The sequence below is a fragment of the Streptomyces sp. NPDC055103 genome, assembly GCF_053607625.1.
This window is the reverse complement of sequence record NZ_JBSGTX010000013.1, coordinates 56505-114175: the sequence shown is the minus strand read 5'-3', so window position 1 is coordinate 114175 and position 57671 is coordinate 56505. Positions and strand designations below refer to the sequence as shown.

44 protein-coding genes and 5 pseudogenes (2 of these 49 cut by a window edge) are annotated in these 57671 nt (G+C 71.9%); 26 read left to right on the top strand and 23 right to left on the bottom strand.

Annotated features, from left to right (window positions below; all coding sequences use genetic code 11):
• Positions 1-244, bottom strand: partial view of a 2-hydroxymuconic semialdehyde dehydrogenase gene (locus ACWFR1_RS11485; protein ID WP_453549224.1) — the 5' end (the start) only. It extends 1172 nt beyond the left edge of the window; the window shows 244 of its 1416 coding nt (coding positions 1-244); the start codon lies at positions 242-244; the stop codon falls past the left edge of the window.
• Positions 245-529: 285 nt separating this feature from the next.
• On the opposite strand from ACWFR1_RS11485, the gene ACWFR1_RS11480 reads away from it, so the two are divergent.
• On the top strand, positions 530-1474 hold the full coding sequence (locus ACWFR1_RS11480) for a LysR substrate-binding domain-containing protein (RefSeq protein WP_453549221.1): 945 nt from the start codon (positions 530-532) through the stop codon (positions 1472-1474).
• Positions 1475-1552: 78 nt separating this feature from the next.
• Here the strand turns inward: ACWFR1_RS11480 and ACWFR1_RS11475 are convergent, their stop codons facing one another.
• The 4 genes from ACWFR1_RS11475 to ACWFR1_RS11460 all read right to left on the bottom strand — a co-directional run bounded on the left by ACWFR1_RS11475 (position 1553) and on the right by ACWFR1_RS11460 (position 6249).
• Positions 1553-2899 (bottom strand): ABC transporter substrate-binding protein, encoded by a 1347-nt coding sequence (locus ACWFR1_RS11475; protein WP_453549219.1) that lies wholly within the window; start codon positions 2897-2899, stop codon positions 1553-1555.
• A gap of 83 nt (positions 2900-2982) precedes the next feature.
• A complete protein-coding gene (locus ACWFR1_RS11470) occupies positions 2983-3969 on the bottom strand; it encodes a carbohydrate ABC transporter permease (protein ID WP_453549217.1) in 987 nt (328 codons plus the stop codon).
• A 4-nt stretch (positions 3970-3973) separates the two neighbouring features.
• Positions 3974-4900, bottom strand: a complete 927-nt coding sequence (locus tag ACWFR1_RS11465; RefSeq protein WP_453549215.1) for a carbohydrate ABC transporter permease — start codon at positions 4898-4900, stop codon at positions 3974-3976.
• Between the two features lie 365 nt (positions 4901-5265).
• A complete protein-coding gene (locus ACWFR1_RS11460) occupies positions 5266-6249 on the bottom strand; it encodes a LacI family DNA-binding transcriptional regulator (protein WP_453549212.1) in 984 nt (327 codons plus the stop codon).
• A 419-nt stretch (positions 6250-6668) separates the two neighbouring features.
• Here ACWFR1_RS11460 and ACWFR1_RS11455 point away from each other — a divergent pair, with 419 nt between their 5' ends.
• Positions 6669-8114, top strand: a complete 1446-nt coding sequence (locus ACWFR1_RS11455; protein ID WP_453549209.1) for an RICIN domain-containing protein — start codon at positions 6669-6671, stop codon at positions 8112-8114.
• A 200-nt stretch (positions 8115-8314) separates the two neighbouring features.
• Entirely contained in the window at positions 8315-10765 is a 2451-nt protein-coding gene (locus ACWFR1_RS11450) for an RICIN domain-containing protein (RefSeq protein WP_453549207.1), read from the top strand.
• A 96-nt stretch (positions 10766-10861) separates the two neighbouring features.
• On the opposite strand, the gene ACWFR1_RS11445 is transcribed toward ACWFR1_RS11450, so the two are convergent.
• Positions 10862-12628 (bottom strand): beta-galactosidase, encoded by a 1767-nt coding sequence (locus tag ACWFR1_RS11445; RefSeq protein WP_453549204.1) that lies wholly within the window; start codon positions 12626-12628, stop codon positions 10862-10864.
• 136 nt (positions 12629-12764) lie between these two features.
• Between ACWFR1_RS11445 and ACWFR1_RS11440 the strand changes: the two are divergent.
• From ACWFR1_RS11440 to ACWFR1_RS11420, 5 genes and pseudogenes are all read left to right on the top strand, one after another.
• Positions 12765-13244, top strand: a pseudogene (locus tag ACWFR1_RS11440) (carbohydrate ABC transporter permease); the annotation flags it as partial.
• Between the two features lie 24 nt (positions 13245-13268).
• A pseudogene (locus tag ACWFR1_RS11435) lies at positions 13269-13652 on the top strand (hydroxyacid dehydrogenase); the annotation flags it as partial.
• A complete protein-coding gene (locus tag ACWFR1_RS11430; RefSeq protein ID WP_453549274.1) occupies positions 13628-14230 on the top strand; it encodes an outer membrane protein assembly factor BamB family protein in 603 nt (200 codons plus the stop codon). The pseudogene ACWFR1_RS11435 and the gene ACWFR1_RS11430, both read left to right, overlap by 25 nt.
• A 111-nt stretch (positions 14231-14341) precedes the next feature.
• Positions 14342-15007, top strand: a pseudogene (locus ACWFR1_RS11425) (heparin lyase I family protein); the annotation flags it as partial.
• A gap of 14 nt (positions 15008-15021) precedes the next feature.
• A pseudogene (locus ACWFR1_RS11420) lies at positions 15022-15360 on the top strand (ROK family protein); the annotation flags it as partial.
• A 27-nt stretch (positions 15361-15387) separates the two neighbouring features.
• Here ACWFR1_RS11420 and rph read toward each other — a convergent pair.
• From rph to ACWFR1_RS11405, 3 genes are all read right to left on the bottom strand, one after another.
• Positions 15388-18033, bottom strand: a complete 2646-nt coding sequence (gene rph / locus ACWFR1_RS11415) for a rifamycin-inactivating phosphotransferase (RefSeq protein WP_453549201.1) — start codon at positions 18031-18033, stop codon at positions 15388-15390.
• The gene (locus tag ACWFR1_RS11410) at positions 18030-18644 is read right to left on the bottom strand and encodes a dihydrofolate reductase family protein (RefSeq protein ID WP_453549198.1); all 615 of its coding nucleotides are present in this window, start codon (positions 18642-18644) and stop codon (positions 18030-18032) included. Before ACWFR1_RS11410 ends, rph begins: the two co-directional genes overlap by 4 nt.
• Before the next feature lie 143 nt (positions 18645-18787).
• The gene (locus tag ACWFR1_RS11405; protein ID WP_453549196.1) at positions 18788-19906 is read right to left on the bottom strand and encodes an AI-2E family transporter; all 1119 of its coding nucleotides are present in this window, start codon (positions 19904-19906) and stop codon (positions 18788-18790) included.
• 214 nt (positions 19907-20120) lie between these two features.
• On the opposite strand from ACWFR1_RS11405, the gene ACWFR1_RS11400 reads away from it, so the two are divergent.
• Positions 20121-20957 carry a class I SAM-dependent methyltransferase gene (locus ACWFR1_RS11400; protein WP_453549194.1) on the top strand — a complete coding sequence of 279 codons (837 nt, stop codon included), beginning with the start codon at positions 20121-20123 and terminating at the stop codon, positions 20955-20957.
• 49 nt (positions 20958-21006) lie between these two features.
• Here the strand turns inward: ACWFR1_RS11400 and ACWFR1_RS11395 are convergent, their stop codons facing one another.
• Complete coding sequence (locus ACWFR1_RS11395; RefSeq protein WP_453549192.1) at positions 21007-21426, bottom strand: MerR family transcriptional regulator; 420 nt, start codon at positions 21424-21426, stop codon at positions 21007-21009.
• A 49-nt stretch (positions 21427-21475) separates the two neighbouring features.
• Between ACWFR1_RS11395 and ACWFR1_RS11390 the strand changes: the two genes are divergently transcribed.
• Positions 21476-22360, top strand: a complete 885-nt coding sequence (locus ACWFR1_RS11390) for an NAD(P)-dependent oxidoreductase (RefSeq protein ID WP_453549190.1) — start codon at positions 21476-21478, stop codon at positions 22358-22360.
• Positions 22361-22435: 75 nt separating this feature from the next.
• Here ACWFR1_RS11390 and ACWFR1_RS11385 read toward each other — a convergent pair whose 3' ends face one another.
• Positions 22436-25753, bottom strand: coding sequence for an AfsR/SARP family transcriptional regulator (locus ACWFR1_RS11385; protein ID WP_453549188.1), 3318 nt, complete (start codon positions 25751-25753; stop codon positions 22436-22438).
• 213 nt (positions 25754-25966) lie between these two features.
• Between ACWFR1_RS11385 and ACWFR1_RS11380 the strand changes: the two genes are divergently transcribed.
• The 3 genes from ACWFR1_RS11380 to ACWFR1_RS11370 all read left to right on the top strand — a co-directional run bounded on the left by ACWFR1_RS11380 (position 25967) and on the right by ACWFR1_RS11370 (position 29061).
• Positions 25967-26512, top strand: a complete 546-nt coding sequence (locus ACWFR1_RS11380; RefSeq protein ID WP_453549185.1) for a hypothetical protein — start codon at positions 25967-25969, stop codon at positions 26510-26512.
• Between the two features lie 42 nt (positions 26513-26554).
• The gene (locus ACWFR1_RS11375; RefSeq protein WP_453549183.1) at positions 26555-28102 is read left to right on the top strand and encodes an outer membrane protein assembly factor BamB family protein; all 1548 of its coding nucleotides are present in this window, start codon (positions 26555-26557) and stop codon (positions 28100-28102) included.
• 206 nt (positions 28103-28308) lie between these two features.
• Complete coding sequence (locus tag ACWFR1_RS11370; RefSeq protein WP_453549181.1) at positions 28309-29061, top strand: thioesterase II family protein; 753 nt, start codon at positions 28309-28311, stop codon at positions 29059-29061.
• A 224-nt stretch (positions 29062-29285) separates the two neighbouring features.
• On the opposite strand, the gene ACWFR1_RS11365 is transcribed toward ACWFR1_RS11370, so the two are convergent.
• The 5 genes and pseudogenes from ACWFR1_RS11365 to ACWFR1_RS11345 all read right to left on the bottom strand — a co-directional run bounded on the left by ACWFR1_RS11365 (position 29286) and on the right by ACWFR1_RS11345 (position 34196).
• Positions 29286-30113 (bottom strand): hypothetical protein, encoded by an 828-nt coding sequence (locus ACWFR1_RS11365; protein ID WP_453549179.1) that lies wholly within the window; start codon positions 30111-30113, stop codon positions 29286-29288.
• An 811-nt stretch (positions 30114-30924) separates the two neighbouring features.
• Positions 30925-31779, bottom strand: a pseudogene (locus ACWFR1_RS11360) (IS5 family transposase).
• Between the two features lie 57 nt (positions 31780-31836).
• Entirely contained in the window at positions 31837-32265 is a 429-nt protein-coding gene (locus tag ACWFR1_RS11355; protein ID WP_453549177.1) for a RacP protein, read from the bottom strand.
• Between the two features lie 4 nt (positions 32266-32269).
• The gene (locus ACWFR1_RS11350) at positions 32270-33388 is read right to left on the bottom strand and encodes a DUF6192 family protein (RefSeq protein WP_453549174.1); all 1119 of its coding nucleotides are present in this window, start codon (positions 33386-33388) and stop codon (positions 32270-32272) included.
• A gap of 529 nt (positions 33389-33917) precedes the next feature.
• Positions 33918-34196, bottom strand: coding sequence for a DUF6296 family protein (locus tag ACWFR1_RS11345; RefSeq protein ID WP_453549172.1), 279 nt, complete (start codon positions 34194-34196; stop codon positions 33918-33920).
• A gap of 213 nt (positions 34197-34409) precedes the next feature.
• On the opposite strand from ACWFR1_RS11345, the gene ACWFR1_RS11340 reads away from it, so the two are divergent.
• From ACWFR1_RS11340 to ACWFR1_RS11310, 7 genes are all read left to right on the top strand, one after another.
• Positions 34410-35015 (top strand): HPP family protein, encoded by a 606-nt coding sequence (locus ACWFR1_RS11340; protein WP_453549170.1) that lies wholly within the window; start codon positions 34410-34412, stop codon positions 35013-35015.
• Positions 35016-35174: 159 nt separating this feature from the next.
• Positions 35175-35681: a hypothetical protein gene (locus tag ACWFR1_RS11335; RefSeq protein WP_453549168.1), complete on the top strand. Its 507-nt coding sequence runs from the start codon at positions 35175-35177 to the stop codon at positions 35679-35681.
• Positions 35681-37075 (top strand): hypothetical protein, encoded by a 1395-nt coding sequence (locus ACWFR1_RS11330; protein WP_453549166.1) that lies wholly within the window; start codon positions 35681-35683, stop codon positions 37073-37075. The genes ACWFR1_RS11335 and ACWFR1_RS11330 overlap by 1 nt, the downstream gene beginning before the upstream one ends.
• The gene (locus ACWFR1_RS11325) at positions 37072-38445 is read left to right on the top strand and encodes a VWA domain-containing protein (protein WP_453549163.1); all 1374 of its coding nucleotides are present in this window, start codon (positions 37072-37074) and stop codon (positions 38443-38445) included. Before ACWFR1_RS11330 ends, ACWFR1_RS11325 begins: the two co-directional genes overlap by 4 nt.
• Before the next feature lie 12 nt (positions 38446-38457).
• Positions 38458-39582 (top strand): ATP-binding protein, encoded by a 1125-nt coding sequence (locus tag ACWFR1_RS11320; RefSeq protein ID WP_453549161.1) that lies wholly within the window; start codon positions 38458-38460, stop codon positions 39580-39582.
• A complete protein-coding gene (locus tag ACWFR1_RS11315; RefSeq protein ID WP_453549159.1) occupies positions 39579-42449 on the top strand; it encodes a hypothetical protein in 2871 nt (956 codons plus the stop codon). Before ACWFR1_RS11320 ends, ACWFR1_RS11315 begins: the two co-directional genes overlap by 4 nt.
• A 740-nt stretch (positions 42450-43189) precedes the next feature.
• Positions 43190-43399, top strand: a complete 210-nt coding sequence (locus tag ACWFR1_RS11310) for a hypothetical protein (protein ID WP_453549157.1) — start codon at positions 43190-43192, stop codon at positions 43397-43399.
• Positions 43400-43401: 2 nt separating this feature from the next.
• On the opposite strand, the gene ACWFR1_RS11305 is transcribed toward ACWFR1_RS11310, so the two are convergent.
• From ACWFR1_RS11305 to ACWFR1_RS11275, 7 genes are all read right to left on the bottom strand, one after another.
• A complete protein-coding gene (locus tag ACWFR1_RS11305) occupies positions 43402-43926 on the bottom strand; it encodes an NUDIX hydrolase (RefSeq protein WP_453549154.1) in 525 nt (174 codons plus the stop codon).
• On the bottom strand, positions 43923-44228 hold the full coding sequence (locus tag ACWFR1_RS11300) for a hypothetical protein (protein ID WP_453549152.1): 306 nt from the start codon (positions 44226-44228) through the stop codon (positions 43923-43925). Before ACWFR1_RS11300 ends, ACWFR1_RS11305 begins: the two co-directional genes overlap by 4 nt.
• A complete protein-coding gene (locus tag ACWFR1_RS11295; protein WP_453549150.1) occupies positions 44225-46249 on the bottom strand; it encodes an ABC transporter ATP-binding protein in 2025 nt (674 codons plus the stop codon). The genes ACWFR1_RS11300 and ACWFR1_RS11295 overlap by 4 nt, the downstream gene beginning before the upstream one ends.
• Before the next feature lie 242 nt (positions 46250-46491).
• Positions 46492-47766 carry an MFS transporter gene (locus tag ACWFR1_RS11290; protein ID WP_453549147.1) on the bottom strand — a complete coding sequence of 425 codons (1275 nt, stop codon included), beginning with the start codon at positions 47764-47766 and terminating at the stop codon, positions 46492-46494.
• 1 nt (position 47767) lies between these two features.
• Positions 47768-49564, bottom strand: a complete 1797-nt coding sequence (locus tag ACWFR1_RS11285) for a condensation domain-containing protein (RefSeq protein ID WP_453549145.1) — start codon at positions 49562-49564, stop codon at positions 47768-47770.
• Complete coding sequence (locus ACWFR1_RS11280; RefSeq protein WP_453549143.1) at positions 49558-50877, bottom strand: DUF6271 family protein; 1320 nt, start codon at positions 50875-50877, stop codon at positions 49558-49560. The genes ACWFR1_RS11285 and ACWFR1_RS11280 overlap by 7 nt, the downstream gene beginning before the upstream one ends.
• A complete protein-coding gene (locus tag ACWFR1_RS11275) occupies positions 50859-51947 on the bottom strand; it encodes a phytanoyl-CoA dioxygenase family protein (protein ID WP_453549141.1) in 1089 nt (362 codons plus the stop codon). The genes ACWFR1_RS11280 and ACWFR1_RS11275 overlap by 19 nt, the downstream gene beginning before the upstream one ends.
• Before the next feature lie 295 nt (positions 51948-52242).
• Between ACWFR1_RS11275 and ACWFR1_RS11270 the strand changes: the two genes are divergently transcribed.
• The 6 genes from ACWFR1_RS11270 to ACWFR1_RS11245 all read left to right on the top strand — a co-directional run.
• Complete coding sequence (locus ACWFR1_RS11270; RefSeq protein WP_453549138.1) at positions 52243-53103, top strand: hypothetical protein; 861 nt, start codon at positions 52243-52245, stop codon at positions 53101-53103.
• A gap of 50 nt (positions 53104-53153) precedes the next feature.
• Positions 53154-53387: an acyl carrier protein gene (locus ACWFR1_RS11265; RefSeq protein WP_453549136.1), complete on the top strand. Its 234-nt coding sequence runs from the start codon at positions 53154-53156 to the stop codon at positions 53385-53387.
• Between the two features lie 44 nt (positions 53388-53431).
• Positions 53432-54220 carry a 4'-phosphopantetheinyl transferase family protein gene (locus ACWFR1_RS11260; protein ID WP_453549272.1) on the top strand — a complete coding sequence of 263 codons (789 nt, stop codon included), beginning with the start codon at positions 53432-53434 and terminating at the stop codon, positions 54218-54220.
• Between the two features lie 752 nt (positions 54221-54972).
• Entirely contained in the window at positions 54973-55836 is an 864-nt protein-coding gene (locus ACWFR1_RS11255; protein ID WP_453549270.1) for an AI-2E family transporter, read from the top strand.
• A gap of 297 nt (positions 55837-56133) precedes the next feature.
• Positions 56134-56337 (top strand): cold-shock protein, encoded by a 204-nt coding sequence (locus tag ACWFR1_RS11250; RefSeq protein WP_024760785.1) that lies wholly within the window; start codon positions 56134-56136, stop codon positions 56335-56337.
• 294 nt (positions 56338-56631) lie between these two features.
• Positions 56632-57671, top strand: partial view of a DEAD/DEAH box helicase gene (locus tag ACWFR1_RS11245; protein ID WP_453549132.1) — the 5' portion only. The gene runs 397 nt beyond the window's last position; the window shows 1040 of its 1437 coding nt (coding positions 1-1040); its start codon is at positions 56632-56634; the stop codon falls past the right edge of the window.

The following is a 57671-nucleotide window of genomic DNA, read 5'->3' as shown; positions in this document are numbered from 1 at the left end:
CATCGACGAACTCCTCGAAGCGCAGCTCGACGCCGTCCGCGATCCGGTGCAGCAGCCGCGAACGGTCCGCCGGGCTCCAGGACGCCCACGGGCCGCGCAGTGCCCCGCGCGCCGCGCCCACCGCACGGTCGACCAACGTGCGGGAGGCCGACGGCGCTTCGCCGACGACGGTCCCACGGGCCGGATCGAGGAGGGGGAACGGGACGCCCGACGTGTCGAACTCGCCCCCCACGTAATGCCGCACAGGTGAGCGCACCTTGCAGACCTCCGTCGCCAGGCCGGGGCCTCGGAATCGGCCCCCGGCGTGTGCCGGTATCATGCGCCCAACCAGCCATACCGAACCAATGCCAAAAGGTGCTGGACTCATACCGATTCGGGTATGGAGAAGTCCGGCGGGCCCGACAGCCCGGCCGGCCTGACCGTACGGCTCGGCCTACCCGCCCGGCCCGGCCCGGCCTAGCCGCCCGGCCCGCCCGTACGATCGGCCCGAGCGTCCGACCGCTCACGGAAACGGAAGGAGTCCCCGGCAATGGATCTCCTGGACGGCCGGCTGAAGTTCCGGCACCTCACCCTTCTCGTCGCGATCGTCGACCACGGCAGCGTGGGGCGGGCGGCCGAGACCCTCCACCTCACCCAGCCCGCCGCCACCCGCACCCTCCGCGAACTGGAGGGCATCGCCGACCTGCCGCTCTTCGTCCGCATGCCGCGCGGCATGCGGACGACGCTCTACGGAGAGGCACTCGCCGAGCACGCCCGCGCCGTGATCGCCGAGATGCGACGGGCCGGGGAACACCTCACCGGACTGCGCCAGGGCCGGGAGGGAACGGTGACCGTCGGCGCGCTCCTCGCCGGCACCAACGTGCTGCTGCCCCGTGCCGTCGCCCAGCTCAAGCGGGAACGGCCCCGGGTCACCGTCGTCGTACGGGAGGGAACACCGGATGTCCTCCATCCGGCACTGCTGGCGGGCGAACTGGACGTCATCGTCGGCCGGGTGGGACCGGCCCCCAAGGAGGGGGACGGACTGCGCCAGCGGCGGCTCTACCGGGAACGCATCCGGCTCGCCGTCCGGGCCGGCCACCCGCTTTCGGAGGCCTCCGACGTCACGCTCACGGACACCCTCGCCTTCCCGTGGATCCTCCCGGTCGAACAGACCGCCCTGCGCCAGGAGCTCGGCGCCCTCTTCGCGGACCGGGGCCTCGCCCTGCCCGCGGACCGGGTCGAGTGCACGTCGATCCTGACCATGCGGGCCCTGCTGCTGCAGACGGACATGGTCGCGCTGCTCCCCGAGCTGGTCCTGCACGCCGACGAACATCTCGCCGCCCTGCCGGTCGAGCTCCCCTCGGTGGGTCGCACGGTGGGCACCACGGAGGCGGCACACCGCACCCGCACCCCGGCCCTGCAGGCCCTGCTGCACCACCTCGACCACGAAGCGGCCCTGCTGCGCGAGACCCTCTGCGGGCCGCCGGAAGGCTAGGGCGTGTCTGTCGGTCCGGAGGTGTGTCGACCTCCGCCGTCAGTGGGGGAGGCCGACGGCGCGTTCGCCGGCGCGGGGCTACTTGTTGACGGTGAAGCCCTGGTCCCTGCCGTAGGTGACGCTGGCGTCCTGCCAGGCCTTCAGCCCGTCGGTGAGCGTGGTCGGGGAGACGTACGCCTTGCCCACGGTGTCGTTGAAGTTCGCGTTGGCGTACACCTGGTAGGGCAGGTAGGACCAGTCGGCGCCGACGTTGCGGGCGGACTCGGCGAAGACCTGGTTGGCCTTCTGGCCGCCGAAGTACGGGAACGGGGCGTCGAGGAACGCCTTCGATTCCAGATCCGCGCGGGTGGCCGGGAAGGCGCCGGCGGCGACACGGGTGGCCGCTCCGGTGCCGGTGGTCGCGAACTCCGTGAAGGCGTAGGCGAGTTCCTTGTTCTTGGCCGCCTTCGGGACGGCGAGCGAGCTGCCGCCGTTCTCCGCGCTCGTCTTGTCGCCCTTCTTCCACTGCGGCAGCGGCGCGACCCGCCAGTCGCCGGAGGCGGCCGCGACGCCGGAGGTGAGGTTGGCCGGCATCCAGGCGCCGATGGAGAGGGTCGCGAGGGAGCCGTCGGCCAGGCCCTTGTACCAGGCGTCGCTCCACGAGCTGACCGGCGCGACCAGCTTCTCGTCGAGGAGCTTCTGCCAGGTGTCGGTGTACTTCTTGGTGCCCTCGTCGCCGAAGTCGATGGTGACGTCCGTACCGTCGGTCTTGTACGGGCGGCCGCCGGCCTGCCAGATGAGGCTGGTCGTGGCGCCGGCGTCACCGGTGTCGTTGGTGATGAAGATCTTCGGGTCGGCCTTGTGGAGGGCGCGGGCCGCTTCCACGTACTCGTCCCAGGTGGACGGCACCGCGATGCCGTGCTTGTCGAAGACCTTCTTGTTGTAGAAGAACGCCATGGGGCCGGAGTCCATGGGCAGGGCGTGGATCGCCTCGTCGGCGCCCTGGGTGACGGCGTTCCACGGGCCGGGCGTGAAGGTCGTGCCGTACCGCTTGGCGCCGTAGGAGGAGAGGTCCTCTATCGACGAGCCGATGGCGAACTGCCCGAGGGCGTAGTACTCGATCTGCGCGACGTCGGGGGCGCCGGAACCGGCCGCCATCGCGTTCTGCAGGGCGGTGTACTGCTTGTCGCCGGTACCGGCGTTGACCAGCTCGATGTCGACCTTGGGGTACTTCTTCTCGAAGTCCTCAGCCACCTTCTTGAGCGTGGGCTCCCAGGCCCACACGGTCACCTTGCCGCCCTTGTCGAGCGCTGCCTGGATGTCCTGCGGGGAGCCCTCGCCGGCAGCGGCGTCCGGGGCGTCGGAACCGCAGGCGGTGGCGGTCAGCGCGAGCGTGGAGGCGACGGCGAGGGCGCCGAGGAGCCTGCGTGCGGAGTGCGTTGTCATGGGCTGTGCTCCTGGTCGGTGATGCGGTGGGGAGGCGGGAGAAGGCGAAGGGGAAGGAGAGGGAAGAACGGGGTGCGGCGGGGTCATTCCTTGACGCTGCCCGCGGCCAGGCCCGACTGCCAGTACCGCTGGAGCAGCAGGAAGACGGCCACGATCGGCACGATCGTCAGCAGGGAGCCGGTGATGATGAGGTCGAACACGGCCTCGCCGCCCGCCGTCTGGGCCTGCGCGTTCCAGGCGTTCAGGCCGAGGGTCAGGGGGTACCAGTCGGGATCCTTGATCATGATCAGCGGCAGGAAGTAGTTGTTCCAGGTCGCGACCATCGAGAACAGCAGCACGGTGACGGTGCCCGGCATCAGCAGCGGCAGGGCGATCGTGAAGAAGGTGCGCAGCTCGCCGGAGCCGTCGATGCGCGCGGCCTCCAGGAGCTCGGCGGGGACCGCCTCGGCGGCGAAGACCCACATCAGGTAGAGCCCGAAGGGCGAGATCAGGGACGGGATGATCACCGCCCAAGGGGTGTTCGTCAGACCCATGTTGCTGAACATCAGAAAGGTGGGGACGGCGAGGGCGGTGCCCGGTACGGCCACGGCCCCCAGGACCACGGCGAAGACCGCGCGGCGGCCGGGGAAGTCGTACTTGGCGAGGGCGTACCCGCCGAGGACGGCGAGGACCGTGGCGCCGCCCGCGCCGGCGACGACGTACAGCAGGGTGTTGAGCAGCCAGCGGACGAAGACCCCGTCGTCGTACGTGAGCGTGCGGGTGACGTTGTCCCAGAAGTGCGACTCGTCGGCGAACCAGAGCCCGAAGGAGTCGAACAGGCCGTTCTGGTCCTTGGTGGCGTTGATGACCAGCCAGCCGAGCGGAAGCAGGGTGTAGAGGAGGACCAGGCCGGTCGCGAGGGTCAGCGGCACACTGGGCCGGGGGTGGAGCGGAGTGTGGGGGAGGCGCCCCTTGCGCTTCGCCGTCGCGGTCCCCGACCCGCGCGTGGCGGCCGGAGGAGCGGCGGTGGCGCGGCGGCCGGGGGGCGGGGTGGCGGAGTCGGAAGCCGTGGTGGTGAGGGAGGTGGTCATCGGCTCAGCCCTTCCGCATGCCGCGCAGCTGGACCGTGTAGGCGATGATCGCGGTGATCACGCCCATCACGATGGCCACGGTCGCCGCGTAGTTGTGCTGCTGTCCGGCGAAGGACAGCGAGTACGTGTACAGGTTGGGGGTGAAGTCGTTGGTGAGCGCGTTGGGTGCGAGCTTCTGCAGGATGCTGGGCTCGTTGAAGAGCTGGAAGCTGCCGATGATCGAGAAGATCGTGGCGATGACGAGGGCGCCGCGGATCGCGGGGAGCTTGATCGAGGCGATGACCCGCCATTCCCCGGCTCCGTCGATGGCCGCGGCCTCGTAGAGCGAGCGGGGTACGACCTTGAGGGCCGAGTAGAAGATCAGCATGTTGTAGCCGACGAACTCCCAGGTCACGATGTTGCCGATCGATGCCAGCACGAGCGAGGGGGAGAGCGGGTCGGGCAGGGACAGGCCGAACGCGTCGTTGAGGTTGCCGACGAGGCCGAACCGGGTGCCGTAGATGAAGCCCCACATGAGGCTCGCGACGACGGCCGGGACGGCGTACGGCAGGAAGACGCCGACGCGGAAGAACGACTTCCCGTAGAGCCTCCCGCTGTCGACCGCCAGGGCGACGAGCAGCGCGATGCCGAGCATGACCGGCACCTGCACGGCCAGGAACAGGCCGACCCGGGCCATCCCGTCCCAGAACCGCGGGTCGGTCAGGGCCCGCACGTAGTTGTCCGCGCCCACGAACGACCGGCCGCCGATCAGCCGGTCCCGGAAGAGGCTCAGATAGGCGGCGTACCCGATCGGTGCGAGGAAGACGAGGGCGAAGACCGCGACGAACGGGCCGGCGAATCCCCATCCGGTGAGGGCGTACCGACCGAGGGGGCGGCGGCGTCGTGGCCGGGGTGGTGGGACTGCCCGTGCGGACGTCGACAGGAGCGTCATGGTGGTTCCTTGCGTCGTTGACCGACCGGTCGGGAACGGGGTGCGGGGAGGCGGGGCCTCAGGGCCGACAGGCCGGAGGAAGACTGATCCGATGAGCCATGTTTACGTAATCATCGATGGCCTGATGGTGGCACCACCGCGAGACGGGCGTCAAGCACGGCGCGATAGCGAACAGGCGGGATTCAGGCGGCGGCAGGGGCGCGACGGTCGGTCGTGCCGTGCGGGGGAGGCCGGTCGTGGGCGCGCGGAAAGGCCCGCCCGCGGGGTAGGCGGGCGGGCCTGGGAGTGTTCTGCCGATCAGGCGGGCGGGGGTGCGGTGCTGCTCGTGTCCGTCAGGTGGTGGGGCTCGGGCTCGTCCGTGCCTGTCAGGCGGGCGGGGGTGCCGTGCTGCCCCGGACCACGAGGGTGGGTTCCACGGCGAGCCGGTGCGGGCCGTTGGCGCGGCGCTCGATCTGCTCCAGGAGCAGGGTCACGCAGTGCCGGCCCACCACGTCGAAGTCCTGGTGGACGGTGGTGAGCGGCGGCTCGAAGAACGGGGCCTCCGGGACGTCGTCGAAGCCCGCCACGCTGACCTCGTCCGGCACCTTCCGCCCCGCCTCGCGCATGGCGCGCAGCACGCCGAGCGCCATCTGGTCGTTCGCCGCGAACACCGCCGTGACGTCGGGCGCCTCGGCGAGCGTACGACCGGCCAGATAGCCGGACTCGGCGCTCCAGTCGCCGTACTGCGTCGGGGGTACGAGGGCCCCGGCCGCGACCAGGGTGCGCTCCCAGGCCGCGGAGCGCCGCCGGGCCGCGAAGGAGTCGCGCGGGCCGCTGACGTGGTGCACCGTGCGATGGCCCAGTTCGAGCAGGTGGTTGACCACGCTCTGGGTGCCCCGGGCCTGGTCGAAGTCGACGTTCGGGTAGCGGTGCCCGGTGTCGCCGTCGGCGACGACCACCGGCATCGTGGGCGGCAGGCGCAGCGACGGCGTGTCGAGCATCTGCGACTCGATCAGCACGATGCCGTCGACGGACTGCAGCATGAGGTGGCGGAAGGCCTGCTGCACGGCCGCTTCGGTCTGCGCGCGGATCCCCATGAAGTTGACCGAGAAGCCGGCCTCGCGCGCCGCGTCGGCGATGGCCGCCAGCGTCCGGGCGTTGCCGTGGGCGCCGACGTCGAAGCTGACCACGCCGAGCGCCCCGAACTTGCCGGTGACCAGCGCCCGGGCCGCCGCGTTGGGCCGGTATCCGAGGACCTGCATGGCCTCCAACACCTTGGCGCGGGTCGTCTCGTCGACGTTGTCGTGGTTGTTGGCCACGCGGGACACGGTCTGGGAGGAAACACCCGCCTTCGCCGCGACCTCGGCCATCGAGGGCCACTTCCGGGGTGTGCGCGAGCGAGGTGCTCTCGCCGCCTTCTCCGCCACAGTCGACCGCCTTTTCCCGCTCTTCCCGAGGCCCGGCGCGTGCGCGCGGTATGCGCTCCCGCCCGTCAATGTTGACGCAAACACGCCGTCGGGTCAAAAACCCGGACCGTCTCCGCCCAACTCCTTGACAGCGTCTCGCGGGCCTCACAAACTTCCGGCTACACCGTGTTTACGAAAACATTACGTAGATCCGGTGATCGGAACGGCCTGGATCGACCGGCCACCCCCTCCCAGAGGCCGACCACACGTCCCCACCGGTCGGCCATCTCTCCCGGGCGCCCCCCGCTGCCGACCCCAGCGGTCGGAGTCCGCGCTGCCCGCGCGGAGCGCCCGGTCCGACGAACACCACGAGGTATCGCGACATGCGACTCAAGATCTCCGGAACGGCGGCGCTCTTCGCCGCCCTCTCCGCCCTCCTCCTCTCCCTTCTCGGCGCCGTGGGCACCGCGTACGCCGCCCCGGTGACCATCGCCAACGGGACCCAGTTCACCGCCCCCGACGGCAGCCCCGTGCACGCCCACGGCGGTGGCGTGGTCAAGGTCGGCGAGTACTACTACTGGTTCGGCGAGAACCGCAACGCGGACAACACCTTCCGGTACGTCTCCGCCTACCGCTCCACCGACCTGAGGACCTGGGAGTTCCGCCACCACGTCCTGACCGAGGCCTCGGACCCGGAGCTGGCCTGGGCCAACATCGAGCGGCCCAAGGTCGTGTACAACAGCGCCACCGGCCAGTTCGTGATGTGGATGCACAAGGAGAACGGCTCGGACTACGGGGAGGCGCGCGCCGCCGTCGCCGTCTCGTCCACGGTGGACGGCGACTACACCTGGCGCGGCAGCTTCCGGCCCCTCGGCCACATGTCCCGGGACATCACGACCTTCGTCGACACCGACGGCACGGGCTACATGATCTCGGCCGCCAACGAGAACGCCGACCTGCACGTGTACCGGCTGACCGCGGACTACACCGGGATCGAGTCCCAGGTCCAGAAGCTGTGGGCGGGGCAGTGGCGCGAGGCGCCTGCCATGTTCAAGCGCGGCGGCGTCTACTTCCTCCTCACCTCCGGTGCCACCGGCTGGTCCCCGAACCAGCAGAAGTACGCCACCGCCTCCAGCATCACCGGTTCGTGGACCGCCCTGAAGGACGTCGGCGACTCCACGGCCTACCGCAGCCAGACCGCGTACGTCCTGCCGGTCCAGGGCGCCCAGGGCACCAGCTACCTCTACATGGGCGACCGCTGGGGCAACTCCATGGGCGGCACGGTCAACGACTCCCAGTACGTCTGGCTGCCGCTCGACTTCCCCACCGACACCTCCATGACCATGGAGTACTCCCCGCAGGTCACCGTCGACACCGCCGCCGGGACCGTGACCGGGATGAGCGTCGCCTGGGAGACGCTGGCCGCCCGCCACAGCGGCAAGTGCGCCGACGTGGCGAACTTCGACACGGGCGCCGGCGCGCGGCTGATCCAGTGGGGCTGCGGCGAAGGCGTCAACCAGCACTTCTGGATCAAGAAGCTGGGCACCGGGTACGTCCAGATCATGGCCCGGCACAGCGGCAAGTGCCTCGACATCGCCGCGGCCTCGGCCGAGGACGGCGCGCCGGCGGTGCAGAACACCTGCGACGGCTCCCCCTCCCAGCAGTGGAAGGTCCGGACGACCGACACGGCCGCCTACGTCGAACTCGTCGCCCGGCACAGCGGAAAGTGCCTCGACGTCATGAACTGGTCGACGGGCGACGGCACCGCCCTCGAGCAGTGGACCTGCAACTCCGGCGACAACCAGAAGTGGCGGCGCGCGGCGGCCTGACCGCCGCCCACCGAGCGGGCCGGCGGCGCAGCCGTCGCCGGCCCGTGCGCCGTCAGCCCACGAGGACGGCCCGTGCGTCGTACGCCCGCGAGGGCGGCCCGTGCGCTCGCCGCGAGACCGGCGCGAGATCGGCAGGAGTGGCCACGTCCCGGGCCACCCCGCTGTCCGGCGCGCAACCTCCCCTCCCCAAGGAGCAGCCCGTGTTCCCGACCCGCAACCGACCGGCGTCGCGCCGATCCCGGTCACCTCACTCCCGTCCGTCGAGGAGGCTCGCCGCCCTGGGCGTCGCCACGGCCCTCGCGGCGACCGCCCTCACGACGGTCGGACCCGCCGCGTCCCCGGCGGCCGCCGCGGACTCGCCGGCCACGGCGCTGACCGTCCGCCTCGACCCGAGCTATCAGCATCCGGCCTTCCAGGGCTGGGGCACCGCACTGGCCTGGTTCGCCAACGTCACCGGCGGCTGGCCCGACGCACAGCGCAACGCCCTCGCCGACGCCCTCTACGGCGCCGACGGCCTCGGCTTCACCATCGCCCGCTACAACATCGGCGGCGGCGACAGCCCCGAGACCACCCGCTACATGCGGCCGGGCGGCGCCGTCCCCGGCTACTGGAACCGGCCCGGCACCGAGGCCCCCGACTGGTGGGACCCGAACCGCGCCGACCACTGGAACCCCGACGCCGACGCCAACCAGCGCTGGTGGCTCTCGGCTGCCAAGGCGCGCGGCGCGAGCACCTTCGAGGCGTTCTCCAACTCGGCGCCCTACTTCATGACCCGCAGCGGCCTGGTCTCCGGCGCGTACAACGCCTGGGAGGACAACCTCCGCTCCGACCAGTACGACCGGTTCGCCGCTTACCTCGCCGGCTCGCTCCAGCGGGCCCAGGCCGCCACCGGCGTCACCTTCGACTCCCTCTCGCCGGTCAACGAGCCCGACACCGACTACTGGCGCGCGGGCGGCCGCCAGGAGGGCTCCCACTGGGACCCGGCCTCCCAGGCCCGCATGATCACGACGCTGCGCGCCGCCCTCGACGCCAAGGGCGTGACGACCCCCGTCGCCGCCATGGACGAGACCAACCCGGGGAAGTTCCGGTCCGACTGGGAGGCGTACGCCCCCGCCGTCCGGGACGCCGTGGGCCGGCTCAACACCCACACGTACGGGACGGACGGCCGCACCGGGGCGCGGGACATCGCCAAGGGCGAGACCACGCCCCTGTGGATGTCCGAGGTGGACCTCGGCGGCAGCGTCCCGCAGAGCTTCACCGCCATGAGCCCCGCGCTCGACCTCGCCCAGCGCATCAACGACGACGTGCGCGAGCTGGAACCGCGCGCCTGGGTCCTGTGGCAGGCCGTCGAGGACTACGAGAACATGACGCCGTCCCGCGAGAACTCCAACTGGGGCCTGATCCAGACGGACTTCACCCCCGAGGACGCGGCGACCGAGCCCCTGCGCAAGAACAAGAAGTACTGGGCGATGGCGAACTACAGCCGTTTCGTCCGGCCCGGCGCGCGGGTCATGAACACCGACGACCCGCAGACCCTCGCGGCGGTCCGGCCGGAGGGCGGCGTGGTCGTCGTCCACACCAACGCCGGCGGTGAGGCGCGCGAGCTCACCCTGAACCTCGACGGCTTCCGGACGGCCACCGACGGCCCCGTCGAACGCTGGACCACCGACGCCGACAAGAACCTCCAGCGCGAGGGCGACGCGGCGGTCACCGGCCGGACCTTGAGGGCCACCGTCGGCCCCGGCTCCGTGACCACGTTCGTCCTGCCCACGGTCGACGGCGTGAACACCACGGCGACCACCGCACCCACCGACACACCGCGCCGGCTGCTCAACGACCACAGCGGCAAGGCCCTCGCCGTCGTCACCTCGGGCGGCAAGAGCACCGTCGTGCAGCAGAACCCCGTCCCGTCCGACACCGGGCAGCAGTGGACCTTCACCAAGCTGTCCGCGGGCGACTGGGGCAACACCGCCGCCTACCGCCTCACCCACGTCAGGTCCGGCAAGGCGCTCTCCGTCTCCGGCGACGCCCTGGTCCTCGCCTCGCCCGGATCGTCCACCGCCCAGCAGTGGATCCGCTCGACCACGGGCGACGGGCACAACACCCTGATCAACGCCGCCACCGGGAAGCTCCTCGACGTCATGGGCGCCTCGACCGCCGACGGCGCGCCCGTCGGCGTCTACCGGCCCACGACCGGCGGCAACCAGTCCTGGACCTTCGCCGGTACGGCACCCGACGTCTGGAAGACGCTCTCCCTCCGGCACAGCTCCCAGTGTCTCGACGTCGTCAACGCCTCGACCGGTGACGGCGTGGCCGTCGTCCAGTACGGCTGCGGCACCGGCACGAACCAGCAGTGGTCGCTGCGTCCCACCGGCGGCGGTTACGTGACCGTCGTCGCCCGCCACAGCGGGAAGTGCCTCGACGTGAGCGGCGAGTCCACGGCCGACGGCGCGGAGGTCTTCCAGTACGGGTGCACCGGCGGCCGCAACCAGGAGTGGGCGGTGCGCGCCACGGGCGACGGGTACCTCACCCTGACCGCCCGGCACAGCGCCAAGTGCCTGGGCGTGAGCGGCGGCTCGACCGCCGCCGGGGCGCCCGCCGTGCAGCGGACCTGCGACGGCGGCGCGAGCCAGCAGCTCCGGCTGGGCTGACGCGGAAAGAGCCGACGCCGGGCCCCGGCCGACGCCGAACAGCCGGGCTCCGACCCTCCGGTCGGAGCCCGGCTCCTCGCGTGCCGCCCGCGGGGGCTACTCCTCGGTGGGGCCGAGGTCGGGGCCCTCGCGGAGTTCGACGGTCCGCGCGCGGTGGCAGGCGTGCAGTTCCAGGACGACGATCTCGTTGGTACCCGGGCGCAGGACGGGCGCGGGGACGTACAGCGAACGCTGGGGACCGCGCGACCAGTACCGGCCCAGCGCGAAGCCGTTGACCCACACGCTGCCCTTCGTCCAGCCGCCGAGGTGGAGGAACGCGTCCGCCGGCTCGGCGACCTCGAAGGAGCCGCGGTGGAACATCGGCCCGGCCTGCGCCGTACCCGCCGAGAACGGCAGCGCGGCCAGGTCGGTCGGATCGGCCAGGCCGGTCAGCGGCAGTGGCCGGCTGGTCCACGCGGTCGGCTCCTCGCCGTCCACGAGGACCTCGCCCAGCAGGCCCTTGCGGTCGTGGATGCCGGGGCCGTAGTTGACGCGCCCCTGGTTCTCGACGAGCACGCCGAGGACGCTGCCCGCCCGGGGAGCCGTGAAGGCCAGGGCGTGCTCGTGGTTCTCCCGCTCCAGCACGCCGGCCGGGACCCCGTCGACGAAGACCTGGGCGCGGTCCCGGACGTGCTCCACCTCCAGCAGGGCCGGCCCGGCCGACGCGAGGACCGTCTCGTACAGGACGAACCCGAAGTCCTGCCCGAGCTGTTCCATGGTCAGGGGCCGCGGTGCGGCGACGGCCGTGCCGAGCGCCTCGGCACAGGGCAGCAGGCCGGCGCTCTCGGTGAGCGTCACGGTCGTCCGGGTGAGCTTGGGTCCGGGCGCGGGGACGGGCCCGGCCGGCACCGGCGCGTACCGGGCGATCACGTCACGGAAGGCGGAGAACTTCTCGGTCGGGTCGCCGGCCTCGTCGAGCGGGGCGTCGTAGTCGTACGACGTGACGGTGGGGCGGTAGGTGTGCTTGTCGTTGGCGCCGTTGGTGAAGCCGAAGTTCGTGCCGCCGTGGAACATGTAGAGGTTGACCGATGCCCCGGTGGCCAGCAGCTCGTCCAGGTCCCGCGCGGCGTGGCCGGCGTCCCGGACGACGTGGTGGCTGCCCCAGCGGTCGAACCAGCCGATCCAGAACTCCGCGCACATCAGCGGCCCCTTGGGCCGGCGGGCCCGCAGCTCGGCCAGACCCCGCGCTGAGCGGCTGCCGAAGTTGGCCGTGGCCAGCACCCCGGGCAGCGCGCCGCGTTCGAGGTCGGCGGGCTGGTCACAGGTGAACAGCGGTACGTCCACGCCGCGGCGGCGCAGCGAGTCCGCCAGGTGTTCCAGGTAGGCGGTGTCGTCGCCGTAGGCGCCGTACTCGTTCTCCACCTGGACGGCGAGGACGGGGCCGCCCTGGGAGGCCAGGTAAGGCCGGAGCGGGGTGAGGAGCCGGTCGAAGTAGTCGTCGACCGCGGCGAGGAACCGGGGGTCGCGGGAGCGCAGGCGTATGCCCGGCTCCGCGAGCAGCCAGGAGGGGATGCCGCCGCCCTCCCATTCCGCGCAGATGTACGGGCCGGGGCGGAGCAGCACGTGCAGCCCCTCGGCGGCGGCGAGGTCGAGGAACCTGGCGATGTCCAGTCCGCCGTCCGTCCTGAAGGTGTCCGGCCGCGGCTGGTGGAGGTTCCAGGGCACGTAGGTCTCGACGGCGTTGAGCCCCATGAGCCGGGCCTTGCGCAGCCGGTCCGCCCACTGGCCGGGATGGACCCGGAAGTAGTGCAGGCCGCCGGACAGGAGCCGAAACGGTTCGCCATCGAGGGTGAAGCCGCCGTCGTCGATCTGGAGAAGGGGCATGTGCGGGTGCTCCTGTGCTGGAGGTGGTGGGGCTCGCGCTGTCGCGGCCGGGGGAGGGCCTGCTCCCGATATGTTTACGTAAACACAAGGGGGATGGCAAGCTTCTGACCGCCGGGGGACAGGCGGCATGTGCGGTATGGCGATCCCGCTGCACCTGCTCGCCGCCGAGGCCGGACTCGTGAACACGTTCTGGGGCGTGTTCATCCCCGGACTCGTCTTCCCGTTCGGCGTCTACCTGTCCCGGGTCTTCAGCGCCTCCTACGTGCCGGACGAGGTCCTGGAGGCCGCGCGGATGGACGGGGCCGGCGAGTTCCGGACCTTCTGCCGCATCGCGTTCCCGATGATCGCGCCCGGCTTCGTGACCATCTTCCTCTTCCAGTTCACCCAGATCTGGAACAGCTTCTTCCTGCCCCTGGTGATGCTGTCCGACCAGGACCTGTACCCGGTCAACCTCGGCCTGTACGTCTGGTACTCGTCCGTGCTCACGCAGGGCCACCCCGAGGGCTACCCGCTGGCCGTCGTCGGCTCGCTGGTGGCCGTGGCCCCGTTGATCGCCGTCTTCCTGATGCTGCAGCGGTTCCGGAAGTCCGGCATGACCGCCGGCGCCGTCAAGTAGGCCGCCACCGTGCGTAGTTCCCCCATGAATCCGACCCCTCGACCCCGCGCCCTCTTCGCCATGGGCCGGCGCCACCGGGACGCGCTGTTCCCGCCCGCCGAGATCCAGCGACTGACGCCGTACGTCGACATCGGCCTCGACCATGTCGCCGAGGACCTGACAGAGGAGCCCGACCTGGCGGACGTGGAGATCCTGATCACGTCGTGGGGCTGCCCCGTTCTCGACGAGGAGATCCTGGCACGGGCACCGGCCCTGAAGGCGATCGTCCATGCCGCGGGAAGCGTCAAGCACCATGTGACACAGTCCTGTTGGGACCGAGGCCTCATGGTCTCCTCAGCCGCCGCCGCCAACGCCGTCCCTGTCGCCGAGTACACCGTCGCCTCGTGCTGGTCGGCGCCCAGTCCGACACCGAGGGCGGCGGCTCCCTGTGGACCTACTCCACGAAGACCGGCGAGAAGGCCGCGTACATCAACCCGGTCGACGGGATCCAGCTGGTGCGTGCCGTCGCCACCAGGGAAGGCGTCGCGTACCTCGGCGGCGACAACCCCACCTCGCAGGGGCCCCGCGGCACGATCGTCGCCTTCGACCCGGTCGCCGGGCGTGAGCTGTGGCGCGTCGACCTTCCCGCCTCCCTGACCACGGGAACGGCCGCACTGGCCGTGCACGGCAAGCACTTGTACGGACTCACGCGCAAGGGCGGCTTCTTCGTCGTCGACGTCACCATCCGCCGCGTGATCCACGCCGCCGACCACCGCGCCCTCTGCCCCGGCGTCGCGGCCATGGTCACCAGCCGCGGAGTCGTCTACGGCGTCTCCGACACCACCCTCTTCCGCTTTGACCCCAGGACGTTCGCCGTCAGGACCGTCCTCCCCGAGATCAACCGCGCCTGGTACAGCGGCCCGCACATCAACGCCGACAACCGCGGCCTGCTCTACACGATGCGCGGCCACCACCTCGTCCGTATCGAAGACAGGCCAGGGTTCTGACCATGAAGAAGGCCATGAAGAAGTCGACGAAGCGGTCCGTCGTCGCGATGGCGGCGGCCGGGACGCTCACCCTCGCGGGCCTGGCCACCCGCGCAGGCCGGACAGGACGGCGTGAGCCGGGCCTCCGAGGACTCGTGCGGCAGCACCAGCCTCTCCACGCCCCTGCTGGACATCGCCTACGCGAACGGCCGGCTGGACTCCGGCATCCCGAACCTGACCACGACGCACGCGACCGCGCCCGACGCCTCGTACGTCGTCCCCTCGGGGACCGACCACGCCGTCGCCCACAAGGTGACCCTGGGCGATCCCGGCTACGTCTCCGACGGCGCCCCGCGCAGCGAGAGCGCCACGAACGACGTCCACGAGGGCAAGTTCGTCGTGGGTGACGAGCAACGGTACGAGTTCAGCGTGCTGCTGAAGGACTGGGAGACCTGGGAGTCCGGGGAGTCGGAAGCGGGCGACATCATCCTCCAGGGGAAGCACGCCGGCGGAAACCTTCCCTCCTTCTACCTCATGACCAAGCGGAACAGCGTCGCCTTCCGCTCGCCGACCCTGAACCTCCAGTCCACCGTGGTCGGCGACTTCCGCCCCCACCTCGGCCAGTGGATGCACTTCCGGGTCGACGTGAAGTGGACGGACGACACCACCGGCTACTACAGGGTCGCCACCCGCATGCCCGGCGAACCGGACTTCACGCCGCGGCAGACGTACGAGAACGTGAAGACCTTCCACCCCGTGAACCCGGCGGACTTCGGCTGTCTCAAGTGGGGTCTCTACCGGCCCGGCCAGTCGCTGGAGAAGGGAGACGTGCCGACGCGCGTCGTCCACCACGACGACACGGGGTGTGGCGGGCGGCGGTCGACGCCCTCGCCGACGGCCTGCTCACCGCGCTCACGGTCCTCGACCCCCGCACGCTGATCATCGGCGGCGGCCTCGCCGAGGCAGGTGAGACCCTGCTCGCGCCCCTCCGCGCCGCCGTGGCGGAACGCGTCACGTTCCAGAAGCTCCCCACGATCGTCCCGGCGGGCCTCGGGGACGCCGCCGGGTACCTGGGCGCGGGGCTCCTCGCCCGCGACCTGCTCGCCACGGGGACGCCACGGTCCGTACCCGTCCGTCGGGCACCGGTCTGAGGCGCGCCCGCCCGGCGGACGCCTCGGTCAGGAAAGGAGCTCGACGTATCCGTCCGTCCCGTGCACGCGGATCCGCTGCCCGTCCCGGATCAGCCGGGTGGCCCGCTCCACGCCGACGACGGCCGGCAGGCCGTACTCCCGGGCGATCACCGCGCCATGGGTCATCTGCCCGCCCACCTCCGTCACCAGGCCCGCGATGCCGACGAACAGCGGCGACCAGCTGGGGTCGGTGAAGGTGGTGACCAGGATGTCGTCCGCGGCGAGGTCGGCATCCGCCATGTCGAGGACGACGCGGGCCCTTCCCTCGACGGTCCCGGCGGAGACCGCCAGACCGGTCAGCGCGCCCGCCGGCACGTCGTCGCGCCGGTACGCCCCGGTGACGGTCTCACCGTCCGAGGTGAGCACCCGCGGCGGGGTGAGCGCGTCGTACGACCGGAACGCCTCCTTGCGCCGCCGGATCAGCCGGTCGTCCGCGCGCTGCGCGCGCACGACCTCGTGGAGTTCCTCGAACGAGAGGAAGAAGGCGTCCTCCCTCTCCCGGAGCACACCTGCCCGTACGAGGCGCTCGGCCTCCGCCAACAGGGCCTGCTTGTAGACGAAGGTGCGGCAGACGATGTCGTACTTCGGGTACTCCCGGTATCCGATGAAGGTACGGACCCGGTCGATCATCCGCTGGGTCTCGTCGGCCTTCCGGTCCCCGTCCGGCAGCGCCCGCAGACGCGACAGCACGTCGTGTTCCTTCTTCCGGGCCCTCTGCCGCCCTTGCTCGAAGCGCCGCCCGGCGGCGCCCGGTTCGAAGTTCCTGACGTTGTCGAGGATCACGGGCACGAGGGTGGTGGGGCACTCGCGCCAGCGGGGCCTCGTGATGTCGATCTCGCCGACGCAGCGCATGCCGTACCGGTCGAGGTAGGCCTCGATGGCGTCGCGCGCCTCGGCGCCGCCCGGGAGCTTCGCCAGCTCGTCCAGGAAGCCCTCGTCCTCGACGTCCCGCAGGAAGGCCACGACCTCCGACCGCGGGCGGATCACGTCCGCGACGTCGAGCAGCGCCAGTCCCATCTCCGACGTGACGTTGCCGGGGGCGGACAGCGTGAGCGTGTCGGCCACGTTCTTCTCGCCCAGCCACTCCTCGAGCTTGTCGTTGAGCCACCACGTGGCCTCCATCCCCGCCATGACCGCCCGCATGTTCACCGGGTCGCCGAGCACCCGCTTGTGCTCGGCGAAGGCCTCCAGCAGGAAGTCGAACAGCGCCGGCCCGCTCTTCGTCCGGATGTCGCGCTCCAGAGCGGTGACGGACGCCCGGCTGCGCGCGATCAGCTCGGTGACGACGACCGGATCCGTCTCGATCGGCGCGGGCCCGGGCGGAGGCGGGGGCGTGGGGCCGGGCGGGCCGCCGGACGGCTGCCCACCCGGCTCCACGTCCGGGAGTGGCGGGACGAAGTCGTCGCGGTCGAGGACGGTCTCCAGAGCGTCCCTGATCAGCGGATCGCCCTTCCCGATGGCGTCCAGGAGACCGGCGCGGCTCGCGGGCGAGGCCAGGCGCCGGGTGACGTCGACGAACAGCCTCCCGCCGGCCTCGAGCATCGGCACCATGGCCGTAAGCCGCCACATGGAGAGCCCCAGCGGCTTCATGGCGTCGGTCATCATCTGCCCGTGACCGACGGAGACGTAGACGTGGTTCTCCTGGTCAGCGGCCTCGGGGACGGGGAACAGCGTCGTGATCGGCCGGCTCTGCACGAACTCGAAGCCGTCGTCGACCAGACACCATTCGATGTCCTGCGGGCGGCCGAAACGCTCTTCGATCCGCCGCCCGAGCCGTACGAGCCGCAGGACCTGCGCATCCGTCAGCGCCGGCTGCTCCTGCCGCCCCGGAGCGATCGCCACGTCCCGCGTACCGCCGTCCGGCAGGGCCTGGACGGCACGCTGCTTGGCGGCGATCGTCCGGGCGACGACCTCACCGTCCCGCACGGCGAAGACGTCCGGGTTCACCAGGCCGGAGACCAGGGCCTCGCCGAGGCCGAAGCCCGCTTCCACGGTGGCGACCTTCCGGTTGCCCGTGACGGGGTCGGCCGTGAACAGGATCCCCGACGCGTCCGGGAGGACCATCCGCTGCACGACCACGGCCATGTGGACCGTACGGTCGTCGAGGCCGTTCCGGCGGCGGTAGGTCACGGCGCGCTCGGTGAACAGCGAGGCCCAGCACCGGCTGATGTGCCGGAGGATCTCCGCCGTCCCCACGACGTTCAGATACGTGTCCTGCTGGCCGGCGAACGAGGCCGTCGGCAGGTCCTCCGCCGTCGCGCTGGACCGGACGGCGTAGGCGGCTCCCTCGCCGGACCGGGCGACCGCGCGGGTGATCGCCGCCGCGACGTCGTCCGGGACGGCGGTCCCTTCGACGGTCCGCCGGATCCGCGCGCTGAGCGTGCGGATCGCCTCCCGGTCGTCCGGGGCCGAGCGCGCCAGCTGATCGAGCTGATCGTCGAGCGACGGCGCTTCCGCCATGATCCGCCGGAAGGCGTCCGTCGTCACGCAGAAGCCGCCCGGCACGCGGATCCCTTCGATCCGCGACAGCTCGCCCAGGTGCGCGCCCTTGCCGCCGACGAGGGCGACCTGTCGCTCATGGACCTCGCCGACCTCGCCGACCTCACCGAGGTCCCGCACGTACCGCTCGGTCATCGCGACACCTCGGGGGCAGCCGTGGCGTTGCGCTCGACGTCGGGCGACGGGCGCACCACGCGATGGTGGAGGAGGACGATGCCCGAGCCGAAGGTGCGGCTCTCGACGAGTTCGAGATCCACCCGGCGCTCGGTACGGGGAAAGTACGGGATGCCACCGCCGACGAGCACGGGGTAGACCAGGGTCCGGTACTCGTCGATCAGGTCGGCCGCGGCCGCCTCGGCGGCGAGCGTCGCGCCGCCGATCGCGATCTCGCCGTCCCCCGGCTCGGCCCGCAGCCGCGCGATCTCCTCGGCCACGCTTCCGGAGGCCAGGCGGGCACGGCCCCGCACGGCGGACAGCGTCGTGGAGAACACCACCTTGGGGAGGGGGTTCCAGAGCGACGCCCATTCGAGCATCGAGTCGTCGAGGGACGGCTCCTGGTCGACGGTCTCCCAGTACAGCATCGTCTCGTACAGCCGTCGCCCCAGCAGATGGACGCCGACCCCGCGGATCTCGTCGATCCAGAAGCGGAAGGCCTCCTCGTCGGGCTCCGTCCAGTCGAATGTCCCGTCCGGCCCGACGATGTAGCCGTCGAGGGAGACACCCATCGAATAGGTCACGCTGCGCATCGGAAGACCTCCTCGGTTCAGGTTCGACAGTACGGCCGCGGGATCACGGCCCGCACGTCTTCGTACGGTGGCTCGCCCCAGTGAGCCCGCTCCGACGTCGCCGGCTCACTGACCGCCGGCATCGGCCTCGTCGCGGGCCCGCGTCAGCCGAGCGCGTCCGGCACGAGGGCGGGGGCCGCGTCGGGTTCCGGTTCCTGGTGGGGATCCGTCAGTTGCTCGCGTACGTAGTTCCACACCACCGCGATCAACGCGGCCACGGGCACGGCGAGCAGGCTGCCCACGATGCCGGCCACGCTGCCCCCGAACGTCACCGCCAGCAGGATGACCGCCGCGTGGAGGCCGAGGCCGCGGCTCTGGACCATGGGCTGGAAGACGTTGCCCTCGAGCTGCTGGACGACCACGATGATCGCCAGGACGATCAGCGCGTCGGTCGGGCCGTTCGACACCAGGGCGATGAGGACCGCGACCAGACCCGCGAACAGGGCGCCGATGATCGGCACGAACGCCGAGACGAACGTCAGGACGGCCAGCGGGAGCACCAGGGGAACGTCGAGGATCCACAGCCCCAGGCCGATGAGGACGGCGTCGAGCAGACCGACGAACGCCTGGGAGCGCACGAACGCGCCGAGCGTCTCCCAGCCGCGTTCGGCCACGACCGGGATGTCGGTGGCGAGCCGGCCGGGGAGCTGCCGGGTGAGCCACGGCAGGAAACGCGGTCCGTCCTTGAGGAAGAAGAACATCAGGAAGAGCGCGAGGAAGGCGGTGACCACACCGTTGAAGACGGTGCCGACTCCCGTCGCGACGGCGTTGACCATGCTGCCGATGCTGTTCTGGAGGCGGGCGACGGCGCTGTCGAGGGCGCCGTTGATCTGACTGTCGCCGATGTTGAGGGGCGGCCCGGCCGCCCACTCGCGCAGCCGCTGGATCCCTTCGACCACGCCGTCGGCGAGTTCGCCGGACTGGGACGCCATCGGTACGGAGATCGACGCGACGACGCCCGCGACGAGCAGGAGGAAGAGCACGGTCACCGTGGTCGCGGCCAGGGCGGGGGGCCAGCCGTGCCGACGCAGGAACCGGGCCGGCGGCCAGGTCAGGGTGGTGAGGAACAGGGCGGCGATCAGCGGCCACGCTATGGACCACATGCGGCCCACGAGCCACAGCGTCACCGCGGCCATCAGCAGCACGAGGAGTGACTCCGCGGAGAAGCGGGCGGCCGTCCGGAGTGCGGCGGTGGATTTCGTGGGACTCAGCATGGGAGACATCCAAGCATTCCCGCGCGACGCCGAATCACGCACCGGGCCCCACTATGAGGGCCGATCGGCTCAGGCGCGGCGCGCCTCGACCGTCCGGGCGGTCGCCGGTGGAGTATCGGTGGGACGGCACGGGGGCCTGGGACGGCCCGCCCCACGTACGAAGAGGTCCGGCCATGCAACCGTTCATCGAGGACGACACCCTCGGCGCCCTGCCGGCGGCGACGTGACCCCCGCCCCGCGCGGGGCCGCGGCGGGGGGCGACGGGGCCGGTGGCGGCCGTTACGGCGAGGACGTCTTCCGTCCCGGGCAAGCGGGCGAGGACGAGCGCATCGACTTCGGCGCCCTCGCCTACGACGACATCACCATGGCGCGGCTGCGGGCGCTCGGGGTCGGCCCGGGATGGCGCTGCCTCGACGTGGGTGCCGGCACGGGCACGGTCTCCCGGCGGCTGCTCACCGAGGCCGGGGTGGAGAGCGTGCTCGCCGTGGACCGCGACGTACGGTTCCTCACGCGGCGGCCCGTGCCGGGGCTCGACGTGCTGGAGGCCGACATCACCGCCCGGGACTTCGATCCCGGCCGGTTCCGGCTCGTCCACGCGCGCTTCGTGCTGATGCACCTGCCCGAGCACGACCGTGTGATCGCCCGACTCGCCGAACTTGTCGAACCCGGCGGGGTGTTGGTGCTCAGCGACGCGGTCGATCCCCACCCGGCGAACGACCGCGCCGCCGGCACTCCGTACACGGAGATGATGCGGGCGATGTGGCAGGGGCTTCGCGACGCCATCGGCACCGATGTCGGCTGGGTACCGTCGTACCCCCAACTGCTTCGGGAGGCCGGGCTGATGCCCGTCGCCGCGGAGATGCATGTGCCGCCGCTGTCGCCCGGCAGCCCCATCAGCCGCTTCTGGGCGGACACATGGCAGCGGAGCAGGGCGGCGATGCTCGCCACCGGACTGGTCGACGACACGGCCGTCGACGCCGCGATCCGGTACCTGGACTCCGAGGAGTGCGCCGCCCTGTCGGCCGGCATGCTCACCACCTGGGGGCGGAAGCCCGGCTGACCGGCGTCGGCCGGCCCGGCACGACCGGGAGGTGCGGTCCCGGTGCGCCTCAGGAGGCGACGGGCGCGGCGTCGGTGTCGGTGTCGGCGCCGGTGAAGGGCGGGTAGTCCTCCTTGCCGCTGCGCTCCGCCGCCTCGATGTAGGAGGTGAGGGCTTCGCGGGACCGGGCGATCCGGTCCATCTCGTCGTCGAGGCGCCGCAGGCGCGAGCGCATCGCGGTCAACAGCTCGGCGCATCCGGGGAGTTCCGGCGTCTCGCCTTCCGCGCAGGGCAGCAGATAGGCGATGTCCTCGGAGGACAGCCCGGCCCCGAGCAGGTGCCGGATCTGCTTCACCCTCAGCAGTGCCGTCTCGCCGTACTCGCGGTAGCCGTTCGCTCCGCGGTCCGCCTCCAACAGGCCCTGGGCCTCGTAGTAGCGCAGCTGGTGGGCGTTGACGCCCGCCCGACGACTCAGTTCACCGATCAGCATCGCGACCTCCCTTGACCTTCACACCGGTATCAACGTTGACGATGCTGCCATGAACAACACCCCACTTGCCCCTGTGACGGTCATCGGACTCGGACGGATGGGCCAGGCACTCGCCGGCGCGTTCCTGAAGGCGGGTCACCCCACGACCGTGTGGAACCGTACGTCCTCCAAGGCCGACCAACTGGTCGGCGCGGGAGCCCGGTCGGCGCCGACGGTCGCCGACGCGCTCACGGCGAGCCCCCTGACGATCATCTGCCTCACGGACTACCGGGCAGTGTACGAACTGCTCGGCGCGGACGGAGTCGACCTCGACGGTGCGACGCTGATCAACCTGACCTCGGGAAGCTCGGGCCAGGCCCGGGAGGCCGCCCGGTGGGCCGAGCAGCGCGGAGCCCGCTACCTGGACGGCGCCGTCATGGCCGTCCCGCCGGTGATCGGGACCGCCGACGCGGTGATTCTCCACAGCGGACCGCAGGAGCTCTTCGCGGCGCACGAGTCGACCCTCGAAGCCCTCGGCACCGTGACCCACCTCGGCGAGGACCACGGCTTGGCGTCGCTGTACGACGTGGCCGGTCTGGCCATGATGTGGAGCGTCCTGAACGCCTGGCTCCAGGGCACCGCCCTGCTCAGGACGGCGGGCGTCGACGCCGCGACGTATGCGCCGTTCGCACGTCGGATCGCCGCCGGCGTGGCCGAGTGGCTGCCCGGGTACGCCGAGCAGATCGACAAGGGATCCTTCCCGGCCGAGGTGGCGGCGCTTGAGACCGACGCGCGGGCGATGGACCACTTGATCGAGGAGAGCGAGGCGGCGGGCGTCAACACCGAACTGCCCCAGCTGATCAAGGCGATGGCGGACCGTGCGATCGCCGCCGGGCACGGCGGGGAGCAGTACCCCGTGCTGATCGAGGAGTTCGGCAAGCCCCACCGGGACTGACCGGTCAGCCGACTGACGATCGACCACCGGCCGGTCGACCGGATCAGGAGTCGACCGGATCAGGAGTCGAGCGGATCAGGAGTCGAGCGGGCCTCCCGGGGCACTCCCGGGAGGGGGCAGCTCCTGCGTGGTGTCGCTCAGCCCGTCGCGTGCCAGACCGTACTCCCGGGGGTGGTCGCCCGCTCCGGGCAAGGAGAGCGCGGTGCGGAACTCCCGCTGCGCCTCGGCGTGGCGCCCCGCCGCCGCGTACGTGTTGCCGAGGCGGACGCGGACCCCCATCTCCAGCCAGGTGCTGGTGTGCGGAGTCAGCGCCGACAGCGCCTCGTGGTGGGTCTCGACGGCCGCGCGCAGATCGCCCTGCATGTGCTCCGCGGCGGCCAGCCGTGACAGGCCCGCCGTGCGCAGGGGGAGGTCCTCGGCCTCGCGGGCCAGTTCGGCGGCCCGCCGCAGCAGGTCCGTGGCCTCCGCGTGCCGGCCGAGGGCCTGCTGCGCCTCCGCGACGAAGCACAGGGTGCTGCTGATCGTCCGGGGGCGGCCGTTCTTCTCGGCGAGGGTGAGCGCGGTGGCGTAGTGGTCGAGCGCCAGCTCGTGCCGCCCCTGCTGGGAGTGGATCGCGCCGAGGTTGCAGTTCGCCATCCCGGTCAGCCAGTCGTCGTCGAGGCCGGCCGCCAGCTCCACCGCCTCGCTCAGGTGGGCCAGCGCCTCCTCGGTCCTGCCCAGCGGCCATGTCGCGGCGCCGAGACCGGCGATCGCCCGGGCGTGGTCCCGAGGATCGCCCTGGTCGCGGGCGTACCGCAGTGCTTCGGTGAACCGTTCGCGAGCCTGCCGGAACCGACCCTGGTAGACGTCGACGATGCCCAGGCAGATGCGCAGCGAGGAGGGCATCCGCCGGTCGGTCGTCATGTCGGCGTGATCCAGAGCGTGTTCCAGCGCGGTGCGGCACTCGTGGAAGTGGCCCTGGCGTGCCAGGTGGTCGACCAGGGCCTCGGCGATCCAGCAGGCGTGGTCGAACTCGCCGGCGGCGGTGGCGAAGGCCACCACGTCGACGAGATCGCCGCCCGCCGCGTTCAGCCACGCGGAGGCGTCTGCCGAACCGGAACGACCGGGCGGGCCACCCCGACCACCCCGACCACCCCGGCCGCCCCGGTCGGCCCAACCACCCCAACCACCCCAACCATCCCCACCAGGGAAGGGCGAACCGTTGACCTCATGGCCGGTGGGGAAGGCCTCCGGGCCCCAGTCGCCGGCGGCGCGGCCCGCCGACGCGTAGAGCCGCAGGACGGCGGAGCGGTCCGCGGCAGCCTCCTGGGGTGATCCGGCGGCGAGCCGACGCGCGTGCGCCCGGACGAGATCGTGCAGCCGGTAGCGGCCGGGATGCGGCTGCTGGAGCAGACTCGCGTCGACCAGGTCCTCCAGGAGATCCTCGGCGTCCTCGACGGACCGGCCCAGCATGGCGGCGAGGGTGAGCCCGTCGAAGCGGGCGGTCGGCGCCGAGCCCAACGCTCGGAAACCGCGCCGCAGTTCGGGGGCGAGCTGGTCGTACGACATCCGGAAGGCGGCCTCCACGCTGCGGTCCCCGGCCCGCAGCTCACCGAGGCCGCGCGCGTCGTCGGACATCCGGTCCGCCAGAAAGGCCAGCGTCCATGACGGGCGGTTCTGCAGCCGGGCGCTCGCGATGCGCAGCGCCAGCGGGAGGCCGCCGCAGCGCCGGGCGAGCTCGCGCGCCGCCTCGGGCTCGCGGTCCGCCCGGGACGTCCCGAGGAGCTCCCGGAACAGACCGACGGCGTCCCCCGGGCCCAACGGCTCCACGGTGAGCCGGAGATCGGCGTCGAGGCCCGGCAGGCGGTGCCGGCCCGCCACGAGGACCCGGCTTCCCGGTCCCGCGGGCAGCAGCGGCCGTACCTGCTCGGCGCTGCGGGCGTTGTCCACGACCAGCAGCAGCCGCAGCCCGCTCGTCGCCGCACGCCAGGCGGTGACGAGTTCCGTCACGTCGTCCGGTCCGTCGGGGTCGCCCGGAAGACCCGGCTCGTCCGAGTCGCCCAAGTCGACCGAAGCATACGGGAGTTCCTCGCCCGCTCCGCGGACCGCGCGCAGCATCCGGCGCAGCGCCCGCTGCGGGCCGACGCTCTCGTGGGCCGCGCCGTACGCGTGCAGGTCCACGAACAGACAGCCGTCGGGATGAGCGTCGCCCAAGGCCCAGGCGGCGCGCACGACCAGGGCGGTCTTGCCGACGCCCGCGGTGCCGTCGATCGTCATCACGGTCACGGCGCCGGGAGGCACAGGGCCCGTGAGCAGGGCGAGTTCGGCCTCGCGGCCGACCAGGCAGGCGATGTCGCCGGGCAGTTCGTTACGGCGGGGGAGAGGGCCGGGGTGGGGGAGAGGGCCGGTGCCGGGGCGGGTGGAGGAGGAGTGCGCGTGGGCGTCCTCGCCCGCGGGAGAGCCGTCCGGGTCGGGGACGTACCGGTGAGGGACGTTCGCTTGAGGGACGTGAGCGTGGGGAACGTTCGCATCCGGGGCGTCCGCGTGAGGGATGCCCGCGTGCGGGATGCCCGGGTACGGGACGGCCGCGTGGGGACCGGGTGCCCGGCCGAGCAGCAACCGGTCCTCCCGCCGCAGCACGGCCTGGTGCACACGGCGCAGTTCCTCGCCCGGCTCCACGCCCAGCTCGTCGAGGAGCCGACGCCGCGTCTCCTGGTAGACGGCCAGCGCCTCGGCCTGCCGGCCGCTGCCGTACAGGGCACGCATCCGCAGGGCGGCCAGCGGCTCGTCGTGCGGCTGGGCCGACGCCGCCATGAGGCCGTCCAGCGCCTCGGGATACCGCCCGAGCAGCACCAGGCACTCGACACGGTCCTGGTGGAGGGCGCGTCGCTGCCGGGTGAGGCGGTGCCGCTCGGTTTCGGCGAGCGGCCCCGGCAGGCCGGGCAGCGGCTCGCTGCGGAGCAGTTCCAGAGCCAGGCCGCCGTGGTCGAGAGCGCCGCCGAGGTCACCGGCGGCCTTCGCACGCCGGGCGAGACCGGTGTGTTCGGCGAGGTCGTCGAGGTCGGTCCGGGTCTCGCCGGGCGCGAAGCGGTAGCCGCCGTGACCCCCTTCGATCACCGACCGGGCCGGCCCGGCGCCCGCCGCGTCCAGTGTCTTGCGCAGGCCGTAGACGTAGCTCGGCAGGACGCGGTGACCCGTACCCGGCGGTTCGGTTCCCCAGACGTCGTCGAGGAGCTGCCCGTACGTCACGAAGGCAGGTGCGCGCAGGATCAGGGCGGCGAGAACCGCCTGTCGCCGCACCGGGCCGAGGGCGAGCGGCGCGTCACCGCGACGGGCCCCGACGGGCCCGAGCAGCGCGATCCACAGCCGCCCCCTCGTTTCGTCCGCGTCCGGTTCCGGACGTACTGCGTCCACGCCCACTTCGAAGCCTCATGTCCCCGTGATTCCCTGCCCGTGCAGGCCCGTGCAGTATCCCAAGTCTCCTGCATCAGCGGAATTTCATCCGCGCTGCAGAGCCCCGCGCGAGTGTGTGACGCGTCATGTCGGTTGCCGGCGGGCCGGGCGGTGAGCGGGAGCAGTCGGTCGGTGAGGAGCAGCCGGCACCCCCTCAAGAGAGGACATGTCCCCATGTCACATGTCAGCGGTGCGTCCGGCGCACGGCCCACCCGTCGAGGCGGCCGATGGGAGCGCTATCGGGTCACCCATCCGTTCTCCGCCCAGGACCAGGCGGCCCTGTGGGGGTCGATCGTGGGCGTCGTGGCTCTGGCCGCGTTCCTCGGCTGGGCACTCGACATGAAGGGCGGTGTCGTCATCGTCGCGGCGTTGCCTTTCATCATCGCCTCGTTCGAGAACCGTCGCACGGCGTTCCAGTTCGACGCGGCCGGCGCCCGTTTCGGCGCGGTGCCGGTGCCGTGGGCGGACATCACCCAGTTCGTCGTGGTCACACCGGCGGACGGACAGCGGGCACTGATCGGCGCGCGGTTGCGTCCCGGCGCGGCCCTTCCGGCGGAGGCGACCGCCGCGGCCCACCCGGCCATGCCCGCGCCGATCCATGTCGCCGTTCCGCGCGCCAAGTTCGACCTGGCGAAGATGGTCCACAAGGCCAGGAAGTACGCACCGTCGCATGTCCAGATCGTGGTCGCTGACGCGTCCGGCGAACGCGTCGCCTCCTAGAAGACCTCGCTCGGACCGGCGGACAATAGGGGAGAACCACCGATGCACAACCCGCCACAGCCCTGGTACCGGCCGCACCAGCCACAGCAGCCTGTCCCGCACAACCCGTACGCCCCCGAGGGCTACACCCCGCCGGAACCACCGCCTCGCCGCGGACGCTTCGGCAAGGGACCGCTGATCGCCACGGTCGTCGTTCTGCTGCTCCTGGCGGGGAGCGGCTGGGTGTACACCCTCGCCGACGGCCGGTGGGGCGGCCCGACCGCACCCGTGGCCGACAAGGCGGCCGGCCCTTCCGCGACGCCGACCCCCTCCCGTACTCCTGCCGTCGCCACGCCGGCCCCGAAGAGGATCCCGACGTCGGAGGAGATCAACGCGGGCCGCAAGGCCGGAGACGCCACGGCGTGGATCGCCGACGACCGGACCGACCTGCCGCGCCGCACTATCAAGCTCTACGACCTGTGGATCGTCGGCGACACCGTCGTCCAGGCCGCGTACGAGAAGGTCACCGCCCGCCGGCTGTCGGACGGTGCCGAGGTGTGGAGCGTGTCCTTGCCCGCCTCCGTCTGCGAGGCGCCGCACAACCCGACCCCCGACGGAAAGATCGTCGTGGTCTACCGGAGCAACCGGGCCTGGACCGGGAACCGCTGCAACCAGCTCCAGATGATCGACCTCAGGACCGGAAAGGCGGGGTGGCACAGGAAGCTCACCGAGACCGGTTCCATGGACGACACGATCATGGTGAACAGCGCGATCAGCGGTGGCACCCTCGCCATCGTCCAGAGCATGAAGGCCGCCGCGTACCGGGTCGACACCGGAGCCAAGCTCTACGACATCCCCCTGGAGAACCCCGGGGCGTGCTACCCCGACAACCTCGCGGGCGGCACCCGGCTCGTGCTGAGATCCACCTGTGCGATCAGCGCCGACCGCGCCACGTCCTACCATCAGCTCCGCGAGATCGACCCGACCACGGGGAAGGTCAGCCGGCGCTATCGCACCCAGCCGGGCTGGAGCGTCGGGAAGATGCTCTCCGTCGACCCGGTCGTCTTCACCGTCCACCACCACAAGGACATCACCGGGAACTGGCGGGTCGTCGCCCTCAAGCCCGACGGGAAGCCCCGCGTCACCATCGACGCCCGGCCCAAGGGCTTCACGTACTGCGCTGACGCGGGGGACTCGGGAGGGAACATGCAGCGGTGCGCGGGCACCGCCGTCGGCAATGACATCGTGTTCCTGGGCGGCACCGACCGGGTCGGCGGCTACAGCCTCGACACCGGGAAACTCGTGTGGGGCGTGAAGTCCTCGGACAGCACCCTGCACCCGCTGCGCTCGGACGGCGGGCCGTTCGCGCTCGTCTACGAGGCGGCCTCGGCGGAACGGCCGGGCGGGGTCATCCGGTTCGGCCCGGGGGGCGTGGACACGAAGAAGCAGGTGCTCCAGCATCCTGTGACGGCCCGGTCCACGGAACGCGGCATGCTCGCCGGACGCCTGGCCTACGCGAACGGACGGATCGTGATCACGCCGTCGAGTGTGTCCGGGAACGACGCGACGCACGAGGCCCGCATGCTGTCCTTCGCTCCCGGAGCTCCGTGACGGGACCCGACGTACCGGACGCGCCGGACGTGGCTGGAGGCACGGCACTGCACGCGCCGGACGAGCCGGGTCGGTCGTCGGGCCGTATCCGGTCCGTTCGGCGTACGGGAGCGGCGGGAGTGCGGCAGAGTCGTGAACGGGCACCCGAACGGGAGTCCGCAGGGGGAGTCCGCAGGGGGTCCGGGCGAGGACAGGAGGGGGCAGTGATGGACGGCGCATGGCTTCGGCGATTCGGCGGCGTGCCGCAGGAGGGACCGGAGAGAGAGGCCCGGCTGGTCTGCTTCCCGCACGCGGGCGGCGCGGCATCGTCGTTCGTGCGCTTCTCCCGTCTGCTGAGTCCCGTGGTCGACGTGCTGGCCGTGCAGTACCCGGGGCGGCAGGACCGGTACCGGGAGCGGCCGGTCGAGTCCGTCACGCGTCTCGAGGAACTCGTCGCGGACGCCCTGGATCCGGTGGACGACCGGCCGTACGCCTTCTTCGGGCACAGCATGGGAGCGGTTGTCGCGTACGAGACGGCGCGCACGCTCGCGGCGCGGTCCGCGCCGGGACCCGTGCGACTGTTCCTCTCCGGCCGGTCCGCGCCGGGACCCCGGCCCGAGGCCGGTGATCGGGTGGTCGGCGACGCCGACGTGATCGCGGAGATCCGGAGGCTCGGGGGGACGGGCGCGGGCGTCCTGGACGATCCCGAACTGATGGAGCTGGCCCTGCCGGCCCTCCGCGCCGACTACCGGGCCGTCGGGGCGTACGCCTGGGAGCCGGGCCCGCCGCTGGACTGCCCGATCACGGTGCTCGTCGGCGACGCGGACCCCGTGGCCCCGGTCGCGCGGGCGGCGGAGTGGAGCGGTTTCACCAGCGCGGAAACCGATCTGCGGGTCTTCCCCGGCGGCCACTTCTACCTCGACGGTCACACGGAGGAGATCGGGGACGTGATCACCGCCACGCTGGGCGTCCGCGTCTGACACCGCCGTGGCGCGCGCGTACGCGCTAAGTACCTGTTCCTGAACCTCGACCGCGCGCCTGGCGTAAGGAGCGCTGGGCCTTGGTGAGCGCTGTAGGTGGCCCGCAGGGTAGTTGGCGCGTCGACCGGACGGGCGACGCGAATAGCTGGCCGTCGGATGCACTCCACCCCGACCGCCCCTGCCGGCTCCCTTCCCGGGAACCGGCAGGGGTGGTTCGCGGCTGCCTAGTCCTGGTGGGCGCCCTGGATGATCCGGCCGACGATGGCCGCGGCCTGCTCTGGGTGCCTCTCCAGCCATGTGCCGAGGTGTTCCCGTACGGCCTCGGCGACGCTGGTGCGCACTGCGGCGCCGCCCAGCACGCCGCGCGTGGAGCCCGAGAACTCGGGCCGGTCCAGCTTCACCGACACGACCGCCGTCAGACCGTCGCCGATCTGGTCGACGCTGAGATCGGGGGCTGCCTCCGCCAGGAGCCGCCGCTCCCGCACGTGCGCGTTGACCGCGGCCGCCACCCCGTCGCGGAATCCCGCCATGTGCGTGCCGCCGTAGGGTGTGGGCTCGCTGTTGGCGTAGCTCTGGAGTCGCTCCTCGTGGGAGCCACGCCACCGCAGGGCCACCTCGACCGTCCCGGCGATCCGCGGGTCTTCCCGCTCGAAGCCGATGACGTCTGGGTGAACGGACGCTCCCGCCTGCGCGTCGAGGAAGGCGACGAAGTCCCGAGCCCCGCCCGGGAACCGGCACCGCACCGATCGGGACCCGCCCGGGGGGCGTTCGTCGGTCAGCGAGATGTCCAGGCCCCGGTTGAGGAAGGCCAGTTCCCTGAAGCGCTCTGCCAGCACCGCGAACGAGCACTCCGCCGTCTCGAAGATGTCGGTGTCGGGCCAGAAGGCGATGGTGGTCCCGCCTCTGGTCGTCGGTCCTGCGCTGGTGGGTGGGGTGAGCGCGACGCCGCGCGCGTACTCCTGGACCCAGTGGACCCCCTCGCGTCGTACCTCGGCTGTCAGTCGGCTCGACAGGGCATTAGTGACGCAGGGCCCGACGCCGAAGAGGCTCATGGCCACAGCGTGGCGGCCGCCTGGCTCCGCCCCGGGGTGCATTTGGGTCAGTAGGGCTTCGAGGCCGGGACCGCCTGTGTCCCCTGCGGCCTCAACGGGGACACCCGGCCCGTCGTCGGCGACACGTACGCCACCGTCGGGCGTGAGGGTGACGTCGACGGCGCTGGCACGGCCGGCCAGGACTTCATTTACCGCCCGGCCGACGACATCGAACACCATCTGGTGCAGGCCGCGCTGGCTGGTCGAGCCAACGTACATCCCGGGCCGCTTCCGAACGGCTTCCAACCCCTCCAGTACCTGGATGTGGCTAGCGTCGTACGGGTTGTCGGCGTCACTCATTAAGTCCCCCCAATGGTGTCTCCAGCGGAGCCCCCAGCCTAGGCGGATCTAGGGAAAATGCCAGGTCAGACCTTATTCGTCGAGGGCGTGGACGGGCGGGTGGGCGCCTGCTCGGAGGAGGTCGGCCCAGGGATCGCGCGCCGCTGTCGGAGGGCAGCCGGGGGCCTGCGGAGACCGCGCCAGACCCCATTTCCGGCGACCCCGAGGCCTCCGATTCCGATGCGTCACACGCCTGCCCGGAACGCAGTGTCCGGTCGCTTCATCGCTGGACTCCTCTCGGAGCACGTACATGGCCGGCGGGCCGACTGGGGGCTCGCAGCTGGGCAGTTCGTGGAGACTGGGATGGGTCGCTTGAGAGGCCGGTGTTCATCCGTTTCGGTGGTGTGCGTATGAGAGGCTGACGAGCCGTGCAGCGCCGTACGAGGGTGCGTGAGTCGGAAGGCGCGGTTGGCGTTCGCGGCGGTGACCGAGGTCAGTCCCGCTGTGCCTCGCGTGAGGCGGGCTGGCCTGTCCGGCGGGAGGTGCGGCGGGTGATTCGCCTGGTCATCAGCGTGATCGCGGCCCAGGTGATGAGCGACTCGGAGTGCTGGATGAGCCGTTCGTAGTCGCGGGCGTGCCGACGGGCGTGCATGACCCAGGCGATCGACCGTTCGACCACCCAGCGGCGGGGCAGCACGACAAACCCCTTGGCGTCCTTGGGCCGGCTCACCGTCTTGACCGTGAGGTTCAGGTACTTCTTCGCCCAGGTCACGAGCTGTCCGGCGTAGGCCGAGTCGGCCCAGACGATTGTGATCTCCGGGTGCATCAGCCGCAGCCGGAACAGCACTTCCTTGGCCGCGTCGCGGTCGGTGATGTCGGCTGGGGTGACCATCACGAAGAGCGGCAGGCCCTTGGTATCCACGACCAGGTGGCGCTTGCGGCCGTTGATCTTCTTCGCCGCGTCGTAACCGCGCGAGTCCTTGCCCACGGTCTCGGCGGCCTTCACGGACTGCGAGTCGATGATGGTGGCGACCGCCCCGGGCGATCGGCCCATGTCCCGGCGTACGCGCTTGCGGAGCTGGTCACGGATCTGCCCGATCACCCCAGCTGCCGCCCAGCGGGCCATGAAGTTGTAAGCCGTCCGCCAGGGCGGGAAGTCCTACGGCAGGGCCCGCCACTTGCAGCCGGTGTCGACGACGTACCGGATCGCGTCCACGATCTCGCGCCGCGGGTGGCCTTCCGGCCGCCCGCCACGAGGGGTCTCGCAGGCTGGGACGGGCAGGAGCGGTTCGATCAATGCCCACTCGTCGTCGTAAGTGTCCGAGGGGTAGCAGCGGCGCCGGGCCAACGCCCCCTCCTTTCATGGGGGTGGGGGACGGCCGCGAAGCGGTCGGCCCCCACCGGGTCATGCGTCGATGTAGTCGGCGATCACGTCGAGTGTGGACTCGACGGAGTTGAGCTGGGTGTTCAGGTGCCGGATCCACCGGCCCTTGGGTTGGAGTGCTGCGTGCGGGGCGACGACGCCGGTGATGAACCGGCGGATCTCGGTGAGCTTCTCGCGGATGACCGCGACCTCGTAGGTTTGAAGCTCAGTGGGGTCGGAGCAGAACTTGTAGCCGTCCGCTCTCGTCCAGATCAGGGGCGGCCAGCCGTGTTCGGCGATGGTGTCCCGCAGACAGGCCAGGCCTGAGCGGGCCTGGTGAGCAGAAAGCTCGCTCGACCTGACCAACTGGTTGAAGGCCAGGCCAGCCGGCCGCGCCTCGAAGAGGATGAAGCGGACGGTGTCGGCGTGCCGCTGGGCAGCCGGTGACCGGCGCTGTGACGCGCGCGGCATCCCACTACTCGCCTTGCAGAAGGCGGGCCAGCTCGCCGTCGACGTCGACCTTGCCGGTGTCGACGGCCGTCTCGATCCAGTCGAGCGTCGCCCGTACTCGGGCGACGTTCTCGTGAATGATCACCTTCTCGTTGTCGCTGAGCTGCCGGTCCCGCATCCCAGGAACGACCCGTCCAGAGGCCGCGACGAACGAGTGGCAGGCGGTGATCAGGTCCAGGAACTCCACCGATCGGTCGATCCGCTTCACCGCCGGCGCGACCGGACTCGTCCGCTCGAAGTCCTCGCGGGCCTGCCGGCCCCGCTCGACCTGAGCGTGATTGACCTGGTGACGTGCGGTGTCGTCCGACATGGCCCGGTAGGCGACGTCCGGTCGGCGCAGCAGGCCCGTGGTCACCGTCGCGGCGACACTCTCGTCGCGGGTCAGTTCCTCGACTGCCCGGACCCGGTCTTCCTGCCGGACCTGCGCGACGACGGTGGGCCGCTTGAGCAGATCGCCGGTGACGGCCGCGGCGATCTGTTCGTCCTCGACCAGTACGTGGGCCGCGCTGATCCGGTCTTCCTGGCGGACCTGGGCGACCACGGACGGACGTCGCAGCAGGTCACCCGTGATGACCGCGGCGACTTCCTCGTCCCTCGCGAGGGTGTGGATCGCGCTGACCTTCTCCTGAGGCGTGATCGGCCTCTCGACCTGGCGGCCGACCCTCCGCGACGCGTCGTCGGGAGTCCACCGGGCCTTCCCTTCCGGTGGGGTGAGGATCGCGGTGAACCGCTCCTCCTCGTTCGAGATAGCCGCCAGGATTCGGTGGACTGTGAAGGACACGCGGGCCTGCCGGTGCTGTTTGGGCCACCGCGAAGCGACCCAGCGGGCTCCGTTCACTGCCGAGTAGGACAAGCCGATGTCCTCGGCCAAGCGGAACAGCGAGTCCTTGACCGTGAACAACTCCTCGCCCCTGTCCTGCGGGCCCTGCTCTCGCATGGGCTCGATCTCCAAGGCGTAGTCGCCGATCGCGAACTGACCCCGGGTCTGGGCTTCCACGATTTTGCGCAGTTCCGCGACGATCTGCTCGTAACGGTGGGCGCTGACGCTGCCGACCTTGTCGGCACTCTCGATCTTCTCGGGCATGGTTCTCACCACCCTGAACGGGCCGGGGCACGGCCCCTCGGCCGTGACAAGACGCGGCCCGCTGTCGTGACCGAGAGTCGAACTCACCTGCCGAAGATCACAACGGATGACTGGAAAAAACCGGAATCTGACCGAAGGTCCAATTCAGATGCGTTCGTGGACAGGTCACTGTGACCGTTCTCCGAACGATTCGTTCCGCGACCGCCAAGCCCTCATAACGCACCGCCGTGAGCAGAAGGCAGCGTCCGAACGCCGATCCACGCCAGCCACCCAGGGCGTCCCGCACTCGGGGCACGTCACCCGACCCGCCCCGTTCAACTCCGCCATCACCCGGCGCCGCAACCGACGATCCCGCCGCCACGACCTGGCACGACATGCCGTCGAGCAGAACACGGCGTCCGGCCGCGCGGCCGGCCTCAACCGGTCACCGCAGCCTCCGCACACCCGCACTCCGGGCCGCCCGGAACCCTCGGACACCACTACAGGCTAGAGCTCTGGACGCCTCGAAAACCGGGATATGGAACAGGTACTAAGGGTGCGCGGGACGGTGCCGGTCGCGCTCCGGATCGTCGGGGCCGGCATCGGGGAGGGGCCGGGCCTGGACCCTCTGGGAGGGTTCCTGGTGGCCGCCCGAGGCGAGGAGGCGTACCTCGGCGCGGTCGCTGATCTCCGCCCGGATGATGCCCGTCGCGTCGGCGTACACCGGATGACCCCCGGGCCCTGTGGAGAGGGTGCGCTCCACGGTGACGACGTCCCGGGCCGAGCCCGTCCCGTCGGAGAACACCAGCTCGTATCTGAGTGTGCTCATTGGCCCCATTTTACGCCGCATGGGCGGAAGCCTCCGGGTCGACCCTGCCCGCTCCGCCGCGAAACCGCTGGTTAGAGTGGTGAGCGGTTGCGCCGCCGCACCAGGCTCAGGCGCATGACCGGGCCGACTGTCGACCACAGAGTCCCGTACGACCGTCACCCCGAATCCTGCCCTGTCCGGCCCACGGCCGCCTGCCCGGAAACGCCGCATCACATGAGCATCGACGCCGCACTTCGTACCGAAACCGACCACACGGCCCCCGCCGGCCCCGTCGGCACCACCAGCCCCGGTGGCACCGGTTCCGCCGACCCCCGGGGCTCCCGCCGGCCGAGGATCGCGGGGCGGGCTCCCGCCCGGCCCGGCACCGCGGCCGCCTTCCACAGCGTCACCGCCGCGACGGCGGCGCTGCTGGGGCTCGTCGCGATCGGAGCCCTCCTGCACGAGCCGGTACTGATACCGCCGCTGGCCGCCAGCGCCGCCCTCGTGCACTGCGCTCCCACACTTCCCCTGGCCCAGCCCCGCAGCGTGGTCGTCGGCCACCTGCTCGGCGCCGCCGCCGGATACGCGGTCGCGGCAGCGGCGGGCGGCAGCGCCTGGGCGGCGGCCGTCGCCGCCGGCGTCGCCCTCGCGCTGACGACCCTGGCCCGGACCCCGCACTCCCCGGCCTGCGCGACCGCCGTCGTCATCGTGCTCCAGTCGCCCGCACCGGGCCGCTTCGTTCCGCTGCTGCTCGGCGCCACGGTCCTGCTCGTCCTGACCGCGTTCACCGCGTCCCGCATCCGCCGGGGCGCACCGAGGTATCCCGCCTACTGGTGGTGAGCGGCCCACCCCCTGACGCACCCCTGACGCACCTCCGGCCCCGCCTCCTGACCCACCCTCAGGCCGCTTCGGGGCCGTTGTCAGTGGGCGGGGATAGGTTCGTTCCTGTCGCGCCGCTCCGGCGTGAACATCCCCTTTGACGTGCATGGGAGAGGTGTCTTGACGGACTGGGAGACGTCGAGCGTGGCGCGGGTGGTACCGCCCGCACGACCGCGGAAGCTCGCCAAGGTGCCGTTCGTCGAGCTGGCCGACGGGCGGTTGCAGGGTGTCGTGTCCAGCGGGTCCGACATAGGGCGCGTGTACGTGTCCTCGATCGCGGCCGGGACGTACGCGTTCGCGTGCAGCACCAACAACAACCGCCCCTGCGGCGGCGCGCGCGGCACGTTCTGCAACCACATCCGCGCGCTCGTCGGCGAAGCCGTCCTGCAGTACGGGGCCGAGCGCGTCGCCCGCTACCTGAAGGCCGGGACACCGGGCGAGGTGACGCCCGACGCCCCCGCGCTCGTCGCGGTGATGACCGCGGCGCGGCCCGCCCAGGGCGACAGCTCGGCGGCCGCCCCGGTGTTCAGCCGGTTCCTGCGGCACCTGGCCTACCTCGAACGGAAGCCGGTGACCGTTCCGTTGCCCGAGATGCAGTGGTTCCCGCCGACGAGGGCGGTGGCCTGATGCGTACGGATCTGCTCGCCGATCCCGTGGACGGGCTCGACGAGGCACTCACGGCCGTGGACGCCTTCGACCGGGTGCTCGTCGCCGGACTGCTCCGACCGCAGCCCGCGCAGGCCGACGGCCTCACCGCGCTGACGGACGCCGTCGCCGGGACGCCCCTGGCCGCACGCGTCGCCGAGGCCGCCGAGAAGACGGCCGCCGGCGCGGCGAGCGAGGAGCACTTCGTCGCCCTCGCCGCCGCCCGCACCGCCCTCCTGGGCTCCGTGCACGACGCGCTCGCCGTCCGCGTCGGGGACGTCACGGGCCGCCCCCGCGCCGAGGCGACCGCGCAGCCCGGCGGAGGCGAGGAACCCGCCGCGAACGTCCTGGCGGCCGCCCGCGCCTGGCTGTGCGACCTCGCCCGCGCCGGCTGGCAGGGCATCGACCACGAACTGGTCGCCGGTGCCGCACCCGTGGTCTCCGCGATGCTGCCCGACCCGCTGCTGCGGCGCCAGGCCACCCTGCTCGACGGCTTCTCGGCCGAACTCGCCGCCTCCTGCCCAGGGGCCACCCTGGAGCGCGTCCCGGTGCGCCGCTGGGCCGACCTCTGGTCCCGCGCGCTGCTGCTCACCCTGCCGGGCGCCGGGCGCGCCCCCTCGACGACCACCGTGACCGGCCGTCTGCTGCCGCTCGGCGTCGACGTACAGGAGCACGCGACCGCCGTGCAGGCCCAGGTCCACGCGGTGTTGGAACCCGCCGACGGTACGACACCGCGGCTCGTTCGGGCCACGGTGTCCGCGCCCAAGCCGGACACCGTCGTCGGCGCCGGACTCTGGCAGCTGCTCCGGCCGCGGATGTCGCTCCTGGCCGCCGTGAGCGAGGGCCGCTCCATGGAGCTCGACGCCATGCCCGTCACCGTCGAGGGCGACCTCGTCTGGGACGACGAGCGGGCCCGCGCGGGAGAGCCCGCCGACCCGTTCGCCACCGCCCGCGTGATCCTGGCCACCGCCCGCGACCCGCTGACCGCCCCGCTGGACCGCCACCCCGTACGGATCGCCGTGCCCGTCCTCGTCGAGGGGTACGCGGTGGAGCGCGAGGACGACGGACCGATCGCGTTCGCGCTCGCCGGGCACCGGCTGGCCGTCGACACCGACCGCATTCCCGCGGCCGGCCCGCTCACGCCGGAGACGGTCGCCGCGTCCGGCGCGTGCGTCGGGCTGCTCCGCTGGGACGCCGGGGCCTTCGTGCTCCAGCCCCTCGCCGTCGAGACGACCGTGCGGAAGAAGACCGTCGCCGTCCACGCGGGAGCGTGGGCCGGAGGCACCACCGACAAGGTGGGCGTCCGGGCGGAGAAGGCGGCCACGGACTCCGTCGCCGTCCTGCGCGAACGAGCCGGAAGGCTCCTGCGTAAATGACCGACCGCACCGACCGCACCGACCGCACCGACATAGTCGACCCCGACGACAACCGTCGCCAGGTCCTCTACTGGCGCCTTCTCGCCCGGCTCTTCGACCACGAGGAGCAGCCCGCCCTGGAGTCCGCGAGCCTCGCCGTCGTCGAGGACATCGGCCTTCCTTCGGCGCTCCTCGACCCAAACGCGTCCGTCGACTCCGTCGTCCAGCGCCACCCGGAGCTGGCCGACGAGTTCGACGGTCTGATGACCCCGGAGGCCGAGCCCGACGACGCCCGCGACCGGGCCGCCGAGGTGCGGCGCGCCGCACTCGCGTCGAAGGTGCTGCTCAATGTCTTCTCCACCGGCTCCGGCTCCGGCACCGTCTCCGCGGGCCGGCTGGCCCGCTGGCAGTCGGACGCCGGCTGGCTGGAGCGCGCGCTCGGTTGCCCGCCCGGCGGGCTGCGCGGCGGACGGGCGCCCGGCGCGGGACTCACCGGCGGCGGGCTCGGAGCCGAACTCGGCGACATCGAGGCCGATCTGGTCCAGCGCATGCACCTGCGCGAGGTGCTGGCCGATCCCGCCCTGGCGGCCAAGCTCACCCCGAGCATGTCCCTGATCGAGCAGCTCCTGCGCGACAAGGGCAATCTCTCCGGCATCGCCCTGGCCAACGCCAAGTCCCTCATCAGGCGTTACGTCGACGAGGTCGCCGAGGTGCTGCGGACGCAGGTGGAGAAGGCGACCGTCGGCGAACTGGACCGCTCGGTCCCACCCAAGCGGGTCTTCCGTAACCTCGACATCGACCGCACCATCTGGAAGAACCTCACCAACTGGAGCCCGGAGGAGGAGCGGCTCTACGTCGACCGCCTCTACTACCGGCACACCGTCCGCAGGACCACGCCGCAGCGGCTGATCGTCGTCGTGGACCAGTCCGGCTCCATGGTCGACTCGATGGTCAACTGCACCATCCTGGCCTCGATCTTCGCCGGCCTGCCCAAGGTGGACGTCCACCTCATCGCGTACGACACCCGAGCGATCGACCTCACCCCCTGGGTGCACGACCCCTTCGACGTGCTGCTCCGCACCCATCTCGGCGGCGGCAACGACGGGCCGATCGCCATGGCCATGGCCCGTCCGAAGATCGCCGAGCCCAAGAACACCGTCATGGTGTGGATCTCCGACTTCTACGAGTTCGACCGCTCGCAGCCCCTCTTCGAGGGCATCGAAGCGGTCCACAGGTCCGGCGTGCGGTTCATCCCCGTCGGCTCCGTGACCAGCTCCGGACGCCAGGAGGTCAACCCCTGGTTCCGCGAGCGGTTCAAGGCGCTCGGCACCCCTGTGGTCTCCGGCCACATCAACAAGCTCGTCCACGAACTCAAGACCTTCCTCACCTGAGAGGCCCTTCGCATGTCCGACCTGCTCCGCGCTCCCGCCGAGATCAAGTACGCCGAGGAACTCGACTGGCTGGAATCGATCGACGACAACCCCAAGCCGTTCTCCTGGCGCCTGTCCCCGAAGATGGTCCGCCTCTTCGTCCTCGGCTCCGAGCGCGCCGACGGCCTCGACCGGGAGGTGTCGCAGAAGTGGTTCGGCGACCGCTCCATCGTCGAGCGCTCCATCGTCACCCTCGCCTCCGACCGCGGCCTGCTGCTGATCGGCGACCCCGGCACCGGCAAGAGCTGGCTCGCCGAGCTCCTCTCGGCCGCGATCAGCCGTAACTCCACGCTCGTGGTGCAGGGCACCGCGGGCACCACCGAGGACCACATCAAGTACTCCTGGAACGTGTCCATGGTCATCGCCAAGGGGCAGTCGCGGGAGTCGATGATCCCCTCGCCGATCATGACCGCGATGGAGACCGGCGCCATCGGCCGCTTCGAGGAACTGACGCGTTCCACCAGCGACGTCCAGGACGCGCTCATCTCGATCCTCTCCGAGAAGTACGTCTCCGTCCCCGAGCTGGAGAGCGACGGCGGCGGCGACAACATCGTCTTCGCCAAGCCCGGCTTCTCGATCATCGCCACCGCCAACAGCCGCGACCGGGGCGTCAACGACCTGTCCTCCGCGCTCAAGCGCCGCTTCAACTTCGTCCGCATCCCGGTCGTGACGAACAAGAAGAGCGAGGCCGAGATCGTCCGCTTCCGCACCGAGGAGCTGCTGCGCCGCCACCAGATCGACCTGGACGTGCCGCCCACCCTCCTCGACGTCCTCCTCCAGAGCTTCGCCGATCTCCGCGCATCCTCCGCCGCGGCCGGCAGCGACGACGAGAAGCTGGAGTCCGCGCTGTCCACCGCCGAACAGATCGGTGTGCTGGAGGACGCCGTCCTCCACAGCAACTTCTTCGGTGAGCGCGCCCTGACCGCCCGTACCCTCGCCGCCTCGCTCGTCGGCTCCCTCGCCCGCCGCGAGCCCGAGGACCTGGCCATCCTCAACAAGTACCTGCACGGCGTCGTCGAGCCGCGCGGCAAGGAAGAGGGCGGCTCCTGGCCCGAGTTCCTGGAGGGCGGCCGCGACGCGATCGCCAAGCTCGCATGAGCGCGGCCCCCGAGCTCCACGAGACCGGCGGAGACCGCGCCGCCGCCGCGACGTCCTTCGCCGCGCTCCGAGGGCAACTCCACGAAGCGGCAGCGGAGTTCTCCGGTGGCGCGGACGCCCTGGAAGGCATCCTCCTCGGCATGGTCGACGACGTCGACCGGGCGGCGGGCGAACCGCTGGAGATCTTTCCCGTCTGCCACCACTCGCCCGCTTCGGCGCTCGCCATGGCCCGCCGGCTGCGCGAGAAGCAGCCGAAGGTCGTGTACCTGGAGCTGTGCGAGGACATGACGCCGCTCCTGACCGAGCTGCGCAACTGCCGACTGCCGGTCGCCGTCCAGGCGTTCGCCAGCGACATCGACGGCTTTCCGCCCGACTGGGCCCCGCTTTCCGTCGTCGCGCCGATCACCGAGGCCTCCGCCGAGTACCAGGCCATCGCGTACGCCCTCGACACCCCCGGCGTGGAACTGGTCCTCGTCGACCGCTCCTCCGACCACGTCTTCCAGTGGGACACCCGGGAGGCCCCGGGGACGAAGCCCGCGGAGACCGGGACCGAGCCCGAGGGGGCGCTCCACGGCGAGGCCGTCGGCGTCGAGATCGGCGACCTGCGGCCGCGCTTCGCCGAGCTGGAGGAGCACCTGCTCCGGCACGGCAAGGTCCGCCACTGGTCGGAGTGGTGGCACCAGTACGTCGAGGTCCCGCTCGGCGACAGCGACCACGACACCTACCGCCAGGTCATGTTCCTCATCGGCAGCCTGTTCCGGCGGCTCGCCCCCGGCGACGGGGACCGCGTGCGCGTCGACGAGGACCGCGAGCGGTACATGTGGACCCGGATGCGCGAGCACCTGGCAGCGACGGGCACCGATCCGGCGGACTGCCTGTACGTCTGCGGCGCCTTCCACGCGGCGAGCCGTGTCGACGAGTTCGGCGTCGACGGCACCACAGGCACGGACGGCACGGACGGCACGGACGGCTTCACGATCTCCCCGCGGACCGCCACCACCTGGCAGTACGGACTGATCCCGTCCAGCCACACCGCTATCGAGGCCCAGTTCGGCCTCGCCTCCGGATCGGTGTCGATCGCCGCGACGCAGTGGGCGAAGAACCTCAAGCGCACCCGGGTGAAGCCGTACCGCCTGGAAGGCCAGGCCGGCGCGAAGAAGGCGAGCCCGGCGAAGACGGCCGTGAAGGCGGCCCCGCCCGCCGCCCCCGTCGTGCCCGTCGGCGCGGAGGACCGGCTCTCCGGCTTCCTGCGCAGGCCGCCGGTCGTCGACACCCTGGACGAGGCCGAACTGCTCGGCTGGTCGGTGGACATCGTCCGCGCGGCCCGCCGCAGCGGCTACCTCGCCTCGACCGCCGACGCGATCGCCGTCTTCGAGACCTCGATCCTGCTGGCCGGGATGCGGGACCGGGCCAAGCCGACGCCGTACGACTTCCAGGACGCGGCCGTCACCTGCATCGAGAAGGACTCCGTACCCGGGCGCCGGGACGTGCGCCGCCTCGTCGAGATCATGATGGGCGGCGACCGGATCGGCCAGGTCGGCTACGACGCGCTGCCGCCCCTCGCGCGCGACGTGCACGACCGGCTGGCACCGCTGGAGCTGAACCTCCAGCAGCGCGGCGTGCGGCGCGCCCTCCTCGACATGGCGTCCGAGCCGGACCTGCGGGCCTGCTCCGACGTCCTGTGGATGCTGCGCCGCCTCATGCCGCCGGGCGCCGCCCGTACCGTCATGGGCGAGCGGCGGCTCGGCGAGCGGTCGATCCAGGAGTCCTGGGACCTGGCCCTCGGCACCCACCAGCGGGCGCTCATCGAGCTCGGATACGAGGGCGTGAGCCTCGAACAGGTCCTGGAACAGCGCCTGCGGCGCACCGCGTACGGGCCGCAGGCCACGACCGCGCAGGTCCTCGCGGCGGTCGAGGACGCGACGCTGTACCTCGGCGGCCGGCGCCTCGCCGACGAGCTGGGAACCCGCGCCCTGGAGGTCCTGGCGGCCGAGCGCACGGTGGACGGGGCGCCGGAGGTGCTCCGCCGGGTGCGCGGCCTCCTCGCGTACTACCGGACGAGCGAGCCGGTGCTGCCGCCGTGGATCGAGTCGTTCGTCAGAACCGGCTACGCCCACTACTGCACGCTGCTGCCGACCGCCTTCCGGGACGAGGACGCGACGGTCGGGCAGGTGGCCGCGATGCTGGGCTTCCTGTTCAGCATGGAGGGCCTTGCCCTGTCCCTGGGCTGCGACCGGACGCAGCTCGAACTGTCGGTCGCGCAGTCGCACCCGCGGGACCCGGCGAAGACGGCACTGCTGTGGGCGGCGCAGGTCCAGCTCGGCACGCTCTCCGGGGGCGAACTGCGGGCACGCTGCGACGAACTCCTCGGCAACCCGCTGGTGGTGCCCTCCTACCCGCGCTACCTCAGCGGCTTCGTCCACGCGCTCGAACCGGTGCCGGGACTCGCGGACGTCGTGGTGGAGGCCGTCTCGAACGCCTTCGGGAGGCTGCCGGACGCCGTCCTGCTCCCGTGGCTGCCGGTCCTCATCACCACCCTCCGGTCGAACGCGGCGGAGCTGGCCCCGCTGCTCATCCGCGAGGCGGGGCGCGTCTTCCCGGCGCGGCTCGCCGCTCTGGACGCCTGGGTCCCGCCGTGGCGACAGCAACCGGCCGCGTCCCCGGCTGCCCGCGCCCGCCCGCACGCCGCGGCCCCACGGGGCGCGACGCTGCTGCCCGCACACCCGGAGACCTGCGACGCGCTCGCGGAGCTCCTGGGCTGCGCGGACGGCTGGGCCCCGCCGGACACGGCCCCGCGCCGGCCGTCCCTGACGGACCTTCACTCGGACACGGCACAAGCGGTGGCGGCCCTCCTCACGGCCTCATGAGTCGGCGGCCGCGCGCCGTACTCCTCGTGGCCTCCCGTAGGTTGGCGGCATGTCCACAGACATCGTCGAGTACGAACTGACCGTGCCGTGGGAGGGCTTCCTCGCCGCACCGGCGGCGGGCGGTGGCGGTGCGGGCGTCCTGGTGCTGGCGGGGTCGAGCGGCCGGATCGAACGAGAGCGGTGCCGGCTCTTCGCCCGGGCGGGTGTCACCGCGGCGTCGATCCGATGGTTCGGCGGGCCCGGACAGCCCCCGGGCATCTGTGAGGTTCCCCTGGAGACCTTCGTCGCCGCGACCGGACTGCTGCGCGAGCGCGGCGCCGAGAGGGTCAGTGTCCTCGGCGTTTCCAAGAGCGCCGAGGCGGCGCTTGCGCTGTCCACGCGTTCGGACTGCGCCGACGCCGTGATCGCGCTCGCGCCGTCGTCGGTCGTCTGGTGCGACGTCGGTCCGGGGGGCGACGGCAGGGAAGCCCCGTATCGCTCCAGCTGGACCTGGCAGGGCCGGGCCCTGCCCTTCGTCCCGTACGCCGACGGCTGGACGCCGACCGAGCCGGAGGGCGCGCCGGTCTCGGTGTTCGGCTGGTACGAGAGCAGCCTCAGCGCGTACGCGGACCGGCTGCCCTCCGCGGCCATCGAAGTGGAGAAGTCGTCGGCCGATCTGGTCCTCGTCGCGGGCGGTGCGGACCGGATGTGGCCCTCCCTGCGCTTCGCCCGCGAGCTCGCCGGCGGCAGGCCTCGGGACGGTGCTGATCACCCGCCCCGACGCCGGCCACCGCACCGTCTTCCCGGACGAGGTGGCACCGCCGCCGTCGACCCGGTTCGTCCACGGCGGCGGCGCGGACGCCGACGCCCGGCTGGGCAGGGCCGCCTGGCCGCACGTGCTGGCCGCCGTCCGCGGCGGCGGAGCGCACGGTCCGCTCCTCCCTTCAGGAAGCCCCGGGCGGGCGCCGTGAGATCACGCGGGATCCGGTACGGGTCTCAGCCGGTCCACCTCGGGGTCGTACGCGATCGGGTCGTGCGGCTCCTGGAAGTGCACCGCGAGCCGGGTCCCGGCGCGATAGGCGTCGAGCCCCGCCCGGCAGTACGCGACCACCGGATCGGGCAGTGCGTCGAGCGGGAACCAGCGCATGGCGTCGCACACGTGCGGCTCCCGCACGTGCGGGTTGCCCCGCCAGCGGCGGACCTCGAAGAAGTACCCCACCCGCGCGCCGCCGCCCGGGGACCGGTGGTGGACGGTGACGGCGGCACGGGCGTCGGCGGGGTCGACGACGACCCCCGTCTCCTCCAAAGTCTCGCGTACGAGCGCCGTGACGACGTCCTCATGGGCCCCGTCGAGGTGCCCGGACGGCAGATGCCACAGGCCCGCCGCGTAGACCGTGCCTGCGCGGCGCGACAGCAGCACTTCCGGCCCGGTGTCGCCGTCGCGGCGCAGGATCAGGTGCACGTCCAGCGGCTCGGTGTGCCGCGGACCGGCGCTCATGCTCCACCGCCCGGGGCGTCCCAGCCGAGTTCGGTGCAGGTCCGGCCCGCGCGGATGCCGTCGATCGCGGACTCCTGCTCGCGGTGGCCGGCCAGGAAGTGGTGTTCCAGGGGCGCGTACGCCGAGTCCGGATGGCGCAGGCCGAGCAGCACCCGGCCGTCGCGCTCGAGGTACAGGTGGGAGCCGATGACGTTCTTGACCGCACCGGCCCCGCTGACCGCACCGGCCCCGTGGACCGCACCCACCCCGGTGACCGAACCGGCCCCGTTGACCGCGGTGGCCTTTCGACGCGACCTCTTCATGACGCCACCTGCCCGTCCGTGCGGGGTGCGGCGTCCGACGGCCCGCCCTGGGAGGGGACGGCCGGGCGGACGAACTGGCGGGCCTGGAGTTCGTACGCCTCACGGAAGGCGCCCGTGCCCGTGGCGGGGGCCATGAGGTCCTCGAAGGTCCCGGCCTCCACTACCCGGCCCTCCTCCATCACGTAGATGAGGTCCGCGTGCGCCACGCTGTGCAGACGGTGGGTGATGAGGACCGTGGTCTGGCCGGTACCGGCCAGGCGGTGGATCTGGTCGAAGACCCGCTGCTCGGCCGCCGGGTCGAGCGCGCTGGTCGGCTCGTCCACGATCAGTACCCGGCCTTCCCGGTAGCGCGCCCGGGCGAGGCCGATCTTCTGCCACTGACCGCCGGAGATCTCCTGGCCGCCGCGGTAGCCGCGCGCGAGGAGCGTGTCCAGGCCGTGGGGGAGTTCCTTGACGACGTCGTCCGCGCCCGCGTACGCCGCGGCCTCGCCGATCGTGGCGTCGTCGACCGGGCCGCCCGGCCTGCCGATGCCGATGTTGACGCGGGCGGTGAAGGGCCAGCGGTGGAAGTTCTGCGCGACCATCGCTACACGGTCGAAGACCTGCGCCCGGCTCGCCCGGGCCGTGTCGACCCCGCCCCACATGACCCGGCCCTCGTCCGGGAGATAGAGCCCGCAGAGCAGCCGGGTGACGGTGGTCTTGCCCGAACCGTTCCTGCCGACGAACGCGACCGTCCTGCCCCGGGGGATGACCAGGTCGACCTCGCGCAGGGACGGCTTCTCCGCCCCCGGGTAGGTGAAGGTGACCTTCTCGAACCGGATCTCCTCGACGTCCTCGGGCAGGTCCACCCCGTCGACGGGAATCCGACGCCGGACCGCCTCCTCGCACAGGGTCTCCAGGTCGGCGACGAAGAGCGACTCCTCCTGGACGTCCGTGATCCGCAGCACCAGGTCGGTGATGCTCGCCGAGCCCGTACGGATGGCGAGGACGGCCGTGCCGCCGACGGCGAGCGCCATGTGCCCGTCCCACAGGAGCAGTCCGAGCACGGCGTACGTACCGACCGTGGCGAGTCCGCGCGCCGCGTCCGCCGTGAGGCCCGTACGGGCACCGATCCACGCCAGCCGGGTCTGCTCCCGCTCACTCGTCTCGGCCATGCCCCGGAAGTGTTCGAGCAGGAACGGACCGACGTCGTGGACCCGGACCTCACCCGCCGCCTGCTGGTCGATCAGCAGCCGGCTGATCAGCTGCGCGGCCCGCGCGTGCTGCACGAACCGGTGCCAGCTCACGTACCGCGCCCGCGCCATCGTCAGCGAACTCCACGCGCTCGGCAACGCCATGGCGATCAGCAGGGGCAGCAGCAGAGGGTGCAGGACGGTGAGGACCCCCGCGGCGGCGACGAGCGAGATCGCCGAGGTGACCACGGCCGTGCAGTACCCGACCATCCGGCGTGCCGAGTCCGCACCCCACTGGGCGGAGTCCATCAGCTTGTGGAAGGCGTCGTCCTCGATGGCCTCCAGCTCGACCCGGGCCACCAGGCCCAAGTACCGTTCCGTGGAGACCCGTTGCACCTTGGGCTCCAGGATCCCGGTCGCCGCCGCCGAGGCGGACTTCCCGGCGGAGCCGATCACCGCGAGGACGGCGACGACGACGAGGGAGGGCAGGGCCGAGCCCAGTCGTTCGACGGTGCTGCCCTGGGCGAGGAGCTCGACCAGGATCGCGTTCACGGCGATCAGCGACACCGCCTGGGTGACGCCCCGCCCGAACTCGCTCACCGCGACCGTGTACAGCGCCCGGCGATCGGCCTCGTGGGCCAGCCGCACGGCGATCCCGACCTGCCGGGGGAGCGAGAGCGCCATGGCGCGCAGGCTCAGCTTCAGCCACACGCCGTGGTGCCGGCCCCAGCCGAAGTCGTACGCGAGCTCTCCTCCGAACAGCAGCTGCTCGGAGGCGGAGGGACCGCCGTCGGCGGTGTCCGTATCGGGTGGGGTGGGTGTCGTCGGCGGGGTGGGGGAGGGATGCATGGTGTCCTCCGTCGCTGAGCCGTCCGGGTGTCGTCCGGATGTCGTCGAGCTCAACGAGACGGCGCCGATTTCGAACACACGTCCTTCGGACGCGTCGCGATCCGCATGACAGAGCGAAACCCGAGGGTGCCGGATACACCGACCCTTGCCGGAGGAGGGCCGTGCCCCGGGACCCGGATGGCCGAAACGCCGAGGGCGGGCCCGCTCGCGCGCCCGCCCCCGTAACCCTGTCCGCTCGCGGTTCAGCGGCCTCCGGCGGCCGCTTCCGTGGCGCCCTTCGGTGCCCGGCCGAGCGCCCGGACGGCCGGGACGCCGAGCATGACGCCGAGGAGCACGACACCCGTCACCGCGGAGAAGAGCAGGACGCGGTCGGCGCCGAAGGACTCCGCCGCCGGGCCGGCGAGCGCGCGGCCCAGGGGGATGACCATGATGGATCCGGCGATGTCGTAGGCGGAGACGCGGCTGAGGACGGCCAGGGGGATGTGGGACTGCACGCTGGTCGCCCACATCACGCCCCAGAAGGCGAAGCCGCAGCCGGCCACCACACCGGTGACCGCCGTGAGCGTGAACGACCAACCCAGCGCGGGAGCCAAGGGGTTGAGCGAGAAGAAGAGCATGGCCAGGGCTCCCGCGACGAGCGGGCGCCGGGGCTTGACGCGCATGCCGAGCAGACCGCCGACGATCGTGCCGGCCCCGTCGGCGGAGGCGATCCAGCCGTATCCGCTCGCCCCGTGCTGCTCGGTGAGCAGCGCCGCGCCCAGCGGCAGCGCCGGGCCGAAGACGAACAGCCCGTAGACCGCCCAGACGGCGATGACGCCCCAGAGCCAGGAGCGGGACCGGAACTCGTGCCACCCCGTGGCCAGTCGCTGCCACAGCGGGTCGGCGCTGTCGTCCTTGGCGGTACTCAGCCTCCGCAGCGGCGCGAGGCCGAGCGCGCTGAGCGCGTAGGCCGCCGCGATGACCAGGAAGGACCCGGCGACGTCCCAGTGGGCGACGAGGAGGCCGGCAAGACCGGGGCCGAGGAGGGTGCAGATCGCCTCGGATATCCGCAGCAGCGCGTTGGCCCGCTGGATGTCCTCGGCGACCTGGGGGACCATGCCGGCCAGACCGGGCTGGAACATTGCGGTCGCGGCGCCGCTCAGCGCGAGAAGGGCCATGACGTGCCAGAGCCGCACCCCGCCCGCGGCGAGCAGCGCCGCGAGCGCGAGCATCGCCACGAGGCGCACCACGTCGGCGCCGACCATCATCACCTGCGGGGTGAACCGGTCGGCGAGGACTCCGCCGACGAGGACCAGCAGGACGATCGGCGCCATCCACGCGGCCAGCGCGTAACCGACGCCACTGGCCCCGTAGCCCGCGCCGAGGACGGCGGTCGTGAGCGACACCATCAGCATGCCGTCGGCGAGCAGCGACGCGCTGCGGGCCGTGAAGAACAGCCGGAAGCGGTTCGACCGCCACGGGCTGGGAAGCGGGTCCGGCTTCTGCCGGACGGTCACGTCATCGGTATCCGTCGTCATGTCACATCGGCCGGTCCCGGCCGGTCCCTTCCGAGAGAATCTGCTGCCGGAGCCAGGCGCCGTCGCGGTCGGCCTCCACCGGCGGGTCCTGGACGATCACGTACCGCCGGGGCGCCAGAAGTCCGGGACGTCCCGGGAGGGCGTCCATGAACGCGGCGTGGGCGCTCGCCGGTGTCAGCGGGGCGACCCCGGAGGCGAGGTAGGCCGTGAGGCCGGGACCTGCGTCCCCCTCCGGCGATCCGTCGTCGTGCCGGGTGTCCGTCGTGACGTGTACGGGTACGCCGTCGAGGGCCCGGCTCAGGGCCTCCGCCACGGCGAGCGGCGAGACCCAGGAACCGTCCACGCGCTGCCAGTCCGCGCCGCGCTCGACCGGCCTGACCCCCGTGACCTCGGTGAGCGCGGTCAGCGGTACGTCGGCGGTGGCGGCCGCCTCCAGGAGGCGCACCAGACCGACGAGGAAGCCCTCCGCCTGGTCCCGGGTGAACAGCGCCGGGTCCGCCCACACGCCGAGGCGCAGCAGCGGATCCGTCTCGTGGACGAAGGTCAGGACGCGGGTCGGCAGCACCTGATCCGTTCCCCAACTGAGCTCCAGCTCCGGCCCGACGGCGACTCCGTCACCGGGGGGAGACGGGGAGTGGGCGGACGGGAGCGTGGAGGGCAGCGCGGTGGGAAGCGTGCTCACGTCGTTGAAGGCGACGTCCCGCGCGAACCGGCTGCCCCGCTCGAAGGTCGTCCTCCCGATCATCTCCCACAGGCTCACCGCGTCGAACCGGCTGTGCCGGTAGGCGTTGAGCGCGGCGCCCCAGGCCTTGCCGAGGAGGACGTCGAAGGAGGGGACCCGGACGTCGAGGGAGAGCAGGGCGTCCTGGGAGAGGGTGTTCACCGAGCGCGCCAGGCGGGGCTCGTAGCGGTTGGAGGTCGGGACGGCGGCCACACAGGTGGGCTGGCCCGTACGGTGGGCGAGCAGCGCGCACCAGGCCGTGAGCAGTACCGTCGACGGCAGGCCGCCGGTGCGCTTCGCCACCAGGGCGAGGGCGCGGGCGCCGCGACGTGACCGCAGGGTGAGCTGGGGCGCGCGGACCTCGGTGCCCTCGGCGCCCGGTTCGGCGAACATGGCCTGCGGTCCGTTACGGATGATCCGCTCCCAATACCTCAGTGACGCAGCCGACTTGCGGAGCCCGGTCGGGGTCGCCTCCTCGGCGGCGAGGTCGAGGGGGGTGAGAGCGGTCAGCGGGGGGAGCTCCTCGCCGGACAGCAGGGCGAGCCACTCCTCCTTGAGGACGGCGAGCGCGCTGATGTCGGCGACGGCGTGGCTGGCCGCGAGCGCGACGAACGACGGCGCGCCGTCGAGAGCGATCAGGGAGACCCGGAGAGGGAAGTCCCGGTCCAGATGGAACCGGCCCTCTCGGGCCTCACGGGCCAACGACTCCGCGTACAGCGCCGGTTCGTCGGGGAGTACGTCGTGGTCGAGGACGGTGACCGTGAACGTCCCGGCCCCGGCGACGACCTGCTCGCGCGGGGCAGTGCCCGGGGGGTGGGGGAACGTCGTACGCAGTGCCTCGTGCCGCACGGCAAGGGCGCGCAGGGCGTCGACGGCCGCTTGCATCCGGGTACCGGCGGGGGCCGGCCACACATCGTGGATGTTGATGAGCGCCGGCTCGTCCCGCAGGATGCACCGGATCATGTTGGCCTGCCCCATCGTGACCGGCCCGCGGCGCTCCTCGCCACCCGCGTACGCGACGGTCACGGTGTCGACGCGGGCGTGCTCCAGCCGCGAGGAGTCTCGCTCGGTCACCATGCGATGCCTTTCTGGTACTTCGCGGAGCGGGTCAGCGGACTCCACGCGTCGATGAAGAGGGCGAACTCCTCCATGTCGGCGCGGGCCTCGTCGAGGAGTCGCTCGCGCTCGGCGGCGAGGACGTCGGCGGCCTCGGCGTAGCGGCCGCCGAGCTTGCGGTACGAGCGGTCGACGACGTCGAGCCGCTCCGCGCTCCCGACGGGGTCCAGACGGGTGCTGTCCCTGACGAACCCGGCGACGACGGACGCGCGGACAAGGCCCTCGGGGTCGAGCAACTCCGCCCCGGCGGCGGACATCCGGGCGTATACGGCGTTGAAGTACGGCGAGGACAGGAAGAACTTCGCGAGGCGCCTCTGGTAGGCGAGGAAACCCGTGTCGGAACGGCGCTCCGCCGTATGGAAGTTGATGATGTGGCGGTTGTGCAGGACACCGGGCAGCTGGGCGTCCTGGACCACGTGGATGAGGAAGTAGTCGCTGCCGACGGTGTCGGTGGCGGGAGGCAGCGGCACACGGCCGTAGACCTCACGGACGAAGCCGATGTTGCACATGTCCACGCGCGTGGGGCTGACGCTGGTGAGCGTCGTGCGGTCCCCGGTGAAGGGGGCGGTCCCGGCGCCGCGGAACGACTCGTCGATGAGGTGCCTGCGCCAGATCTCCGGGCAGTCGTCGGGGACCGAGAGGCCGACGACGTCCTCGTAGACGGCCGGATCGAGGCGGCGGATCTCCGCGACGTCCACGGACATCTCGCCGATGAACGAGCCGCCGACCATCGCCACCGGCCGCTCCGCGCAGTCAGGATCGAGCCTGCTCCGCGACACGAGCCCGGCCACGTCTGCGGCCCGCCGCCCGAGGGACGTCAGCTCGTGGTGGATCGGGAAGACGGGTTCGCCGTCCGGGTCCGTGGACCGGTACTGGTAGCGGCTGTCGGAGTCCCGGCGGTGGACCGACGCGCAGCCCAGGGCCTCCGCGATCAGGAAGGCGCGGTTGGTGCAGGCACCGTAGGACACGCGGGTCGGCAGCATGAGGTCGAGCACGCGGTCGGGCGCGGCGACGCCGGAGCGGGCGATCACCTCCCGCAGGAAGGTCCGCTGCTGGTGCTCGTCGAGGTGGTGGACGACCACGCCGGGAGCCGCGGGCAGGGCGCCCACCGTCTCCCGGTGCGAGGCGAGCACGGGAGCCTCGGAGGAGTCCAGGATCAGGAGGTGGACCTCGACGCCGAACCGGCGGGCGCCGTAGGCGGCTTCCTCGGCGACGGCCCCGATGGTCTCGGCGCAGGCCCGGTTGGTGGGGAGGGTCAGACAGACACGGCGCACGACGACGGTTCTCCGCTCTGACCGTCCGCTGCCGTCTCGTGCCACGAGGTGAGCCCGAGGAGACGGCTGCCGAGCTCGGTCAGCTCGGCCGTCGGGTAGCGCTTGGACTCGTGCAGCACCGGATCGCCGACGAGGGTGCGGTTCCAGCGCGGGGTGCGCAGGTGCCGCCAGGACTCGACGCGTGAGCGCCGCAGCCTCTCGTGTTCCTCGAGCGCCGGCATCATCGACAGGTACTGGACCGCACGCACCCCGTTCTCGGAGGCGTTGCGGGCCACGCCGTGGGCGAGGAGGCCGTTCCAGATCAGCAGGTCGCCGGGGTGGAGTTCGGGCCGTACGACGGGGAACTCGCTCCGGTCCACGTCGGGACGGAGTGGGTCCCGGTCGGCCGGCTCCCCGATCTTCCACTCCTCGAACCGCCGGAACAGCTCGGGGCCGCACTGGAATCCGCCGGTCTCGGGGCGTGTGTCGTTGAGCGCGATGATCCCCTGCACCCGCTGCGGCGGGACGCCGAGCGTGGTGTCGATGTCCCAGTGCAGCTCGATGTCGAAGCCCCGGTCCGTGGGCTCGATCAGGGCGCGGTCACGGTTCCGGACGTTGGGCGGGTTGAGGTTGAGCCGGTCGAGGGTGACCCACAGCTCCTCGCAGTCCCACACGTCGACGAAGGCGTCGTACACGCGCTGGGACTGACGGCTGTTCCAGAGCAGTTGGTGGTGGTACGCCTCGACGAACCCGTAGACGTGCAGCTGCTGGTCCAGCTCGGAGCGGAACGGCCGGTCCTCGTACCAGCTGTCCGGCCGGTCGGGGTCAAGACCCTGGAAGTCCCAGGTGAAGTCGAGGAGTCGCCCGGCCTCCGCCGCCGGCACGGCCTCCCGGACGACGACGTATCCGTACGTCTGCCAATGGGTGAAGTCCTCCTCGGACAGCACCCGCAGGGGCCGTGACTTCTTCAGCTCCCGCAGGGTGGTCTGCGCCAGATAGGACTCGCCGTCCGCGCTGAAGTACGGAAGGTCCGACGCCGCCCGGTGGAGATGGGGACGGCGCGGGCGGCCGTGGGGAGCGGGGGTCGTCATGTGGTCCCTCCAAAACGGGAGTCAGGGCCGGGGACAGGCGCTGCCGATTACGCAGCAGCATTGGTTTAGACCATAGCTGCTGTCAAGTGTCGGCCTGATGTGCACAGTTGTCGTGGCCGGAAGATCGAAACGAACTTCTGACGGTGGTCACCGACCCGCCGAGGTTGGTCTAGACAAGTCGTGAAGGGCTGGCCTAGGGTCCATGTCCCGGACGTTCGGACCGCCGCGACAGCGCTGTCGCCACCACGTCGTGGAGACCTCCGGCCGTCCGCCCACGCTGAGAGGGAGCGGTTCCATGAGTACACGCAGCAGCACAGCCCTGCCGGACGGCGGCCTGAGGAATCCCGGTCCTGGGCTGCTCACGCTGGACCCGGTCCACACCGCCCTGCTGCACGGCCTCGACGACCTGCTGACCGGTCTGGCCGCACGGCTCGCCGCACCGGAGGTGGTCGGTCCGCCGCTGCTGTCCGTGGAGGGCCTGGCCCGGCTGGACTACTTCCGCAACTTCCCCCATCTCGGCGTCTCCGCCGGGCGGTTCACTCCCGAGGCGCTCGACGGTCTCGCGGCCGGCGAGGATCCCGGAGAGCTGCCGCTGCGGCCGACCGGTCACCTGCTGCCCTCGGCCACCTGCTACGGACTGCTGCTCTCCCTGGAGGGCCGGGACGTCGGCGAGGACGGACTGCGGCTCTCCGCGACCGGCCGCTGCTTCCGCAACGAGACCCACTACGACGGACTGCGGCGCCTGTGGGGCTTCCACATGCGCGAGGTCCTGTACCTCGGCACCAAGCAGGGCGCGGTCGAACACCTGGAGAGCGGCGCCGAGTTCGTCAGGGAGCTGGCCGGACTCCTGGGCCTCGACCTCACCCGGGCCACGGCCGACGACCCGTTCTACGACCGGGGCGGCTCCCGGGCCCGCCTCATGGCGCTCGACCCGGTCAAGCACGAGTTCAGCGCCCCCGACGGCACGGCCATCGCCTCCGTGAACCGCCACCGCAACTTCTTCGGCGAGCGGCTGGACATCCGGGCGGGCGCCGAGGGCCCCGCGTACAGCGCCTGCGTCGCCTTCGGCGTCGAGCGCTGGGTGCACGCGATGATCCTCGCCCACGGCACCCCCGAGCAGGCCCTCGCACGACTTCGCGCCGCCCGGGCCGCGTGAACCCGACTGCCCCACAGGAACATCCGTAACCGCAAGGAGTGACCCGCACCATGGAACGCATCGCCGAGTGGCTCCACGAGAAGAACCCCGGCCTCGACGGCCCGATCGACGGCGACGAGGACCTCATCGAGGCCCGGCTCATCGACTCGATGGACTTCCTGGAGTTCATCGACCTCCTGGAGGAGATCTCCGGCGACAGCATCGACCTCCAGGAGGTCACCATCGACGACTTCCGCACACTGAACCGCGTGGAGCAGCGCTTTCTGACCCCCGCCGCGGGGTGAGCGCCGGGGCCCGCCCCGCGGATCTCGGCCAGGGCCGCGGCGGCCTGCCACCGGGCCGGGACGGTCGTACGACGCTGGCCGTCGTCGCGACCACCGGCGAGGTCCTGTCCCACCCCCGGCTGCACGAGGGACTCCTCGAACCGTGGGAGCTGCGGCGGCTCGCCGCGGTACGCGTCCCGAGCCGCCGGGACGACGTGCTGGCCGCACGGCTGCTGCTGCGGCTGTGCGTCGCCCGGTTCACCGGGGGGTCACCCGACGCGCCGGCGCCGGCCCAGTTCTGCGCCGGGTGCGGGCGGCCCGGCCACGGCCGGCCGTACCTGCGGGACCGCCCCGGCGTGGGCGTCAGCCTGAGCCACGCCGACGGGCTGGTCGCCGCGGCCGTCGGTCCCGGTGCCGTCGGCGTCGACGTGGAGCCCTCGGCACGCAGACCGGGCCCCCTGTCGGTACTCCGACGGGTCCTGCCCGAGGCCGACGTACGGGAGGCCGCCGCCGCGCCGGACCCCGGCGCGGCCCTGCTCCGCCTGTGGGTGCGCGCGGAAGCCGTGCTGAAAGCCGGTGGGGACGGTCTCCGTCTCCTCGAATGGACGGACCCGCGGAGGGCGGCCGTGGTGGCGGTGGCCGGCACGGCCCCCACCAGGACCTTCGCACTCGACCACGAACCCGTGGACCGGCGGAGCCGGGATCAGGAGGCGGCCGAGCCCCAGGCCGTGGTGAGCCCGTCCAGCCACGCGGGCGGCAGCTCGGCGGCGTCCCACTCCTCGTGCAGCGCCGTCGGCGCGGCGGCGAGCCGTTCCAGTACGGCGACGCTGGTCGGGGAGTGGACGAGCGAGTAGCGGCCGTGGATCGCGATGGCGCTGCCGGGGCCGTACTCGGCGTACAGCCGCTCAAGGCGCGCGTGATGGGTCGTCGAGAACTCCGTCAGCCGCCCCGGGTACCCCGCCCGCTGCCGAGGGCTCATCGTGCCGAGGACGGCGGTGAGGACCTGCTCGGTGGCGTCGGGATCGAGGTCGGAGACGGCGGTGTACGAGAGGTAGAGCGGCGTGATCGCGACCTTCGCCCGTTCCATCTCCGCGCGCCCGACGGGAGAACGGTCGTCGGGCGAGGACACCGACGGATCCGGGGCGAGGGCGTGGCGCAGCGTGCGCTCGGCGATGTCCGCGAGCGCGTCGGCGGCGGCCCGCGTGCCGTCGTGCCAGCCGGCCTCGTAGAGCTCGCCCTTCTCTCCCGGCGCGCTCCGTCCGCTCGCGCCGAGCTCGGTGTGGGCGAGGGCGAGGGCGCCGGCCTCGACGAGCCCGATCAGCTCCTCGGCGTCGCCGGACCAGACCCCTGCCCTGGCCAGGAGCTGGAGGAGCGTCCTCTTGGCGTTGAGGACACTGGCCGCGTCCAGCTGCTGTCGTCCTTCGTCCGCGGCGTTCACGGGCTCCTCCTCACCCAGACACGGGACACGCGCCCCGCCCCGGACACTAGCAGCGGACGATCACCCGATCACGAGACCCGAAGGGCATGCCGGGGCACCGCCCCGGCTGACCGGGCGAATGTCGGGCCGGCCGCGTGGCGCGGGGGCCCGCGGTGGTACCTCGTGGCCATGCAGCCGGGCACAGCACCGCCGGTGACCCCGTTCCTCCGCACGGCCGCCGCGTACGCGTGGCGGCTGCTGATCGTCGGTCTGCACGCCTACAGCCTGTTCGCCGTCCTGGGCCGCTTCCACGAGATCGGCGTCGCCCTCTTCCTCGGCCTGGTGGTCACCGCGCTGCTGCGCCCGGTCGCCGACGTCGTCGCCCGGGGTCTGCCCCGTCCCCTGGCGGTGGCCCTCATCCTGCTCGGCGGCATCGCGCTCGTCCTCGGTGTGCTCGCGCTGGTCGGCGAGGCCGTGGCGGGGGAGCGGACGACGCTGGTGCGCGAGTTCAGGGAGGGCATCGGCCGGATCGAGGACTGGCTGGGCCGGCCGCCGTTCCGGCTGCACCCGGAGGCGCTGTCCGACCTGCAGGCCAGGATCGGCCAGTTCCTGTCCAGCCACCGGTCGACCCTGGTCAGTGCGGCGCTGAGCGGAGCGGGCCACGTGGTGGCCGTCCTCACGACACTGGCTCTGGCGCTGTTCTCCGCCGTGTTCTTCATCCACGCCGGGGACCGGCAGTGGGCATGCATCACCCTGGCGGTCGCCGCCGTGGTGGCGCTCGCGTCGCAGGGACCCGTGGTGGCGCTGATCGTGATCGCGCTGATCGTGGTGATGGGGCAGATCGAGGGGCACCTGCTGCACCCGCTCGTCATGAGCTGGGCCGTGCGGCTGCACCCCTTGGTGGTGGCCGTCTCGGTCATCGCGGGCTCGATCGCGGCCGGCATCGTGGGGGCGGTGGTCGCCGTGCCTCTGGTGTCGGTGGTCTGGTCGGTCCACACGGCCCTCCGTGACGCGCGCGCGACGACGCGTGAGGGGCCCGCGGGCCTGTTGTGACGGGGCTGCGGGCCTGTCGTGACAGGGCCGGAGGCCTGCTGTGACGGGGCCGAGGGGGGGGTCCGGGCGACGCGAGAGCGAAAGAAGTTCCGTCCCAAAGAGCCCTCCGGCCCATTACGTGATACAGTAGTTATCAGTTGCAGTTGTGGTTCCCATAGACTTCAAGTGCTTAGGCGGGATGTTTCCGTCAGAGCACTTTTTGTGTTTTCGGTGCTTTTTCCGGACGGGGCAATCATCGCGGCGACGCCGGGGTTCACGCAGTGTGAATTCCGGGTAATGCCTCGAAGGAGATATCGCATGGCTACCGGCACCGTTAAGTGGTTCAACTCGGAAAAGGGCTTCGGCTTCATCGAGCAGGAGGGTGGCGGCCCCGACGTCTTCGCCCACTACTCGAACATCGCGTCCTCCGGCTTCCGTGAGCTGCAGGAGGGCCAGAAGGTGAACTTCGACGTCACGCAGGGCCAGAAGGGCCCGCAGGCGGAGAACATCACCCCCGCCTAAGCTTGACGAGTTCGACGTAGCCGGTGCCCCCCACCCCCAGGGTGGGGGGCACCGGCCGTCGCCGTTTTACCGGGTCCGAAACCCGCCGTCGGCCGCAGGCCGTTGCCCGGCGGGTCCCCGGCATTCCGACACCGGATGCCGTGACGTACCGCACCGTACGGATGTGCCCGGATTCGTACAGGTACTGTTCTCGGCCCGTTCCTGCAATTCCTCCCGCACATTCACGCGGTGGATTCCTTGATACGCGCCGCATCGCAGCAACGCCGCATCGTCGCATCGAGGAAGGCATCACCCATGAACCGCACGGACCGCAAGAACGACAGCCGCCGCGCCATCCCCTCCAAGGGAGAGTTCGCGCTGCCGGCGACCGTCACCCCCGCCCTGCCGCCCGCCGACACCTTCGCCGCCATGGAGCTCCCCGCGGAGGTGCTGCGGACGCTGACCGACCTCGGCGTCACCACCCCGTTCCCGATCCAGGCCGCGACCCTGCCCAACGCGCTCGCGGGCCGCGACGTCCTGGGCCGCGCGCGCACCGGATCCGGCAAGACGCTCGCCTTCGGCCTCGCGCTCCTCAGTCGCACCGCCGGCCGGCGCGCCGACGCCAAGAAGCCGCTCGCCATGGTCCTCGTCCCCACGCGGGAGCTGGCCCAGCAGGTCACCGCCGCCCTGGAGCCGTACGCCAAGGCCCTGAAGCTGCGGACGGCGACCGTCTTCGGCGGCGTGTCGATCAACAAGCAGGTCGTCGCGCTGCGTGAGGGCGCCGAGGTCGTCGTCGCCACCCCCGGCCGCCTCATGGACCTCGTCGAGCGCCGCGACTGCCACCTCGACCAGGTCCGGATCACCGTCCTCGACGAGGCCGACCAGATGACCGACCTCGGCTTCATGCCCCAGGTCACCGAGCTGCTCGACCAGGTGGCGCCCGGCGGGCAGCACCTGCTCTTCTCGGCCACCCTCGACCACAACGTCGACCTGCTGGTCCGCGAGTACCTCGACGACCCGGTGGTCCACTCCGTCGACCCGTCGGCCGGCGCCGTCACCACGATGGAACACCACGTCCTCCAGGTCCACGGACCCGACAAGTACGCCACCGCCACCGAGATCGCCGCCCGCGACGGCCGCGTCCTCATGTTCCTGGACACCAAGCACGCCGTGGACCGGTTCACCCGGCACCTCCTCGGCAGCGGCGTCCGAGCGGCGGCGCTGCACGGCGGCAAGTCGCAGCCGCAGCGGATCCACACCCTGGAGCGGTTCAGGACCGGCGCTGTCACCGTCCTCGTCGCGACGAACGTCGCCGCCCGCGGCATCCACATCGAGGACCTCGACCTCGTCGTCAA

Excerpts from the sequence above, each read along its gene's own strand:
- ACWFR1_RS11480 (WP_453549221.1), top strand. The coding sequence starts at position 530 with ATGGATCTCCTGGACGGCCGGCTGAAGTTCCGGCACCTCACCCTTCTC.
- ACWFR1_RS11475 (WP_453549219.1), bottom strand. The coding sequence starts at position 2,899 with ATGACAACGCACTCCGCACGCAGGCTCCTCGGCGCCCTCGCCGTCGCC.
- ACWFR1_RS11470 (WP_453549217.1), bottom strand. The coding sequence starts at position 3,969 with ATGACCACCTCCCTCACCACCACGGCTTCCGACTCCGCCACCCCGCCC.
- ACWFR1_RS11465 (WP_453549215.1), bottom strand. The coding sequence starts at position 4,900 with ATGACGCTCCTGTCGACGTCCGCACGGGCAGTCCCACCACCCCGGCCA.
- ACWFR1_RS11460 (WP_453549212.1), bottom strand. The coding sequence starts at position 6,249 with ATGGCCGAGGTCGCGGCGAAGGCGGGTGTTTCCTCCCAGACCGTGTCC.
- ACWFR1_RS11455 (WP_453549209.1), top strand. The coding sequence starts at position 6,669 with ATGCGACTCAAGATCTCCGGAACGGCGGCGCTCTTCGCCGCCCTCTCC.
- ACWFR1_RS11445 (WP_453549204.1), bottom strand. The coding sequence starts at position 12,628 with ATGCCCCTTCTCCAGATCGACGACGGCGGCTTCACCCTCGATGGCGAA.
- rph (WP_453549201.1), bottom strand. The coding sequence starts at position 18,033 with ATGACCGAGCGGTACGTGCGGGACCTCGGTGAGGTCGGCGAGGTCGGC.
- ACWFR1_RS11410 (WP_453549198.1), bottom strand. The coding sequence starts at position 18,644 with ATGCGCAGCGTGACCTATTCGATGGGTGTCTCCCTCGACGGCTACATC.
- ACWFR1_RS11405 (WP_453549196.1), bottom strand. The coding sequence starts at position 19,906 with ATGTCTCCCATGCTGAGTCCCACGAAATCCACCGCCGCACTCCGGACG.
- ACWFR1_RS11395 (WP_453549192.1), bottom strand. The coding sequence starts at position 21,426 with ATGCTGATCGGTGAACTGAGTCGTCGGGCGGGCGTCAACGCCCACCAG.
- ACWFR1_RS11390 (WP_453549190.1), top strand. The coding sequence starts at position 21,476 with ATGAACAACACCCCACTTGCCCCTGTGACGGTCATCGGACTCGGACGG.
- ACWFR1_RS11380 (WP_453549185.1), top strand. The coding sequence starts at position 25,967 with ATGTCACATGTCAGCGGTGCGTCCGGCGCACGGCCCACCCGTCGAGGC.
- ACWFR1_RS11375 (WP_453549183.1), top strand. The coding sequence starts at position 26,555 with ATGCACAACCCGCCACAGCCCTGGTACCGGCCGCACCAGCCACAGCAG.
- ACWFR1_RS11370 (WP_453549181.1), top strand. The coding sequence starts at position 28,309 with ATGGACGGCGCATGGCTTCGGCGATTCGGCGGCGTGCCGCAGGAGGGA.
- ACWFR1_RS11365 (WP_453549179.1), bottom strand. The coding sequence starts at position 30,113 with ATGAGCCTCTTCGGCGTCGGGCCCTGCGTCACTAATGCCCTGTCGAGC.
- ACWFR1_RS11355 (WP_453549177.1), bottom strand. The coding sequence starts at position 32,265 with ATGCCGCGCGCGTCACAGCGCCGGTCACCGGCTGCCCAGCGGCACGCC.
- ACWFR1_RS11350 (WP_453549174.1), bottom strand. The coding sequence starts at position 33,388 with ATGCCCGAGAAGATCGAGAGTGCCGACAAGGTCGGCAGCGTCAGCGCC.
- ACWFR1_RS11345 (WP_453549172.1), bottom strand. The coding sequence starts at position 34,196 with ATGAGCACACTCAGATACGAGCTGGTGTTCTCCGACGGGACGGGCTCG.
- ACWFR1_RS11340 (WP_453549170.1), top strand. The coding sequence starts at position 34,410 with ATGAGCATCGACGCCGCACTTCGTACCGAAACCGACCACACGGCCCCC.
- ACWFR1_RS11330 (WP_453549166.1), top strand. The coding sequence starts at position 35,681 with ATGCGTACGGATCTGCTCGCCGATCCCGTGGACGGGCTCGACGAGGCA.
- ACWFR1_RS11325 (WP_453549163.1), top strand. The coding sequence starts at position 37,072 with ATGACCGACCGCACCGACCGCACCGACCGCACCGACATAGTCGACCCC.
- ACWFR1_RS11320 (WP_453549161.1), top strand. The coding sequence starts at position 38,458 with ATGTCCGACCTGCTCCGCGCTCCCGCCGAGATCAAGTACGCCGAGGAA.
- ACWFR1_RS11315 (WP_453549159.1), top strand. The coding sequence starts at position 39,579 with ATGAGCGCGGCCCCCGAGCTCCACGAGACCGGCGGAGACCGCGCCGCC.
- ACWFR1_RS11305 (WP_453549154.1), bottom strand. The coding sequence starts at position 43,926 with ATGAGCGCCGGTCCGCGGCACACCGAGCCGCTGGACGTGCACCTGATC.
- ACWFR1_RS11300 (WP_453549152.1), bottom strand. The coding sequence starts at position 44,228 with ATGAAGAGGTCGCGTCGAAAGGCCACCGCGGTCAACGGGGCCGGTTCG.
- ACWFR1_RS11295 (WP_453549150.1), bottom strand. The coding sequence starts at position 46,249 with ATGCATCCCTCCCCCACCCCGCCGACGACACCCACCCCACCCGATACG.
- ACWFR1_RS11290 (WP_453549147.1), bottom strand. The coding sequence starts at position 47,766 with ATGACGACGGATACCGATGACGTGACCGTCCGGCAGAAGCCGGACCCG.
- ACWFR1_RS11285 (WP_453549145.1), bottom strand. The coding sequence starts at position 49,564 with ATGGTGACCGAGCGAGACTCCTCGCGGCTGGAGCACGCCCGCGTCGAC.
- ACWFR1_RS11275 (WP_453549141.1), bottom strand. The coding sequence starts at position 51,947 with ATGACGACCCCCGCTCCCCACGGCCGCCCGCGCCGTCCCCATCTCCAC.
- ACWFR1_RS11270 (WP_453549138.1), top strand. The coding sequence starts at position 52,243 with ATGAGTACACGCAGCAGCACAGCCCTGCCGGACGGCGGCCTGAGGAAT.
- ACWFR1_RS11265 (WP_453549136.1), top strand. The coding sequence starts at position 53,154 with ATGGAACGCATCGCCGAGTGGCTCCACGAGAAGAACCCCGGCCTCGAC.
- ACWFR1_RS11255 (WP_453549270.1), top strand. The coding sequence starts at position 54,973 with ATGCAGCCGGGCACAGCACCGCCGGTGACCCCGTTCCTCCGCACGGCC.
- ACWFR1_RS11250 (WP_024760785.1), top strand. The coding sequence starts at position 56,134 with ATGGCTACCGGCACCGTTAAGTGGTTCAACTCGGAAAAGGGCTTCGGC.